This is a genomic window from Psychrobacillus sp. FSL W7-1493 (genome assembly GCF_038004905.1).
Lineage (GTDB): Bacteria > Bacillota > Bacilli > Bacillales_A > Planococcaceae > Psychrobacillus.
Genome location: NZ_JBBOSB010000001.1, coordinates 1,403,871 through 1,461,541, shown reverse-complemented (window position 1 = coordinate 1,461,541; position 57,671 = coordinate 1,403,871). Strand labels below are relative to the sequence as shown.

Sequence of the window (57,671 nt, the reverse complement as noted above, 5' to 3'; positions counted from 1 at the left end):
AGACCATCTTGTAGCAAGGAGAAATCGAAATCCTCGTAATAGAAAGGTACAGAACTATTTCGTGTCTTTGACTGGAAATTTTCTTCCGTTGATGCAGGTAAACCTGTTTTAGTAGTTGGTTTAAAAACATCCACAAAGGTTCTTGAGACGTCTGTATACTCATGTTGCCAGTTAGACGTTTGAATGTAACGGCTTCTAAGCTGTTTATATGCACTTTCTCCAATTTTGTTTAGTAGGAACATGGATAACAAAGGATCCTTTAGAAAAGATTCCGCATCTAGAGGAGCTTCAAGTTCATAGCAGAAGCTGCGTCCATCTCCATTGGGCTTTTGCCATGTGCGCAGCAGGCCAATTGCTTCTAGTGCTATTCTCGCTTGAAAAACTTTTCCCAATGATAAACCAAGGACATTTAATAAATGATAATGTGTCCATTGGTTTTCACTTTGCATTTCTCCATCAGCCCATAACGTCAAATAAAGGCTCATGCTTTCTGCTCCGACTAGTGGCTGATAAAATAACGTCAGCAGCTGACGATCATAGTCAGAAAAAGAATACGGCAAGCGAATCATATATGTATCTGTCGAGTGTAGCTCCTTATATAACATCACTTGTTTACCTACTCCTTAAATAATTGCTTATAATGAAGGATTCTTTTTTAAGATTTCCTTTAACTCATCAATGAAAACATTTATGTCTTTAAACTGGCGATATACAGAAGCGAATCTTACATAGGCAACCTCATCAATCTCAGCAAGCTTGTCCATGACCTTTTCGCCAACTTCCTCTGATTTAACTTCAGAGTTACCTGTTCTTCTTAGTTCCTTTTCAATATAAAACACAACTTCCTCTAATTGGTCAAGTGCAACAGGTCTCTTCTCACATGCACGTATTAACCCTCGCAATATTTTCTCTCGGCTGAATTCTTCTCGAGATCCATCTTTCTTTACGACAATTAAAGGAGTTTCCTCTACCTTTTCAAAGGTCGTGAAGCGAAACCCACAATCCTCACACTCTCTCCTTCTTCTAATTGCCTTATTATCATCTATCGGTCTGGAATCGACCACTTTAGTGCCATTAAATTGGCATGCTGGGCATTTCATAGAACCTCTCCTAAACGTTTGCTTTAATTTTGTATACCTATTATAACAACTTTTCCTCATAAAATCGAAAAAGCAGAGGAATAAATTCCTCTGCTCACTCAGTTTTGTTCATGTTTCATTACACTTGAACTGTCATGCGTTCTTTAGGTGCCTTGACTGGACCCATTCCACGTGGCATTTCGAGCGTTTCGCGTGTTCCAGCATTAAGAGCATCTGCAATATAGTTAGCCGCGATTGATGGATCTAAATCACCACAAGTATACACATCAATGCTTGCATAACCGTGCTCTGGAAAGCTGTGAATCGTTAAATGCGACTCGGAAATTATAACGACTCCACTTACACCTTGTGGTGCAAATTTGTGAAATGCAACTTCTCTAACTTCTGCACCTGATTTTAGTGCAGCATCAACAAATGTTTGTTCGATAAATTGCATATCGTTAAGTTTGTCGAAATCGCACTCCCATAGTTCTGCAATAATGTGACGTCCCATTGTCTCCAATGTCCGTTTCCCCCTTTGATAAGTTTTATTTTTAACATCAAAGTTGACTACCACGGGGGAAAGTTAGTCCTAAGAGGTCCTAACCCTTTAAGTAGTCTATGTACTAGAAGTACACGATTTCCATTATAAAACATATTAACTAATAGTGCAATATAAAAAAACCTCTTTCTAGTAATACTAGAAAGAGGTAGGCATTATGTTAATATTAGGAAAAACACTCATTAGTAAAGCATAATGTCAGACTCAATTAAATTAAATTAAATTAAATTAAATTAAATAAAATAAGTTATTACGATATTACAATCCACTTGCAACTTTTTTAGCTAAGTCTACCACTCTTGCTGAATAACCCCATTCATTATCATACCAAGCAAGTACTTTAACTTTTGTTTTACCCATTACCATAGTAGTCAGTCCATCTACAGTACTAGAATTAGTAGTTGTATTGAAATCAATCGAAACCAATGGCTCATGAGTAATTCCCAAAATGCCCTTCATAGAGCCCTCGGCTGCTTTTTGGAACGCAGCATTTACTTCTTCCGCTGTCACTTCTTGTTGAACATCCACAACTAAATCTACTAAAGAAACATTAGGAGTAGGAACGCGTAAAGCCATTCCATGAATCTTTCCTTCTAGCTCTGGCAATACAAGTGAAAGGGCTTTCGCTGCACCGGTCGAAGTAGGAATAATAGATTGCCCACAAGAACGCGCACGTCTTAAATCTTTATGGGGGTTATCTAAATTATTTTGGTCATTTGTATAGGCATGAACTGTAGTCATTAAACCGTTTTCAATACCAAAGGCATCGTTTAATACTTTTACTACTGGTGCCAAACAATTAGTTGTACAGCTTGCATTTGAGATGATTTGGTGATTTACTACGTCTAGCTTTTCATCATTTACACCAATGACAATCGTTGCATCCTCATTTTTGGCAGGTGCTGTAATAACGACCTTCTTAGCCCCAGCTTTTATGTGACCTGATGCTTTTTCTCCATCATTGAATTTACCAGTAGATTCAATTACGATATCCACATTCAATTCTTTCCATGGAAGTTTTTCTGGCTCACGCTCGTTTACGATCTGTACATGTTTACCATTTACGATTAGAGCATTATCTCCAATCTCAATTTCTCCAGAGAAAGTTCCATGTGTAGAATCATATCTTATTAGGTGAGCTAAAGTTTCTAATGGGTATCTAGCATTAATAGCTACTACATTAAGTTCCTCTTGTACGATTGCTTGGCGAAATACCATTCTTCCGATTCTTCCAAAACCATTGATTGCAATTGAAGCTGACATATAATAAGTCCTCCTATAACGTGTGATACTTTTTCTTTTATAATCATGCATTAGTATAACACAATTTTAGAATTATGTAGCCTTAAAATACCCTGTTTTTAAATTCGTTATTTTCAAATAATTATTACTTCCAAGCTCTAAGAATTTTTTCTAGCTGCTCCCTAGTTGACTCCAAAGTACCATTATTATAAATGACAGCATCTGCGCCCTTCTCCTTAATAGACAAAGGCAACTGAGATTGAATTCTTGCTTTTGCTTCCTCTTTGGAATAATTATTTCTAGCCATTAGCCTGTTCAGTTGAGTTTCTTCTGATACAGTAACGACAATAATTTTATCCACGTAAGATTGGAGCTTACTTTCAAAAAGCAATGGGATATCCATTATAATAACCGGATGACCTGCTAGTAACATTTCCTCTTTTTGTCTCATCATTTCCGCTCGAATGGCCGGATGCATAATATCATTCAACTGTTTTCTTTGGGCGGGTGAAGAAAAAATTATTTCACCTAGCTTCGGACGATTTAGTTCACCATCCGCATTAAGTATCTCGTCTCCAAAAACCTCCGTTATTGCCTGAAGAGCATCTGTTCCTTTTTCCACAACGATTCTTGCTACAAGATCTGCATCAATAATGGGATATCCCATTTCTTTCAGCATATTTGACACCGTACTTTTGCCGCTAGCGATACTTCCAGTCAATCCAATGATCATGATGAATCCTCCGTTACTTTTGGCACGAACCACAATAGGTAGATGTTCGGCCAGCTATTGTTTTTTGCTTGGTAGCCTTCCCACAGATTGGGCAGCTTTTTTTGCTATACATTTGTAATCTATGCTGCATCGTTCCTGCTCCACCATTAATAGAGCGATAATCTGAAATAGTACTTCCACCATTTTCAATGCTGTCTAACAGTACTGTCACTATTTCCTGAAACAGTTGAATTTTTCTTGCTTTACTTATTCTTTTTACTGTCCGGGCAGGATGTATTCTAAGATTAAATAATGCCTCTGTGGCATATATATTGCCACAGCCCGAAACGACATGACCATCCATGATGAACTCCTTGATAGCTTTGTTTTCATAGCGCGGCAAGAGACTCATCTGTAGAAAATGCTCTAATGCTCCATCGTCAAAAGGCTCGGGAGCCATCAAAAGTAAAGGTGGGTAGTCTGCTTCGGTTTCTAGCAGACGTAGCTCGCCAAAGCGACGTATGTCCGCATATACAAGCATTTCTCCTTCTTCAAAATGAAGAGTAACATGACTATGCTTTTTAAACTTTTCCTCTATGATGTCATCCAAGGTCCTTACATAGAACCAAGCACCAGACATGCCCAAATGCGAAACGAGTAGAAATGGTTCTCCATATTGGTTTTTCAAATGAAAATAAATATATTTCGAGCGCCGTTCAATTCGAGCGATCACCATACCAGGAAGAGCAGCCTGGAATGACTCCACGTCTGCTCCCTTGATAATAGCTTCCTTTCCAACTTGCTTTGATTTTATGATGGTTGGAGAAACATCCACTGATTGAATCAATTTACCTGTGACAACAGGCTGAAGTCCTCGAACAACACCTTCCACCTCTGGTAATTCTGGCATACATAAAACTCCTTACTTTGTATCGTACCAAGATGATCCAAACGCATACTCCACTTTAAGAGGAACGTTTAGCTCAATCGCAGATTCCATTACCTCAGGAACGATTTTCTCAAGCAGTGCAATCTCTTCTGGAGGAGCCTCGAATATTAGCTCATCATGCACTTGAAGAAGCATCTTGGTTTGCATGTTTTCTTTTTTAAGTCGTGCTGCCATATCAATCATCGCTTTTTTAATGATATCTGCTGCGCTTCCTTGTATAGGCGTATTCATAGCTGTGCGTTCAGCAAAGCTTCTCAGATTAAAATTAGAGCTAGTTATTTCCGGCAAATATCTTCTACGGTTCAAAATGGTCGTAACGAAACCTTTTTGCTTAGCTGTTTGAATACTGTCATCCATATATTCCTTTACTCCAGGGAAGCTTTTCAAATACTTCTCGATAAATATAGCAGCTTCTTTACGAGTAATATCTAAGCTTTGAGATAGACCGTAATCACTAATTCCATAAACAATACCAAAGTTAACTGCTTTTGCTGCACGGCGCATATTAGAATCAACAGCGTCTGCCTCTACATGGAATACATCCATAGCGGTTTTAGTATGGATATCCATATTATTCTTAAAGGCTTCCATCAGGTTTGCATCCTCTGCCATATGTGCAAGCACCCGTAGCTCTATTTGAGAATAATCAGCTGCAAACATAACCCATTCAGGATTACTTGGTACAAACGCTTTACGAATTTTTCTGCCTTCTTCAAGACGGATAGGAATATTTTGCAAGTTAGGATTGATAGAGCTTAAGCGCCCTGTTGTTGTTAGAGCCTGCTGGTATCTAGTATGAATTTTCCCGTCACTCTCATGGATTTCTTTTAAAAGTCCTTCGATATAGGTTGAATTTAACTTCCCTAATTGACGGTACATTAGAATCTGTTCAATAATTTCATGCTCACTAGCTAGTTTCTCTAACACATCGGCTGCTGTAGAATAGCCAGTCTTCGTTTTCTTAATAGGTGGCAGTCCTAGCTTTTCAAAAAGAATGACGCCAAGCTGCTTTGGAGAATTAATATTAAATTCTTCTCCCGCTAAAGCATGGATGTCACCTTCAATTTGCTTCAGCTTGATTTCTAAATCATGGCCCATTTCAACAAGTACTTGTTTATCCACTTTTACTCCATCCGACTCCATTGTCCCTAGAATAGATGCTAATGGTAATTCCAACTCCTTGTATAGCTTAAATTGTTCATTTTCTTTTAATTTCTTTTCTAGGATAGGTTTTAAATGCCATAAAGCTAATGCCTTTCTAGTTGCATGCTCCGCAAGCTTCTCTTGCTCGGGAACAGACTTTTTGGCTCCTTTTCCGTAAATTTGCTCATTGCTTAATACATTATAATAACCATATTCTTTCCCTATCGTTGCTACATCATCTGCAGACAAAGATGCATTATCTATATAGGCTGCCAGTATTAGATCAAATTCCACCCCAGCAATGCTTACTCCATGTTTTCTGCTTACTGCTTGAGTTGCTTTTGAATCCACGACATACTTTGTTTTGGACTCATCCTCTAGCCAAGCACAAAATTCTTTTGATTGGAAAGCTGTTTCTCCAGGGATAAAATAAGATTTTTCCCCATCTGACAACGCAATGCCCAATAAATCGGCTCTATGGTACTGTTCATCATATAATTCCAAGTGCAGGGACATTTCATCTACTAAGAAACTAGAGTTCACGTTCTCTACAATTTCAAAAGTCGTTTCCGTGGTAGAATGCTCCTCTGCAACATACTCCGTTTTTTCTAATAAAGTTTTAAAGGATAGCTCCTTCCATATAGAAATGACTTCATCCATATTTGGACCACTATAAGTGATATCCTCAAGTGACACATCGATAGGAGCGTTTATTTCAATAGTTGCAAGCTCCTTACTCATCTTAGCCTGTTCCTCATTGGCTATAAGCTTTTCCTTTAGCTTAGCACCACTAACTGAATCGAGCGCTTGATATAGTTGCTCAACAGATCCATGCTCCTTTAAAAGTTTAATGGCTGTTTTTTCACCAACGCCTGGAACTCCCGGGATATTATCAGAGGAATCCCCCATTAATCCCTTCATATCGATGATTTGAAGTGGTGTAAGTCCGTATTTTTCTTGAACGTGCTCTGGTGTATATTTCTCTATGTCTGTAATTCCTTTTCTCGTAATATACACTGTAGTCGAATCAGTAGCTAGCTGAGTTAAATCCTTGTCTCCTGACACAATGACAACCTGCTGTCCCTTCTTTTCAGCCTGTCGACTTAGCGTCCCTATAATATCGTCTGCCTCGTACATTTCCAGCTCATATCGTTTAATGCCATAAGCATCTATAAGCTTGCGTAAATATGGAAATTGCTCTGAAAGCTCGGGTGGAGTTTTCTGTCTTCCTCCCTTATATTCTTCAAAAGTGGAATGGCGGAAGGTAGTTTTCCCTGCATCAAATGCCACGAGCATGTGTGTAGGATTCTCTTCATCCATAATTTTTTGAAGCATCATTGTAAAGCCGTAAACAGCGTTTGTATGTATTCCATGTTCGTTCGTTAATAAAGGAAGGGCAAAGAATGCACGATAAGCTAAACTATTCCCATCTAATAATAGAATTTTTTCAGATGACATGAATCATTCACTCCTTAGTTATATTGTTTTACATTAGCTTGTACAAAGAAAAGCGCAACCGCCTATCTCTGCCCCGACAGGCAAATGGGAAAATGCGAGGAGTCAGCTTCTCAGCCACCGCAGTATTTTCCCATTTGACCCCGAGGGCAAGGCGGTGAAGCTAGACATCAAGAAATGCGCAAGCGCCTGTCCTGCCCCGACAGGCAAATGGGTAAATGCGAGGAGGCATTTTTTCAGCCCCCACAGCTTTTAACCATTTGACCCGAGGGGCAAGGCAGTGAAGCTAGACATCAAGAAATGCGCAAGCGCCTGTCCTGCCCCGACAGGCAAATGGGTAAATGCGAGGAGGCATTTTTTCAGCCCCCACAGCTTTTATCCATTTGACCCGAGGGGCAAGGCGGTGAAGCTAGACATCAATTTATCCACAGGTACAAAACTTTATTTTCCTAAATAAAATAAAATCGTCATTCCCTATATCTTACCACGACAGTAAGGGGAATGACGATTCATATACTATTCTAAGTATCCAGATAGGATGTTGGCATAAGGAGAATCGGAAGGAATAACAATCATTGTATCTTCACCGATTGTCTTCTTATAGGATTCTAACGTTCTATATAAAGAATAAAATTCAGGGTCCTTTGAAAAGCTAGTATTATAAATTCTTGCAGCCTCCGCATCCCCTTCAGCTCTTAGAAGAGCAGCCTCTTTTTTAGCTTCTGCTATCATCTTCGTAACTGTACTATCCGTTTCCGCTTCAATTCTTCTCTTATCAGCATCACCCGTAGACAAAAACTTTTGAGCAACACTTTCACGATCGGAAATCATCTCGTTATATACAGACTGCTCATTTTCTTCTGGCAAGTCGGTTCTTTTAATACGTACATCTACTACTTCTATACCATATTTATCTTTAGATAGAAGTTCATTTACTTCTCTAGTAATCTGGTCATTTAAACTACCACGCGATGAATTTTCATCATTAATGATTTCACTATAATTTAATTGACCAAGCTCTGATCGCACTACTGAATAAATAAATTCCTCCATACGAGAGCTTGCATTTACTATGTTACCAGCGTTAGAAATCATGTCCTTTGGATTGACTACTCTCCAAACTGCATAATTATCGATAATTATACGTCGCTTATCCATTGTATTAATCTCTGCCTCAGATAAATTATGATTCATTTGGTATTTTGGAATGGTCGTTACACTTTGTATAAATGGTATTTTCATATGCAAGCCAGGGGAATCTTTAATACTTTTAATCTCACCGAACTGACGAATAACTCTATATTCCCCCTCCTTGACTACATATATATTAGCGAGGGCAATTACAGCAATTACAAAGACTACAAAAATTGAAATGAACGATTTAGTATGCTTTTTATAATCAATGGGAGTCTTTTCTTTTTTGGGTTTGTTAGGCACAGTTTTAAACTTTGACTCTAAATTTGCAAAAGGGTTGTTATTATCTGACATTATTGTCCACTCCCTTCTTCAGGCTTTTTCTCAGTAGTAGTGCTAGGCGGTGGTGCACTTTGTTTAGAGGACTCTATTTGTTGAAGTGGTAAATACTTCATCGTCCCACCTTCATCATTCATTATATAAATTTTAGCATTAGGCAAAACAGCTTCCAATGTTTCCATTACTAATCGCTGTCTAGTGATTTCCTTATTATTTCGATATTCGGCATATAGCTTATCAAATAAGGCAACATCTCCTCTTGCCTGTTCAATACGTGCTGTTTGGTAGCCTATAGCCTCTGATTTAATAGCATCCACTTCACCTTCAGCCACACTAACCTTTTCATTTACATACTTTTCTGCCTGGTTTACTTTTGTATTTTTAGTTTCTTCCGCATCCGTTACAGCTGTAAATGCAGCCCTAACTTCTGCATTTGGAAGCTCTACGTCTTGTAGCTTTACGGTCAACACAGTAATACCAATTTCATATTTATTAATCAATGAAGCAAGCAACTCATTTGTATCTGCTTCAATTTGAGCCTTACCTGAAGTTAAAGCATCATCAATTTTCGAATTTCCGATTACTGAACGAATAGATGCCGAGGTTGCATCATGTAACATTTCCTTTGGATTTTCAGAATTAAACAAGTACGCTTTAGGATCTGTGATTTTGTACTGAACAACCAAGTCTGTTAAAACGATATTGTCGTCTCCAGTAATCATTTTAGTATCCTTGTCATAGGAAGTGATTTCCCCATTCGCGTCTTGCTTATAACCAAACTGTAAACTGAAGGTTTCTTTTGATAGCTTTTCTACCTTCTGTATTGGCCAAGGAAACTTAAATTTCAACCCTGATTCTGTTATTGGCTCGCTTGCATCTCCAAATGTAATAACTATTGCTTGCTCTGATTCATCTACTGTATACCAAGATGTAAATACTGCGGATAGAAGAACAATGCCAACAATAGATACAGCGATAATAGTTAACAATCTTTTTGTACTCATATTTTTCCCCCTTCTCTATGTATAGTTATTTTACGGACCTGAAGAAGGAAAGTTTCAAAAATTTCAAAACTGACTATTTCTTTTTGACTTGGCTTAGATAAGGGTTGTTTTTCGTAGCGTGGGTATCGTTCGTGTAATGTTACATTTAAATGGGCGGAAGCGGGCTAGTAAAAAAAGGATATTTGCCTATTAATATTTAATAGGTAATGAACAGAGTAAAAAAGAATAGTCAATTGATAAAATATGAAATTAAAACGTGTAGAGGATAAATTTTATTTGTAGGGTGATCAATCGATGATAGGTATAAGTATTGCAACAAAGTGGGAATATGAAGCAACATTGAAATTCTTCAGCATAAAAAATAACGAACGTTTCAGTTACCCATACGGTGAGTATTTCATAAGAACAATCAATGATACTGGACTTGTTTTTTATAGTACGGGTGTAAGAAAAGTAAATGGTGTTGGCGGCAATCAGTATATGATTTCTAAATTTAATTTAACTAAAGTCATCGTTGCTGGAACATGTGCTGGAATTGATGAGAAGTACAGTAATTTGGATATTTTTGTACCCAATAAAGCCGTTCAATATGATTGTACAGTAAAAGAAATTGAGCCATTTATTAAACAATCCTTCATAGTCGATATTGATTTATCTAGATATGGAGGAGATGATTTTTATACAGGAACAATTGGCACTGCTGATAAAGCAGTAGTTATGTGGGAGGACTATTTAGAACTTAAAGAAAACGAAATAACAATAGCCGATACAGAAGCGAGTGCAATTGCTTATATCTGTAAGAAGAATGATGTTGAATGTATTATTATTAAAGGAATATCTGATTTTCCAACAGATGAAAGAAACACTGATAAACTCCAATCGAACATGGAACAAATTAATGTTTATTTAGAAAATACGCCCAAGGTTATGAACAAAATATTTGGAAACTATTTAAAAAGATTTATTTAAATAAATTTCAAGTTTGTTAGAACTTTTTTGCATGGGAAACGTATTTAAATAAATTGGTAGGTTAGTTTGGAGGGGAATTTATGCTATATGATAAGATCAGTCAGTTCTTAATAAATTTATTCATTTGGTGGGGTTTCCTACTCATCTTTCAAAGATTGAACAATCGTTATCCCAAAAATAATACTTGGAAAAAAGATATTTTAGCAACTTTCATGCAAAGTATGGTAATCTTACTTGTTTTATTTCCTGTTTTATCTTTCATTTTATAATCATGTTAGATATACTTTGATCATTTTGGTTAAGTTGCTTGTTCAAATGAGGAGCATTTTAATAGATGAAGTTAAAGTAAGCTTAAAGATAATGTTTGTAGCAAGCAATTTTTAATCTCTTCTTTTGTGCCACACCCCCTTTGATTGCAGCGGCAGGCGGCGACTCCAGTGGGATGAGTGAGACAGATAAGACATCACAACCACGCGCGCAAGCGATGGGTGATGGCTTATCGCTCACCCCACGGAAAGCGTCCGCCGAGAGCGGAAATCTGCCATCACCTCCTCCTACTTTTCTTGTAAATAATAGTGTCGAAAGGTGAATTGAGATATATTCTAAAAATTAAAAGGCCAGCAACAAGTGCTAGCCTTTTAAAGTATTTCATTTGGAAAAGGGGGTCTATCTAAACTCTATCAAAGCAATGTAAATAGCATGTGAATTGTTTGTAAATTTTTACTCACCACTGATTATTTTTATACTTTTTATAATAATTCACCTGACGAGCCATTAGATATAACTTGCGTTTAAAATGCTTGTCCCCTTTATAAAACAATGGGTTACCCCACTTACCTTCCCCTAACAGCAAACGAATTTCTTGCTGTATAGATAGATTATCCACAAATTTCTTCAACACTATTTTAGGAACAACCGTAAATAGGTAATGTTCATTTAATAGCGTCAAAGGCTTTTCTTTGTTATAAATAACGTCATCCACAATATATCGTGCCATGTTATGTCCCAGTGCAGTTACATAATAGCTTGATCTACCTTGTCTAATATTTACTTCAAAAACTTTATATTTACCGTCTCGCTCATCGTATTTTAAATCGAAGTTAGCAAAGCCAACGTATCCAACTGCCTCTAAGAAGTGTTGAAGTTTTTTCATTAACTCTTCATCGTAGCGAGTAATTAGTGCAGTATAATTTCCTATTGCAGTCACTGTATGCTCTTGTAAAACTACTTGAGCAAGTGTACTTAGCTGTGCCTGCCCTTTTGAGCTAACATAAAATACAGAATCCCACATGTAAGTATCGTCTCCAGGAATATAATCCTGGATGATCAAATCTTCCTCATAGCCGCTCTCATTTACTTTGCGAATAACTTCATCTAATTCTTGCTGAGACTCTACTCGGTATACTTTTTGTTGACCAGCAAATTTATGCTTATAGTATTCAACACCATTACTTGGCTTAATGATCAACGGGAAAAGCACCTCTTCAGTAAAAGGTTGTTTTTTAGAGCATGAGTAGAAATAGGTTTTAGGTGTATCGATTCCGTGCTCTTCACAAAGCTTATAAAAGTTCGATTTTACTAAAAGGTTGTTCATTAGATCCTCGGTCATATAGTTAAACACATACATTTCTTTTAAAACGTCTGCATTCTCAATGATTAGACGAACATAAAAATCATTCGTACCGATTAACAGTAACTGCTTATCTGCTGTTTTATATTTTTTTGCTACTTCTGTCAAAACGGATACAAAAGCAGATTGGTCCCATAAGTTTGAGTGTATTTCAATATGTTCAATGACACTGCTTAATTTAGTGAAGGACATTTCTTCTTTACCTACTAAAATTGGTTTAATACCATACTCCTCGTGAAAGGAAATGGACATATTGTATGCGTTCATATCTGTCCCAATTATAATAGGGATAAATGGTTGATTATTCATGATGGACCTCCATTAACTTTTCGTGAGTGGAATATACACAGTAAAAGCTGTACCTTTTCCAATCTCACTTTCAACTTTTATTAAACCATGATGAGCTTCTACGATATGCTTGACGATTGCCAAGCCTAATCCTGTACCACCTGAGTTACGACTTCTTGCACGGTCCACTCGATAAAAACGTTCAAATATGCGTTCTACCTCTTCTTCCTTAATACCAATTCCTTGGTCCTTAATTGTGAAGTAACCATATTTTTTGTCTTTTCCTATATTCACCGTGATGAAGGTATTTTCGGATGAGTAGGTAATAGCATTGGTCAATAAATTCATCATAATTTGCATAATTCGGTTGGAATCTCCCAGTACCTCTACCTTCTCATCTAAGGATAGAGTTAATTCCATATTTTTTTCTTCCAATAAATGATTTGTCATTTCCATACTTTGCATGAGCACATCGTATAACCGAACCCTATTCAACTTAATTTCATATCCAGCTTGTTCTACTGTTGATAGGTCTAATAAATCATTAATAAGCATTTGAAGACGATTGCTTTCCTTGTATATGATTTCTAGAAAAGATAATAACGTATCTTCTTTTTTATAGGCACCATATAACAGGGTTTCAGAAAATCCTTTAATGGAAGTCACAGGAGTTTTTAATTCATGTGATACATTCGCAACAAAGTCTTTTCTTACCTGCTCCAGTTTGATCAATTCAGTGACATCATGAAATACTACGACAATCCCTAGCCATCTTCCATGCTCCCCAATTACAGGGGCACCGTATGCTACGAGGTGGTATGTACTTAAATTACGCTGTATTTCAATTTGTTCCTTGCTTAGCATTTCCGTCAAAAATAGCTTTTCTATAAACGTTTCTATCTGTTCGGGTAATCCAATTTTACGAAATTGTTTTCCGTCTACTTGCTCAAAGCTTAGCTGCAGCTGGTTAAGAAACGAGCGATTGACTATACTCACTACTCCGCTGCGGTCTATCATGATTAAACCACTTCCCATATTCTCAATGAGCGTTTTTAATCGTTCTTTTTCGGTTTCACGCATGATAGATATATCCTGAAGATTTCTAGCTAGTATATTAATTGAATTTGTAAGCTTGGACATTCCTGAAAAACCATCCTCAAAAGCTCGTATTCGATAATTTCCTCTAGCTAGCTCCATTGCTGTTTCCGTTAAGTGTTCAACTGGCTGCGAGTATCTTTTCATTATATTAAAGCTAATGATCAAAGCAATTAGATAAGCTAATATAAGGATAAATGCCAATGCAATCCATAAATTCATTTGAATAAAATTCACATCTTCTTCTAACAAAGAAGCATTTAAATGATTAATGATTTCTTGTCTTTCCTCGGAAGTGATATTGGTTGTACTTATATAACTTTCGATATCCTCAATTTTCCCATCAATACTCGTACTAGTAGTACGCTCGATGAAGATAGGAAATATTTGTGCCAATACTAAACCGACTCCAAGGAGAATTAGTCCGATTAAAATAGAATAAATACGAAATATTCTATTGTGAAAACTCATATTGACTTTGGCTCCTCAAACTTGTATCCAAGCCCTCTAATGGTTTTAATATACATAGGCTTACGGCTATTTTCTTCAATTTTATCTCTTAGGTGACTAATGTGAACATCTACAATCCTTGTATCACCCGCAAAATCGTAATTCCATACAGAGCTTAACAACTGATCACGAGTTAACACTCTATTTTTGTTTTCAATTAAATACACAAGCAACTCAAATTCTTTTGGGGTGAATTCTAAGGGCTGATCATTTAAAAGAACTTCAAAGCGATCAGGAAATATTTTTAAACCGCCAAAGGTATAGTTGTCATCAGCATTTTTCTTTTGATGCTCTGATGTTAATACACTTCTACGAATCATCGCCTTTACTCTCGCAGTAACTTCTCGAGGGCTAAATGGCTTTGTCATATAGTCATCTGCTCCAAGTTCAAGTCCAAGAACTTTATCAAACTCTTCACCTTTGGCTGTAAGCATGATTATAGGTGTTTGTATCTTTCTTAGCCTTAACTCTTTACATACTTCCATGCCATCTAGATACGGTAACATCCAGTCCAGAACAATAACATCCGGATTTTCCTCTACAGCATAATTCAAGCCTTCACGCCCATCAGCAGCTGTAATAACTTGAAAACCAGCTTCCTCTAAATTATATTTTAATAAAGTTACAATCGAACTTTCATCATCCACTACTAATACTTTTTTCATTATCTTAGCCTCCATAGTCGATTTGAAACCCCCATTCCAAATCAGCAACTAAACCGATACTTATTATAGTATTTTAAGGTTGTAAAGTGGGAGGAGCTACAAGAAACTTACCTTGTAAGACTGTTTCCTTTTCCTCGTTACGGCCTTCAACTTCTATACTAACTTCATTTTTATGTACATTAATATCGGTAATTACAAACGTAAATGTTATTAAGGAATAATGGTACGCAGGTACAGGAAACGTAATCTCTTGCCTATATACATGAGAACCTGGTCCAGGAAGATATTTGGATATTGCAGAAGTTACAATACCAGTCAACATAATCGTAGGTACAATTGGTTTTTCATATTCTGTTTTGGAAGCAAAATCATGTTGAATATAAAGAGGATTGTTATCATTTGTCAATCCTAAGTATAGTAATATATCTTTATCCTCGATTTTCTCTGTGATAGACAGTTTTTCTCCGATAATTAAATCTTGTATACTCTTTCCGATTCTAGATATTCTCCCTAGCAATTATGCTTCAACTCCCTACATTTAAGTTACCTATATCTTATCAATAATTATTAGAGGAACGCAACAAACGATACTACTATATTCACGTATGGATGACTACACTCTTTTCAACAGACGTTCCTCTTAAGGAAATGTTGCATTAGGTTACGTCCATTAAATAGAAAGTGTTTCTTATTTAATTGAGAATGCGCCATTTATTAAACTGATTAGGATTAGCTCCATAACAAGAAAAGCGTAAGCTCCTATGTCTGCCCCGACAGGCAAATGGAGAAAAGCGAGGAGGCAGTTCCTCAGCCACCGGAGCTTTTATCCATTTGACCCCGAGGGGCAAGGCGCTGGAGCTAGACATTAATTTATCCACAGGTTCATAATTTTATAATTTCCTAAATAACAAAAAATGAGTGAGAAATTAATCTCACTCATTAGATCAGACTATTAAGCTAAAACCTTCATTACTACTTTTACTGCATCAGCAGATTTACTTAACAGATTTTTTTCTTCTTCAGTCAGATCAAGTTCTATAATCTTCTCAATGCCACCTGCACCTAGAACGGTTGGTACTCCAAGGTAAATACCTTCCATACCATATTCCCCTTCTAAGTATGCAATGGATGGAAGAACACGTTTTTGATCCTTTAGGATAGCCTCTGCCATTTCTACAAGTGAAGCAGCGGGTGCATAGTATGCAGATCCATTGCCTAAAAGGTTAACAATTTCTGCTCCACCTTTACGAGTGCGATCCACAATAGCCTCCAGGCGATCTTTATCCATTAGTTTTTCTAAAGGTATACCGCCAGCATATGAGTATCTTACAAGTGGAACCATGTCATCGCCATGACCTCCAAGAACAAAACCAGTTACATCTTTAACAGATAGGTTTAATTCCTGTGCAACAAATGTACGGAAACGAGCAGTATCTAACACTCCCGATTGCCCGATAACTCTTTCCTTCGGTAGACCGGATTCCTTAAAGACAGTGTATGTCATAGCGTCAACTGGGTTGGTTAATACTAAAATCGTTGTGTTCGGAGAATATTTAATAATTTCTCCAGTAACAGCCTTCATTACTTTTTGGTTTGTCTGAACTAAATCGTCACGGCTCATGCCAGGCTTACGTGCAATACCTGCAGTAATAATTACTAGATCCGAATTCTTCGTTTCTTCGTAATTAGAAGTACCGATAATACTAGCATCGAATCCTTGAACTGGTCCAGCTTCCGCCATATCTAAAGCTTTGCCTTTAGTAGGGTTTTCAGCTTGTGGTATATCCACTAATACGATATCTCCCAATTCTTTTTGTGCCAATAGGAACGCTGTAGTAGCACCTGTAAACCCGCTACCGATAACTGAGATTTTATTACGTTTCATTGTCATGTCGTAACTCTCCTTTTGTCCAAAATTGGAAAAGAGAGGAATTAATCCTCTCTTTCGTTAAACCAAATTTCATAACTTCCGATTAAAGATTTTTAATCAATTCGTCAGCAAACTCTGAACACTTAACTTCTTTAGCGCCATCCATTAGACGAGCAAAGTCGTAAGTTACTACTTTAGATTCAATTGTTTTTTCCATGGAATCCATGATAAGTTTAGCAGCTTCGTTCCAGCCAAGGTGTTCAAGCATTAGTACACCTGAAAGGATTACTGAAGATGGGTTAACTTTATCTAAACCAGCATATTTTGGAGCTGTACCGTGAGTAGCTTCAAAAATAGCATGTCCAGTTACGTAGTTGATGTTAGCTCCAGGAGCGATACCGATACCACCAACTTGTGCAGCAAGTGCATCAGAGATATAATCTCCATTTAAGTTCATAGTAGCAACTACATCGAACTCTTTTGGACGAGTTAAGATTTGTTGTAAGAAGATATCAGCGATTGAATCCTTAACTAGGATTTTACCAGCTGCAATTGCATCCGATTGAGCTTTGTCAGCTGCTTCAGTACCTTGTTCTTCTTTAATTTGATCGTATTGGTTCCAAGTGAATACTTTGTCACCAAATTCTTGTTCAGCCACTTCATAGCCCCAAGTTTTGAAAGCTCCTTCAGTGAACTTCATGATATTTCCTTTGTGTACTAATGTTAAAGAAGTACGACCTTCTTTAATAATGTAGTTTAATGCAGCACGCACTAAACGTTTAGTACCTTCTTCAGAAATTGGTTTAATACCGATACCTGAAGTTTCTGGGAAACGAATGTTTTTAACACCGAATTCTGTTTGTAAGAACTCGATTAGTTTTTTAGCATTGTCTGTACCTTTTGCATATTCAATACCAGCATAGATATCTTCTGTGTTTTCACGGAAAATAACCATATCTGTATCTTCAGGACGTTTAACTGGAGATGGAACACCAGTGAAATAACGAACTGGACGTAGGCAAGTGTATAGGTCTAATTCTTGACGTAGAGCTACGTTTAATGAACGAATTCCTCCACCGATTGGTGTTGTTAAAGGTCCTTTAATAGCGATTAAGTACTCATTGATAACGTCTAAAGTTTCTTGTGGTAACCATTCACCAGTTTGGTCGAATGCTTTTTGTCCAGCAAGCACTTCTTTCCATTCAATTTTCTTTTCGCCGTTATAAGCTTTTTCTACTGCAGATTCTAATACGCGTGAAGCTGCTGCCCAGATATCAGGACCTGTTCCGTCACCTTCGATAAATGGAATGATTGCTGTGTTTGGTACGTTAAGTACACCGTTTTCTACTGTAATTTTACCAGATGTCATTATTATTTCCTCCTACTATCATAATCATAGGGCCAATGACACGCTATGTGTCTTAGCCCTAATCTTTACAAACAATTGATATTATCGTTCTTCGATTGGAACATATTTTTGCATACCAGGTCCAACGTATTCTGCACGTGGACGGATTAAACGGTTGTCTGAATATTGCTCAAGAATATGAGCTACCCATCCAGATACACGTGAAACCGCAAAAATAGGTGTGAATAAATCATGGTCAATATTTAATGAATGGTAGACAGATGCTGAATAGAAATCTACATTTGGTGGCAAGTTCTTTTGACCAGTAACGATTTCTTCAATGCGTACAGACATATCATATAATTTTGACTCTCCGCGAAGAGCTGTTAGTTTTTTAGACATTTCACGCAAGTGTTTTGCACGAGGATCACCTTTTCTATAAACGCGGTGACCAAAGCCCATGATTTTAACTTTGTTGTCTAATTTATCTTGAACATAGCTATCTACGTTTTCAAGAGTATCAATTTCAGTTAACATTTTCATTACTTGTTCGTTTGCTCCACCATGAAGTGGCCCTTTAAGAGCACCGATAGCTGAAACAACACCTGAGTAAATATCAGAAAGAGTTGCTACACAAACACGTGCAGTGAATGTAGATGCATTTAATTCATGGTCTGCATGAAGTACTAATGCTTTGTTAAAAGCTTCCACTTCAATTTCTTCTGGCATTTCACCAGATAGCATATATAAGAAGTTTGCAGCGTAGCCTAAATCAGATTTAGGAGCTACTGGCTCTAATCCTTTGCGTACACGAGAAAATGCAGTTACTAAAGTAGACATTTTAGCTTGTAACTGGATAGCTTTAAGGTAGTTTGCTTCCTCGGACATATCCTCTGCAGAATCGTCATATAATGCTAGCATAGATACAGCTGTTCTAAGAGCAGTCATTGGATGAACTTTATTAATAGGATATGTTTTGAAATGATTTAATACTTCTTGAGGTACTGCCATGTTATCAGCAAGTTGCTGTTTTAGCTCTGCTAGTTCTGAAGCGTTTGGCAGACGTTTATGCCATAAAAGGTAAACTACCTCTTCAAAACTTGCATTATTCGTTAAATCATCAATATCATAGCCGACGTATGTAAGGGTGTCATCAATAATAGAGCTTATTGCTGACTGTGTCGCTACGATTCCTTCTAAACCACGAGTTGACGTCATTAGTAATCTCCCCTTCTACAGAAAAACTGCATTATCTACATGTCTCGTAAATAGAGTTTTACCTGTATTTAATATGTACCTTTAAATTGCTTACTCTCGTATTATAATCAATTTTGGCTATTTTGTGAATGAAAACGCTTAAAATTATTAAAAAATAACTTTTCAATCAATTTATACTGAGAAAAGAATGGATGAATATAGTTAGTTTTCAAATAAACAAGAAAGATATTATATCTTATTGGATGCCAATTGGAATCATCGGATTAATCCTTTTCATTGCTTACCCTTTAACGTTATCTATCCTGTGTGGATATCTATTGTTTCCAACGTCTAATTTCTTTCATAAGAAACTCAGGCTGCCAATTATAGTGAGCGTACTATTAACAGAGGTAATTATATTAAGTAGCTTTTTACTTTTCGTATATTTCATCTTTCAATCATTAGTCACGCTTATACCTCTTCTGCATGAGCATCTTTTATACTTACCTTTTGATGACTTGCAAAAGCATCCTATATTTCTAATGTTTGAAGATAAGTTCCAAGAGCTATTAAACACAATTTTAGATAATTTATTGGTGAATCTTACTCATCTGCCTACCTATGTTTTTGAAGTACTTCTTTTTAGCATTGGACTTTTTTTTTCGTTGTATGAGTCTACAAAGGATAGACTTTGGTTCCTGATTTATTTCCCAGTGAAAACAAGAGAATTCTTTCATAAAGTAGTCATGAAATCTTCGGAGGTAGTTAATAGCTTTTTGGGCGTGGAAGTGAAGTTATTGTTAATTACATTTATTTTACTTTCTATAGGCTTTAGCGTGCTCGGTCTACATAACCCGATAAAAAATGCTTTTTTAATTTCTTTAGTGGATAGCATCCCTTTTCTTGGGACTGGCATAATCTTAATACCTATGAGCATTTATTTCTTCCTTCTAGATGCGAAACTATTTGGAAGTATTATTTTATTGCTTTATATTTTTGTACAGCTTACAAGACATATAGTAGACAATTTACTTTGGTCGGCTTCTATGCAGATTAAAGCTGTCCATGTATTCTTTTTAAGTGCTGCGGCAGTATTGATATTTGGCTTTGTTGGTATTCTATTCAGCCCATTCATCTATTTAATAGCTAACAAATGGGGCGGTTCTATGAAGACTTCATCACGATGACTTGACCATTCTTCATCTTTTTCTTAACCCATCTATAAAACAAAGGTTTAAACAGCTTACGCGTTGGAGAGAACAACAATAAAAATCCAAGAATATCAGAGATAAATCCTGGTAGTATTACTAAAATAGCCCCAATGAAAATACAAATTCCATTAATCGCTGATTCACCCGGTGCTTGGTAGTTTTTCACACTATCCGAAACCTCACGGAAAGCTTTCATACCTTGACGCTTTGCTACAAGTCCACCAATTATTCCAGTGGCCATGATTAGTAAAAGTGTATTGAAAGCTCCTAATGACTTGCCTGCTAAAAGTAAAATATATAACTCAATTGCAGGAACTACTACAAACAAACCTATGATCCATTTCATAAAGACACCGTCCTTCTATACTAAGTATAAAACAAGTGCCTCACTTTATGTGAGGCACTTGTCTTGAGAATATATAAATTCTTAGCCTATCTTATTAAATAATGCTAGCTTGCCCATTGTAGATTACTCCACTTTCAGCGTCTAACGTTAATTCTTGACCATTCTCTATAAGCTTCGTTGCATCGTGTACCCCAACTATTACAGGAATTCCAAAGCTTAAACCAACAACAGCGGCATGACTTGTTAAGCCACCCTCTTCTGTGATTAAGCCTTTGCAATTTTCGATAGCAGGAACCATATCTTTGTCAGAACCAATGGTCACGATAATACTCTCACTTGTATCCTGACCTTCTAGTTCCTTTGCGTTATTAACAACGATTGCTTTACCAAAGGCAGTTTTCTTTCCGATCCCTTGCCCCTTAGCTACCATGTCTCCAATAACGTGAACTTTCATTAAGTTAGTAGTACCTGCTTGTCCAACTGGAACTCCTGCAGTGATTACTACTAAATCTCCGTGTGTCACATAATGCTGTAAAATACTTTCCTCCACAGCAATTTCTAGTACCTCATCCGTAGAATATGCTTTCTTACCAACTATCGGATACACTCCCCATACTAATGTCAGCAATCTAGATGGCTTTACAGTAGATGTTACTGCAATAATAGGCACACCAGGTCTAAATTTAGAAATCATTTTAGCTGTATGTCCACTTTCTGTCGGAGCAATAACCGCTTTAACCTTTAAGTTGATGGCAGTATGAGCAACCGCTTGCCCTATTGCATCTGTTAGATTAACTTCTCTTGCCTTGCTTAGTTTGTTAACAATAGCACGATAATCAATTGCATTTTCGGTACGTTTTGCGATTTTATCCATCGTCTGAACTGCTTCAAGTGGATAAAGCCCTGCAGCTGTCTCACCAGAAAGCATAATAGCATCTGTACCGTCAAAGATTGCGTTTGCAACGTCACTTGCCTCTGCACGTGTAGGACGAGGATTTCTTTGCATAGAGTCTAACATTTGTGTTGCGGTAATAACCGGCTTACCGGCTTCGTTACATTTTTGAATAAGTGATTTCTGTACTAATGGAACTTCCTCAGCAGGAATCTCTACTCCAAGGTCTCCCCTTGCAACCATTAAACCATCAGAAACTTGAAGGATTTCATCAATATTATCGACACCCTCTTGGTTTTCAATTTTAGGTATGATTTGAATATGAGATCCATTATTATTTTCTAAAAGTTCACGGATTTCCTGTACATCTTTAGCTCTACGAACGAAAGAAGCAGCGACGAAATCCACATCCTGTTCAATACCAAAGAGAATATCTTTTGCATCTTTTTCTGTAATACCTGGTAATTGCACAGAAACTCCTGGAACGTTCACACCCTTGTTGTTCTTTAAAGTTCCAGCATTTTGTACATACGTATGAATAATTCCATTTTCTAAATCTATTCCTTTAACGATAAGCTCGATCAGCCCATCATCAAGTAATATAATAGATCCTTCCTGTACATCCTCTATTAACTTTTCATAGGAAATAGAGAAACGTTCATTATTGCCCAGCACTTCTGTCATAGAGATATCAATGGATTGCCCAGATGCAAGCTCAATCGCATCATTTTCCATCTTATGTGTACGAATCTCAGGACCTTTTGTATCCAGTAAGATTCCAACGATTTTGTCTAATCTTTTAGCTACTTTTTTAATACGTTCGATTCTTCCAGCATGTTCCTCATGGCTACCATGAGAAAAGTTTAAGCGAGCAACATTCATGCCGGCCTCAATTAGCTTTTCTAATGTTTCCTCTGATTCACTTGCTGGTCCAATTGTACAAACTATTTTAGTTTTTCTCATACATCTAATCCTTCCTGTTGCTGTAATTTATGTAATCTTAAATAGACAACTCTTTAGATAAGCGATACATATCTAAATCGAATTCTTCCGTTTTTTCAAATGCTTCTGTCATATCATAGTCTACCACTTGATGATTTTGGATTCCAATTGCACGGCCTCCAGAGCTATTCAGTAAAACTTCTACTGCTTTTGCACCAAATAAACTCGCCAACACACGATCTCGTCCTGTAGGAGAGCCACCGCGTTGAATATGCCCTAGCACTGAAACTCTCGTCTCAATATTAGCATGCTCCTTAAGTTTTGCAGCAAATTCCTGTCCACTCATTACACCTTCTGCTACAACGATAATACTATGTTTTTTTCCACGTGCCGTTCCACTTTCTAAGCGTTCCACTACCTCTGTAATATCCATCTCTACCTCAGGAACAATAATGGTTTCTGCTCCTCCTGCAAGCCCAGCCCATAAAGCTAAGTCTCCAGCATCTCTTCCCATGACTTCAATGATAAAGGTGCGATCATGTGAAGTAGCAGTGTCTCTAATTTTATCAATACATTCAATTACTGTATTAAGCGCAGTATCAAAACCTAATGTATAATCAGTTCCTGGAATATCATTATCGATAGTACCTGGAATCCCAACACATGGGAACCCGTTCTTTGTAAGAGTCATAGATCCACGGTAGGATCCGTCTCCCCCAATAATTACGAGTCCATCAATTTCATTAGCCTTCAACTGTTCAATTGCCTTTAATTGGCCTTCTTCTGTTCTAAATTCTGGACATCTCGCAGAGTAAAGCTTAGTTCCACCTCTTTGGATGATATCACCAACAGAACCCAGATCCAGCTTTTCCATTTTTCCTTCTATTAATCCTTGATAACCATGTAAAATACCAACAACTTCAATACCTTCAAATATGGCCTTTCTTACAACCGCTCGAATTGCAGCGTTCATACCTGGAGCGTCACCGCCACTAGTTAATACACCAATACGTTTCATCTCTCTATCCCCTCCAAACTTACCTCTATTAACTATAATTGTAACATGAGAAACTTTCAAAAAAAATGCGTCTATAAAGACGCATTTTCTTTAAATTGACCAATTTGCTTAAATTTTTTGTAGCGTGCTTCTACTAATTCTTCTGGTGAGAGCATGGATAGTTCTCTTAATGAGCTAACAAGCACGTCCTTCATATACTCTGCTTGCTTTTCAATATCTTTATGAGCTCCTCCATGAACCTCTCTTATAATTGTATCAATTATATTCATTTTTTTTAAGTCTGGAGCGGTAATTTTCATCGCTTCTGCTGCTTCCTTCGCGAGCGAGGCATCCTTCCAAAGAATAGACGCAGCTCCCTCCGGTGAGATAACAGAGTAGGTAGAGTTTTCAAGCATATGAATATGGTTAGACAAACCTAACGCTAACGCTCCTCCGCTTCCTCCTTCTCCGATAACAACGCTAATTACAGGCACCTTTAAGCCAGCCATCTCTACTAAATTTCTAGCAATTGCTTCACTTTGCCCTCTTTCTTCAGCAGCCTTACCTGGATAAGCACCCTTTGTATCTATAAAACAAATGATCGGACGATTAAACTTTTCTGCTTGTTTCATCAAACGAAGTGCTTTGCGATATCCTTCAGGGTGAGGCATACCGAAATTCCGTTTTATATTTTCCTTTGTATCTATTCCACGCTGATGCCCAATTATAGTAATTGGATTTCCGTTCAATAGTGCTATTCCAGCTATAATAGCAGCATCGTCGCCGTATGAACGATCTCCATGAAGCTCTATGAAATTAGTAAACAACCGTTGTATATAATCTCTAGTAGTAGGACGGCCTGGATGTCGAGCTACTTGTACTCTATCCCATGGCTCCATATTCTCATAAATATCCAGCTCTAGTTTTCTTAGTCTCTCTTCCAGCTTTTCAATCTCAATAGACATATCTACTTCTGCCGTTGCAGTGTACTCTTTAATTTCTTCTATTTTATTTTTAAGCTGTACGATTGGCTCCTCAAATGGAAGTACCTTTACCATACGACTACCTCCTTTTGGACATGTAAGTTAACTAGATTCGCTACCGTGTCTCTCATTTCTTGTCGGTGTACAACTGCATCCAGCTGACCATGCTCCATTAAAAATTCAGCTGTTTGAAAATCGTCTGGTAGCTTCTCCCGAACGGTTTGTTCAATGACTCGTCTTCCAGCAAAGCCAATCAGTGCACGTGGTTCTGCTAGGTTAATATCTCCGACCGAGGCAAAGCTAGCGGAGACTCCCCCAGTAGTTGGGTGAGTTAAAATAGAAATATATAATAAACCATGGTCGCTATGTCTTCTTAAAGCAACAGATGTCTTTGCCATCTGCATTAAAGACAATACGCCTTCTTGCATTCTTGCTCCACCGCTCGCTGTATAAATGATAAAAGGAACTTTCAGCTCCGTTGCTTTTTCAATTGCTCTCGTAATTTTTTCGCCGACTACCGATCCCATAGATCCCATACGGAAATGTGAGTCCATTACTGCCACTACAACCGTATGTTCCTTCAGTTTCCCGATGCCAGTTAAAACTGCCTCATTCAAGCCTGTTTTGTTAGAATCTGATTTAACCTTTTCCGTATAGCTAGGAAAATTTAATGGATTTACTGTTTCTAAATGATCGTCCATTGAAACAAAGGTATTTTCATCTAGAAAAATATCAATACGTTCTTGAGCTGTCATTTTCATATGATGTTCACAGGAAGGACAAACCTTTAAGTTTTTCATAAGATCCTTGGTGAAAACATTTTTCCTACACTCCGGACATTTAACCATAATTCCTTCAGGAACATCATGTGCTTTCTCCGATGGTATAGTGGCATATTTTCTTTTTTGGTTTTTTCTAAATATATCTCGAATGCTCATTTAAACATCTCCCCTGTTTAGTAACAATAGCCAATCCTCAAAAAAAGAAATTCCTTTTTTCTCATCTCCTAGCTTTATACATTCTAGCAATTGAGTCCAAATTCCTTTCTCTTCTAAAGTCATGTAGCTACGATAAGGCTCTCCACCATATTGCTTCAATAAAAACCAAATTTTCAAGCCAAGGCGATTGTCCGATAAGATTAGGATTTCTCTAATAATGTCTTCTCTTTGCACTTCTTCCAACTGCAATTTTTCTATAAAAGCATCCCAAATTAAAAGTTTATGTAGCTTTTCTGAAAGACATACCTTTCTAATAGCATCTTTTTCAAGTGCCTCTCTTGTTATATGGACATCTTCCTTAGGCTTAGCCTCCTGCAGAATAAAGGTCGATAGCACTTCTACCAGTTTATGTTTTCGATAATCTGAAAGAAATGTTCCTTCTCCCCTTCTAGTCTCTATTAAGCCTAGTAATTCCATGCTTCGAAGTGCTTCTCTTACGGAAGATCTTCCAACTTGAAGTCGTTCTGCAAGCTCTCTTTCCGAAGGTAATTTTCCACCAATAGGTACTTTTTCATCATGAATAAGCTGTCTCAGTTGTTTTACAATTTCCAGAAACATTTTTCTTGAGGCCTTATCTGAATTCAAACTACATCACTCTTCCATAAATTACAAAGTGGTCAGACCACTTATAAATAATAGGATACATAAAATCTTCCATTACGTAAAGGAAAAACTGCACAAGGGGTATGTGCAGTTATTAAAAAGTCATGAATTTATTGATCAGAGCTTCTTTGATAGCAGAATAAGGGGTATGATAATTTATTTAACAAACGGTTGCAAAATTAAGGCGAGCGATTGAATAGCCTAATTTGAGAATCATTATTGTGTGAATGTTGTTATAATGACTGTAAAAACCTTAGGTACCAGCGGTAGCGTAGTTATCTCAGTTCATATTTTTATTTTTTTATTTTGGCTATGTTAAAGACTAGGGTGTTGTTTATGATGCCTCTGAGTCAGCAAGTAGAATTGATTTCCGCGCTAGCCGGACGCTTTCCGCGGGGGGAGCGATAAGCCACCACCCATCGCTTGCGCGCGTGGTTGTGATGTCTTATCTGTCTCCCTCCTCCCGCTGGAGTCGCCGTCTATCGCTCCAATCAATAAGTAGGAAATATATTTATTACTTAAAGCTCTATATTTATGAGGATTAACTCACATAAAAAAGCAATAAAAATCTGTTTATATTCGTAAAAGTCTTTTGAATTAATCCTCCTAGAATACTATTGCAGGGCCTTTCTCGAAAAAAAATCTTTTTTGTTCATAATAGAGTAATAAATGCTTTCAAAACCATTTTTCCCTTTAACAATAGCCTTATGAACAACAAAAAAGATAAGCCATCACCGTCGCTATGCGCACGTGGTGGCTTATCTTTTTCACACTAGGTAACCATATCCAAAATTGTTGAACATATTAGTAATCAACAGACAGATAAATTCTTCGCAATTATTTGGACTCTGCCATTCCTGCTCTCTTTCTTACCTTCTATAAAAAGAATAGCTTGTTCTTTTAAAAGGGTATTAAATTTAGCAAAATCATCCGGGAATAAGGTGATAGAAACAGTCCCGGTATCATCTTGGACGGTGACAAAAGCCATTGCTTCTCCTTTTTTTGTCCGGATCCTTCTAATATCCTCCACCATTCCAATAACCTTCACATAAGAATCTTTCGAAGACTGTAGAATATCCCAAATATGCTGGATGTTATTATCCATCTTTTTCTTAGAGACTGTTGGATGCTCTGAAAAATATTGACCAAGCACTTCTTTTTCGAATTCTAATTTTGACATAATTGGTAACGGATCCATTTTAATATATTTTGATTTTCCGAAAGGAGAAGAGTCTCCTTCAAATAAATCTGTTTCCTCTGTAGGACTGACAAGCTCCGCATATTTTACGGCAGCATCTATAGTTGCTAATAACGTAGAACGTTCCACTCCAAATTCATCTAAAGCTCCAGCCTTTACAAGTGGCTCGATATTTTTCCTAGTAAAGAATACAGCAGACAAATCAGAAGCCATGTCAAAAATATCTTCCCATTTCGCTGGACGTTTATGTCTTTGCTGTAGAAGCTTTTGCGTGAATGGATACGAAATCCCCTTTATCGCCTGAAGGCCAAAGCGAATTCCATTGTTCTCTACACTAAAGGATGATTGACTTTTAAAAATAGAAGGAGGTAACACAGCTATACCTCTTTGTTTCATCTCGATTACAAGCTGATTAATCTTTTCCTGATTCCCTATCGCAGTACTTAAGAGAGCTCCGTAAAACTCTAATGGATAGTGAGCCTTTAAATACGCCATTTGATAAGAAATGACACTATATGCAACCGCATGGCTTTTTGGGAACCCGTAATCTGCAAAACGGACGATTAAATCATAAACAGAAGTGGCTGCCTGGTCCTCATGACCGAGCTGTTTGGCTTTTTGGACGAAGTGATGACGTTCCTTTTCTAAAACTTCTCTATTTTTTTTACTAACGGCTCTTCTAAGCAAGTCAGCCTCGCCAAATGTAAAGCCAGCCATTTTGGAGGCAATTTGCATGATCTGTTCCTGATACACTATAATTCCATATGTTTCCCTTAATATCGGCTCTAAAACTGGGTGCTCGTAAGTAATAGGTGCCTTTCCAAGCTTACGTTTTGCATATAAAGGGATGCTATCCATCGGGCCTGGTCTGTATAGTGCATTAACTGCTACAATGTCTTCAAATCTAGTCGGTCTAATTTGTTTTAATGCATTACGCATACCAGCTGACTCTAACTGGAATACTCCCGTTGTATCGCCTTTTTGAAGAAGACTAAACGTCCGTTCGTCATTTAATGGTATATCCTTTAAAGAAATAGAAGACTTCTTAACATGAATCGATTTAAGAATTCGCTCAATTATTGTTAGATTTCGCAATCCTAAAAAGTCCATCTTTAATAAGCCTTTTTCCTCCACTTCCTTCATTGGCCATTGCGTTAAATAAATCTCATCATGCCCCTTTTGAATTGGAACAGTATTTACTAAAGGTTGTGGGGATAACACTATTCCTGCGGCATGGGTAGATGCATTTCTTGGTAGTCCCTCTAATTTTAGAGCAACTTCAAACCATTTTTTACGCATATCTTCTGTTTGGATAAATTCTCTTAGTTTAGGTGAATGGTCGTAAGCCTCTTTTAAAGTAATTCCTAGTTTGGAAGGTATAAACGAGGAAATGGCGTTCATGGTGCTAGCCTCAAATCCAAATACTCTTGCTACTTCACGGGCAGCTGCTTTCGCTGACAAGGTACCAAATGTAATAATTTGTGAAACATGATTTTGTCCATATTTTTCCGCTACATAGCGAACTACTTCCATTCTTTTTGAGTCAGCAAAGTCAATATCTATATCGGGCATCGTGATACGTTCAGGGTTTAAGAATCGTTCAAATAGGAGTCCATATTGGAGAGGATCTACATCTGTAATATATAAAGTATAAGCTACAAGGGAGCTGGCAGAGGAACCCCTTCCCGGTCCTGTTAAAATATTGGAACGCTTTGCATACTTCATGAAATCCTGGACGATTAAGAAGTAATCTTCATATTGCATCTGACTTATAACGTCTATTTCATATTGCAAACGGTCTAAATAAGCTTGGGTATATAGTGGAACTCGCTCTTTTAGTCCTTCCTCGCAAAGAGATATTAAATAATCCTTGGCATTCACATCTACTGGCAAAGGATATTTCGGCATTATATGCTTTTTCTTATCGAATACAACCATACAACGCTCTAACATTGTTTTTGTGTTAGAGATCCAGTCTGGGACATCTGCAAACCATTCTATCCATTCCTCGTAAGAAAGCACGTGAGAGTCTGGCTTTGGTTTTTTTCTTTGAAAATCAGTCATCTTTACAGACTGGTCCATTGCATGCAGCACTTCAAATGCAAACGCATCCTCTTTATCTACATACCGACACTCGTGATAAACAGTAAGTGCAATATCTAATTCTTCTGCTATTTCTCTAACAAAACTCTCTTCCTCCGTCGGTTTGCCGCTAGGACGCTCTATCCCAATGAATAAGCAACTCAGTTTAAATATGGCCATTAGCTCTATCAGATTATCTTTTGAGAGCAAGGGATCCGCTTTATACACAGCTATTAATCCTTCTCTATATGCACTCAGCCATTTCTTTGGTAGTAAATCTAGCTCTCTCGTTTCCATTGCACTTGAAATTTTTAAGATGTTTTCATAGCCTTTATTATTCTCAGCATAAACTACTAAAGACACCGTGCCATTGTCTAGCTGCACCTTGATGGTTAGCCCAATGACAGGCTGTATTTCATTTTTAATAAGCGTATGCCAAAAAGGCAACACACCATACAACATACTATTTGTAATGGCTGCCACCTTTGTATTATTTTTTTTCAGCTTTTCAATGAGCTGCTCCAATTGAATTGTACTTTTCAGCATATCCGCTGAGGTTACAATTTGGGGATATACTGTTTGCATTCATAACACCTCAATTTACAGCTTTTTTTAAGTCCTCTAATACTTCGTCTGCTTCCTCCCATGAATAAGCAGTAGCTCCAGCAGCCAAAGGATGTCCACCGCCACCATACTTTTTAGCCACTCCATTAATAACTGGGCCCTTGGAACGTAATCGAACACGGATTTCCTTTTCGTCTTCTATAAAGAAAACCCAACATTTCATCCCTTTCACGTCTGACAAGGCACTTACCAATAAGGAAGCCTCAGATTCTGACACTTGGTATTTTTGCAGAAGTTCTCTTGTTAACTTCATATGTCCTACGCCATTTTCCATTTCAAAATTAGCGTAAATATAGCCTTTTAACTGAAGCATGTTGCTCTCTACTTCATACATACCATTAAATAGTTCTGTTCGATCAAAACCGTAGGAGATCAGTTTACCTGCATAAAGCATTGTTTGTTCTGTTGTGCTTTGGAACATAAATCTTCCGGTGTCCCCTACAATTCCTGCGTATAATAGGCGGGCAATAGTCGAATCCATTTTCCATCCCTTATATTCCTCCCCATCGAAGAAAAGCTCACAAATCATTTCACTTACAGAACTCGCCTCTGTATTTACCCATAATAGGTCTCCGTATGCATCTTCATTTGGATGGTGATCTATTTTGATTAAAAATTTACCTAAATTATATCTACTGTCATCTATTCTCTCTGTATTGGCTGTATCCGTCACAATAACTAGTGCATCCTTAAAGTCCTCGTCTGTAACAGTATCAGGCTTTGCTAGGAAGTCTAATGTACTATCATGCGTGCCTGTTGCCCATACTTTTTTGTTCGGGTAATTTAAAGCAAGTAATTCCTTTAAGCCGATTTGAGACCCGTATGCATCGGGATCTGGCCTAACGTGGCGATGTATAATAATCTTGTCATAGCTCTCGATTGTGTCAATGATTTGTCTTTTCATAATTTTTCCTCCATAGAGACGCATTACTATTCGCCTTTTTTTAAGTTTACCTTTACAATAAAAATAGCATTACTTTTATTGGAGGTACATCATGATATTAAATGGAATATTAGTTTTAGGTATAATCGTCTCGTTTGTATGGTATTTTTATTTTAAAACAAAACAGCTTCGTGCAACACTTCCTATTCGCAAAAAATGGTATACTGCGAAGGCTTCCGTTTGTCTTGGAGCGTTTATATTGTTTTTCGGCTTTAACTTTATGTTGATTTATCAATCAACACTCACTTATGTAGTATCTATTATCTTTGTATTAATCGGTGGGTATTTTATGTACCATCATTATAAAGCAGCCAAACACTACGGTCAGTTTGTACAAGAAGAACTTAGTTTAAATCAATGATGCGGCAAAATGCCGCATCTTTTTTATATTATGCGTTATCTTTCTAATAATTGATAAGTGACCATAGCCTTACCAACTAATTGTTTATCGTGGAAAACCTCAATATCCATCTTCGCTACTTTCCTACTCATTTCTAATACCCTCACTTGGATGCGCAGGATACTTTCTAATTGAATAGGCTTAGTGAAATAAATCGTCATGTTTTCAACGACAGATTCACCGCGCTTTTTAATTTTTAACGCTTGTGCTCCTGTCTCCGTTAAAAGGATCGCAAAGGCCCCATAAGACATCGCCCCGTAGTGGTCCGTCATTTGTGGAGTCACGACAAATTCAAACATGAACTCCTCAGATGAAACTACTTTAATCTGCTGCTTTACTATATCATCAATTGTTTCACCGTTTTGAGGCTGTCGAGAAGCAGCCTGCAAGGCCTTTAATACATCCTGCCTACTGATGACACCTTCTAAATAATTGCTCTCTTTAACAACAGGTAGAAGATCTATTCCTTCCCAAATCATACGATGGCTAGCAGAAGCAACGCTCGTTTTCATCGTAATGGCAATAGGATTCTTGGTCATAACCTTTTCAATCATCTCATTGCTATTTCTTCCGATGACATCACGAGCCGTCACTATTCCAACGAGCTTATTGGATCGATCTACTACAGGGAATCCCCCATGAGAGGTCATATTATTTAAATCTCTGTATTGTTTTACAAGGTCTGTTGCGTATAAATAAGACGTCTCTTCTAGTGGTACATATATATCCTCAATTAGTAAAACGTCTTTCTTAATAAGCTGGTCGTCAATCGCTCGATTAATCATCGTGGCAACTGTAAAGGTATCATAGCTCGTGGATATAACCGGAAGTTCTAGCTCATCCGCTAATTTTTTAGTGTTCTCCAAAACATCAAAGCCACCCGTGATTAATACTGCAGCTCCAGCCTTTAAAGCAGTCTCATGTACCTTCAAACGATTACCAACGATCAATAGATTGCTTGGCTCTACGTAGCGCATCATATCATCCAGCTGCATGGCACCAATAACGAATTTGTTCAATGTCTTGTATAACCCAGCTTTACCACCAAGTACTTGTCCATCTACTATATTAACTACCTCTGCAAATGTAAGACGTTCGAAGTGCTCTTTTTTCTTAAGCTCTATACGAATCGTACCCACTCGTTCAATAGTACTAACTATTCTTCTATTTTCTGCTTCCTTAATGGCTCTATAAGCTGTTCCTTCACTTACCGATAAATCTTTTGCAATTTGCCTAACCGATATTTTATCACCAACGGGAAGGTTTTCAATGTAAGCCAAAATCTGCTCATGTTTTGTTGTCATGTAGTCACATCCAAACGTTAGTTATACGCTTATTGTAACACATTTTAATAATTTTCTTATCCTAGGAGAGTGCAACAAATTCTCCAGCTGAAAGTATTTGTACCTCTGCCTTTTTAACTAAGCCTTCAAAGTACTTTGGATCTTGTTTGATAGGTGGAAAAGTATTGTAGTGAATAGGAACTACAATTTTAGGCTGAAGTAATTCTGTAGCATACGCCGCATCCTCTGGTCCCATTGTGAAATTGCTACCTATAGGAAGGAAAGCAACATCAATATCGTGTCGATCACCTATAAGCTTCATATCACCAAATAAACCAGTGTCCCCAGCATGGTATAGGGTAGTTCCCTCTGCACTGAAGAGAATACCAGTAGGCATCCCTAAATAAATGACCTGGCCTTCCTCATTTGTAGTAGAAGAGCTATGAAAAGCTTGAGTAAATTTTACTTTTCCAAACTCAAATTCACGTTCGCCTCCGATACCCATAGGATGCACTTCTACCCCTTTAGATTGTATATAATTTGCCAGCTCAAAAGGTGCTACGACAATGGCATTGCATTTTTTAGCAATCTCCACTGTATCTCCGACATGGTCATCATGGCCATGTGTTAAAAGAATAGCATCCACTTGTTGTTCAGCTGCGTTTAAGTCTGTTTTTTCATTCCCCGTTATAAAAGGGTCAATTAAAATAGTGTGAGAATTTGTTTGAATTTTTACTACTGAGTGTCCATGATAGCTAATTTTCATTTTGACATCTCTCCTTAAAAAATATTTTAAATCTACTTATTGTTCATTCAACGTTAATGCAAGAATTCCTTTATTCTGCTATCCTTATAATATAAATAAAAAAGAGGTGCTTTACTTGGAATCTATAAAAAAAATTCAGTCATACCTACAAATTAACAGCATAGACGCTGCTTTCGTAACTACTCCTGATAACGTCTTCTATTTTACCGGATTTAAAAGCAATCCGCACGAACGTTTACTTGGAGTAATGATATTTAAAGATGCTCCCCCGTTTATCATTTGCCCTAAAATGGAGATGCCGGATGCCAAAGCAGCTGGATGGTCAGGGACTATTATTGGCCATCAGGACACAGACAATGCATGGGACGTATTAGCGTCAGCAGTGAAAGACAGCGGACAATCCATTCAGAGCCTAGCAATTGAAAAATCTCATATGACGGTTGAAAGATTAGAAGCAATAACGAAAAGATTTTCTTCCCTTCAAATCAATCGTTTAGATGAAAAGATTAATGAGCTACGTGTTATAAAATCCGAGGCAGAATTAGCTAATATGCGTAAAGCAGCTGAGCTAGCAGATTATGCGATTGAAGTCGGTTGTAAAGAGATTGCTGAAGGTAAAACGGAGCTAGAAATATTAAATGCTATCGAGTTAGCCGTGAAAGAAAAAGGCGCAGCTCAAATGTCATTTGATACGATGGTATTAAGTGGACCGAAGACTGCTTCTCCTCACGGAACTCCAGGAGATCGCAAAATTCAAAAGGGTGATTTCATCCTGTTTGATCTTGGTGTAGTGTATAACGGCTATTGTTCTGATATAACTCGTACGGTAGCTTTCGGCGAACCTTCTCCTGAAAAAAGAGAAGTATACGAAACGGTACTTAAAGCAGAAATGGCAGCTGTAAACGCAGTGAAGCCAGGTGTCACTGCTATGGAATTAGACAAAACGGCTCGTGATGTTATTACGGAGGCTGGCTATGGTGAATACTTTACGCATCGCCTAGGTCATGGCTTAGGAATTTCAGTTCATGAATTCCCTTCGATTACAGGTGTTAATGAAATGGTATTAGAAGAAGGAATGGTATTTACGATCGAGCCTGGTATTTACCACCCAGATATTACGGGCGTACGTATTGAGGATGATGTAGTGGTTACTGCTGACGGAGTTGAAGTGTTAACTAAATTCCCGAAAGAGCTGCAAGTACTTTAAAATAAACAGGAGACTGTTACTTATCTCGCTGTTACCCCAGAAGACGTAGCCTCCTCTCCAAACAACTAGAATGGAGAGATTTCCACAAGAAAGAAACTAGCTTTAAAAATTTGTAAAAACGTGAAATCAACTGCCGATTTCACGTTTTTTTATTTCCTATTTTAAAGGTAAAGGGTGATTTTAAATACACATAAACAATGAGCTAGGATATTTTCTCCTGGCTCATTTTACTTCACTTTTCATCTTCAAATAACGCAACGTTACTTGAATAAGGAATTGTTAATTTTGATGAAAACTTGTTTCAGCGGGAATTACACTTTTGATTAATGCAACATCACTTTTTAATGCATTAGGTACAAAGAATTCCGTCCCCCAGTGTCCCGAATGAAACACAGACATCATATCCTTGTCTAAATTAACTGTGAACCACTTGAATTCTCCTATTTTATTTAAATAGTCATTCAATAAATAATCTGAAACGATAGAGTGCTTTCGCCACCTAAATATAGTGAGATTTTCTCCTTTAACAATTTCTAATTCATTTTTATAGAGAGATTTAATCTCTGAAATAGTTTCAATCTCTTCATTCCAACAATGAATTTCAATTGTATCTGAACTTTTTAAAAAGTGTTCGAATAATGCAGTCCAATAATCGTAATTTCCGATTACTGGCTTTGGAAAGGTTGATTCATCATCTGTATAGGTTGGTATATTAAAAGCTACATTATATTGGATACTAGTCCTTCCTCCTATGCCGTTTTGTAGCTAACCCTAATTTTTATTCAATAGAAAATAAGAATTAACTAATAAACATCCATTTTAGCTAAAGCGCCAGTTAGTTTAAGTACACAAACTTGTTGGCTACGAATAAAAAAATAAATATGTTTACTAATCACACTTTTGAAGTGTTCGGCGAAAAAGGTAAGCCAAGCTTATAAAAACTAGTGTAGTAATAGCTACCTTAATTAAAGAGAGATGTTCCATTAGAGGGGTATGCGTTGAGCGGTCCGATGTAAAGATAGACCACCAACTTGGTTCAGGATATTGATGTGATATCATAATCCAAAGGATAAAAAATAATAACACTATAAACCAAAATATCTTCATATTAAACCCCCTTTTATATTTAGACGGTTAAGTAAATAAAAAGTCACTTTCTAGTAAGAAAAAGCTACCCTTAAAGACAGCTACCTGTTTACTAAAGCAAGCCGTTAGTTGAATTAGAACAGCGACGCTTATTAAACAATTGCACCCGATTGCTTCAAAATTTCATTTATGAGATTCATCATAAAAAACGGTGGTATAGTTATTAAAACTTGCCCAGAAATATCCTTGTAAATTACCTAACATCCTTTGCAAATCACTTCTCGAAAAATATTTGCCGTTTCTAATATATCTAATACGATCTTCCAAGTTCAGGAAATTATTTATACTATCAACCAGGTATCCCCTTTCTTCTCTGGAATAATCTCCTTCAGTAACAAGGTGTAACAGGGTATTTCTTGCCTGTTGTACATCGAAAAGCATTCTATCCAGTTTATCTTTGTCAATTGTTTTGGAGTCCGTGCCGATTAGCCATTCTTGTTCAAAAATCGGAAGAATAAATTGAGTACGATTTACCGTAGGATTGTAATTATCACTTTCTAAATCCTTTTTTAGATCCTCCTCATAGGCAGCTTTAAACTCGCCAATCTCTTCTTCGTAGGTTTTGCCATTATGAGTATTCGAACCAGGATGATATGTTACGCTTTGATGGATGCTAAAAAACGATAATGGATAATACCAAGTTATGAAAGCTATAATAAGTACAATAATTACTACTGAACCTTTCCCCCAGACCTTCCTTTTAGGTTCTATATTCATAAAAATCCCCTTTATCTTCAGACTTATCCGCTTGTTTATTCGGATGGTTATGTCACAACATGGTTAGAGCTAAATAAAGGATTAACTTTTTATTTTATTCTATACCAGGTATAGAAATGGTAGCCTCTTCCCCATTAATTGTGCCACTAAATACATAAATAGGTTGATAAAATCCTTTAGAATCCATCACATACGCTTGCTTTACTTGTTGAATTTGCATTTCCTTAATATTTTTATCATACGTCTTAAACTTCCCATCTAATAATTCGTTATAGGCTTGTTGTTCACTTTTTAACTTAATTTCTCTTACCTTTTCATACGTGACTATGTTATTTACAACACTTTTTATCGTTTTATCTTGATAATAAGCCACTTTCAATGTCCCATCAATTAACTGGCCATCTGTTTCGAATTGATTGACCGTCCATTCATACTGCCCTACATCCATTCTTTCAAATTGTGCGGTTGCAGGAATGGTAATTCCCATTTCTTGAAGTGATAATGTTAATGTTTGTTCATCTGTATCAGCATGTTCAACATCAAAACTTGAAAAATCGGTAATTTCATAGGACCCATCTAAAAAGTGAAGCCATATAAAATACGATGGTTCCCCGTGATAGCGATAATTCGCCTCATTTTGATAATCAATAATTTCAATTGATGATGTATCCACCTTCTGCTTTCCAAAGATTTCATAGGCATATTGCTGCGCCTCGTCCTTCGATAAACTTGGTGCCTTATAAACAGTTGCTACAGGACCTTCGTCATTGAATGTTAGCGTCATTGATACCTCCACATCTTCCATCTGTATTTTATTAGCAGGCACAATCGACAAATTCCCAAACTCTTTTTGCTCATAATAAGTAAACATTCCTAGTGATAATCCAACGACTAGTAACAACGGCATCAATGATAAAGCACGTAACGCCCATCGTTTCACTATGAAAGCCTTCGCCAAACCAAAGCCAATCAATGCGCCTAATATATTATTAAATAAGTCATCTAATTCAAAAATGCCAACACCTGTTATGTATTGTACAGCTTCAATAAATCCAGTAGACAACATCGCAGCAAGTACCGTCCAACCTATTGCAAAAAAGCGTTTATGCATTAGTGGCAGGAAAAAACCAAGTGGCACAAACATTGCAATATTAAAATAAATATACTGCCAATCACGTACACTAAAATCATACCAAGCTTCTCGATACGAGCTAAACAGTGCTAAATTAACACTACCTTCATAATTTGCCCCACGATTCAGTAGCGTTAGCGCACATACTGATAGGATATATAAAATAAACAATAAAGAAACAATTACTTGTCTTCCTTTAAGTCGCTTATCTCCAGCAAATTTTTTTAAATAAATAAATCGATACACTATAAAAAGAACTAAGCAAATAATAATTGTTGCACTTAGTGCAAACAATAAATTGCGTTGTAACATCTGAATAATTTCTTCTAATCTCATGTCTGCCCCCTATTCCGATTTAAGGAATTACTAATAATTTTAACAGAATTAAATTGCAAAAAGTTCCAATTTAGAGAATTTTTATTTTTTCAACATTTATTCCCAACTTTGTAAATTAATAAAACTTACGATACTCCTTGTTGCACTAAACTGCTGCGTTAGTTTAAGTACATTGCTTCACAATCTCAACTAAACCTGTTTAAGTGTAACATTTAACAAAGCTTATCTGAGATCAACTTGATATTTTGGACATAAAAATAGACCATCGAAATGATGGCCATAATTTGCTAAAGCACGACGTTAGTTGAATAGCCAAGCTTAATTGTGATCCTCAATAGGTTCAATATCACTAAGAAAAATTAGTCCATTTCTTTTTATCGTGTAATTTACGAAGTATGTCTTATCTTTCTGAATTAAATTCATTACCATTGGTTCCCTAACAATTACTTTAATCTCTTCTTGTTGTCCCACTGGGGAATTGGGGTTAAATCCCTTTATCCATGCTTCATGGTTATCGTTAGAATGCCCTTTTTCAGTGACAGTAAAATCAGTTACAGTTAACACAGACGAAAAAGAATTATAAATAAAAATAATAATTAAAAAGGCAATAGAAATTGTTATAGCCGACAATAAAATTCTTTTACTCTTCATAAAATCCCCTCCCTCACTATCCTGCTACGTAGTTTAAGTGTAACATTTCACAATGCATATTTAGGATCAACTTGATATTTGGGACATAAAAATAGATCATCGAAATGATGCCATACTTTGCTAAACCAGCTAATAGGATGTCAATATTTTTCTCTAAAATTATTATTAATCCTATGATATACTATTTTGCGTATGACAAATAGCCCTCCAAAAATCTTTTGGAAGGTTTTCCCTTAATTACTTGTAACCAGTGATTATCCAGTCCGACTACTTGGTTCATTAACTTTCTCCTCTGACTAACTCACCAGTACCCCTGTTCCTCCTTGTAGTGTCATAGCTTCGCCTGTTATACGAGATCTATGTCCCAAACAGCCTCAAACCTGTTTCTACAAATAGGGGGTGGACAGTTTAGCCGATGGAATCATTATCCCACGCACCCGTACGTCCTACCCTTGGCTACTGATATATTAAATCCTAAAAAAATAAGGTCAACCAGTAAAAACTGGTTAACCTTATAACATGAAGCACCCGTTAGCTTAATAAAAACACTATCTTCCCTTATTTCACTTACAAACCACTTTATCATTTTATTATCTTTAAATTATCTAGAGGTAAAAATACTACTTTTGCGGTACCCAATATTTTATCCTCCGAAACAAATCCAACACGAGGGTCTCTGCTATCTGTGCTATTACGACGATTATCTCCTAGTACAAAAAAATGTCCATCTGGCACAGTTATTTCACCTAAATTTTCCTCTAATGTAAAGTCTCCCGTAAGTGTACCATTGTCTATCAAAGCTTTTTTATATTCCTCTAAGTAGGGTTCGTCGTACCTCTCACCATTAATAAAAAGTTCGTCGTTTTCATAAGCGATGAGGTCACCAGGAATACCAATAATACGTTTGATATAATTAGTATCTTCTTTTGCTTCAAATACAATAACATCAAATCTTTCATAATCCATCAATTCTGGTCCGATTTTATTCACTACTACTCTGTCACCATTTTCAAACGTGGGCATCATAGAAGCACCGTCAACTACAATAGGTGTAAATAGGAAAAATCGAATACCACATGCAAATAAAATAGCAATCCCTATTGCTTTTGCCCATTCCAATAATTCATTTTTTTCTTTTGCTTTTTTCACTTTCAACGCCCCTTTCTCTTTTATACACTTAGCTGTACTTGATTAATTCATTAATTAACCTATTCGACCTTCCTTTAAGAATACCTGCTACTTAAACTAAACTGCATTATTAATTTTAAGTGCAACATTTCATAAAGCATATTTAGGATAATTATAAATTATTATTACATGGTAATATAAATCGCCTTTATTTTTGTTTATATAGGAGCAGTATTTAAAATCTACAATTTCTTTTTTATCTCTTCTACTCTGAGTATTAAACTATCGAAAGCTTCTTCCGCTTCAACTCGACGTCGTACAGTACAAATAACAGGATATGTAGGGCAAACTTGTATCAACTTCTCCTTTGCTATTTCGATAGGTAAATCACCATCTACCTTTACATCCCAGAGTCCTTGTCTATTCTTATATGCAACAGCTTGAAAATCACTATTCTCATCTCTGTTAAAATAGATATGCCAATGACGGAATGGTAAATGCTCTTCAATTTCTTTTGCATAATCACTATATGATGTTTTAATAAAAACAAGTTCCATCTCTTCCGTCACAAGATTAGTAGGAATCTGTCCCTGACTTGGTAAATCTTCATTATCATATAGAGCACCGGCTAACAAATAAGCTAAGGCCTTCTTTGCATTTTGAATTGCTTCCTTTTTCGTGGGACCATAGCTTAACGGAGTCTCCCACCCGTGCTTTGGAAGCAAAGTTGGGAAATGAATATTGAAACTTTCTTCTTGCTTAATAAACGCTGGATATACTACATTCTCAAATGCCATATCATCTATACCTGCCCTTTATTTATTAGGAAAAACTAGAAATTAAAAGTATCCTTCTTCAACTAATTTGTGTGTTAGTTTAAGTAACTAGTTGTGTGTCAGCCTCATTTGATAGTTTTCGTGTAGTATAGTTTTCCGCTGGATTCGCCGTCTGCCGCTCCAATCAATACAGGCAACCCCATAAATTAGAGCTAAAATACAGTTCCAAAAAAGTAACCTATAAAAGCTACGAACAACCCACCTACATAAGTAGAAATAAAATAAAAAAGGTATTGTTTTCGTTTTTCCTTTAGTTTTATCAATTCAACGTTCAACGTTGAAAAGGTTGTCAGTGCTCCTAATAGCCCGATACCAATGAGCAGATAATAAATTCCTTCCACGTTCACCCCACACAGTAACCCGAGTAGAAAAGATCCTATTAAATTCACATAAAGCGTTCCAATAGGAAACTTGTTATACTTGTTTAACTTTTCAGAAGTATAATACCTCAATATTGCACCGAGGAATCCTGCTCCACCAACTGCTATTAGAGAAATTAGAGTCATTCTTCCACCTCTTTTTTCCATCCAAGATTACTGCTAATCATGCCCCCGATTATACTGCATATTAGATAAATCAGTGCCAAAGCATATTCGGATTGTTCTACTAAAAGTATAGTTTCCACACTAAAGGCTGAAAAGGTAGTAAAAGAACCGAGGAACCCGGTGCCTAAGGCGAGGCGTAATTTGTAGGAGAATCTCTCTGTACGAGACAAAATAAAAGCGAGAGCAAAACACCCAATTAAATTTACAAATAAAGTGGAAAAAGGGAAAGAAGATGAAGGAGCTATATAAAATCCAATCACATATCGACATATTGCTCCTAATCCCCCTGCGAGGCCAACGTATAGATAATTCACTATTCCACCTCACTGTTTAGAAATTTAGAAATCACCCAAACTCTCCTGAGCTGGGTGATTGAGTAATGTTATTTTAATAGAGTTGTAACATCTGTATATGGTAAGCCTTGTGCTTCTGCAACAGCTGCAAATGTAACATGACCGCCTAATGTATTAATCCCTTTTTGAAGCGCTAGATTATCCAGACATGCTTGCTTGTACCCTTTGTTAGCAATTTGCACTGCATAAGGTACTGTAGCATTCGTTAATGCCATAGTAGATGTTCTTGGAACTGCTCCTGGCATATTCGCAACTGCATAATGTACTACGCCGTGCTTTTCATAGGTAGGGTTATCATGAGTTGTTATTCTGTCAGAAGTTTCAAAGATTCCTCCTTGGTCAATGGCAATATCAATTACAACTGAGCCTGGAGTCATTGATTTAATCATATCCTCTGATACCAGCTTAGGAGCTTTGGCACCAGGTATTAATACAGCACCTATTACTAAGTCTGCTTCCTTCACCGCTTCTCCAATATTGTAAGGGTTAGAGATTAGAGTTTGAACATTGCTTCCAAAGATATCTTCTAATTGACGAAGACGATCCACGTTTAAATCGATGATAGTGACTTTCGCACCCATTCCTATTGCCATTTTTGCAGCATTTGTCCCTGCGATCCCGCCACCAATGATTGCTACATTAGCACGTGGAACCCCTGGAACTCCACCAAGTAAAATTCCTTTACCTCCATGGATTTGCTCTAGGAACTGAGCGCCAATTTGGGTAGCCATTCGACCGGCAACCTCACTCATCGGTGAAAGAAGAGGTAAAGAATTGTTTGGCAACTGAACTGTTTCATAAGCAATCGCTGTAACTTTCTTTTCTAATAGCACTTTTGTTAATGCTTCTTCAGGTGCTAAATGTAGATAAGTGAACAGAATAGAACCTTCTTGAATTAAGTCAAACTCTTGATGTGTGGGCTCTTTTACTTTCATTACCATTTCTTGATTCCATGCTTCGTGAGCAGTTTGAACAATCGTTGCTCCTGCTGCAATATAATCTTCATCGGTAAAGCTAGAACCTAATCCTGCTCCTGTTTCAATAAACACTTGATGATTATGTAGAGTTAAGCTTACAACTCCCGCTGGTGTCATTGCGACACGGTTTTCATGATTTTTAATTTCCTTTGGAACTCCTATACGCATGTCTATATCCCCTTTAACAAGATTAAATAGATTAGTGAAACAAGTATATTTTAGCATTAATAATTCTAAATTGCTCATCAATTCGTTCATATAATTAGCCTTTGTTCACAAATTAGACTAAATAACTATTAAGAAATAGCAGGAATTAGAGATTAAGTATAGAAATATAACAGTATAACAAACCCAGGAGGGATTTAGAATGACATTAAAATATAATCAAATCTTAGTAGCAGTAGACGGTTCAAAGGAAGCAGAATTTGCTTTTAAAAAGTCTGTTTCTATTGCTGAAAGAAATAACGCAACTTTAAATTTAGTAAATATTATTGATACTCGTTCTTTTGCAGCTATCGAGGCATATGATCGTTCTATCGCGGAAAGAGCTCAAAAATTTGCAGAAGATTTACTTGGTGGATATAAAAAAGAAGCTCTTGCTGCTGGAGTGGCAAATGTAAATATTATTGTTGAGTATGGCTCACCAAAGACAATGATTTCGAAGGATCTAGCTAATAAGGTAGAAGCAGATTTAATCATTTGTGGAGCAACTGGGTTAAATGCTATGGAAAGATTTTTAATTGGTAGTGTGTCTGAGTATATTGTACGTTCTTCTACATGTGATGTACTTGTAGTTCGTACAGATGAAGTGCTGGAAGCATAATTTAGTATATTAAATTTAGAGAACCATGGCTTATGCCTTGGTTCTCTTTTTTTGTTTTAAACATTTTGAATGTAGGACTAGAGGTAAGTAGGCAGAAGGCGTTGATGCTTTACATAGAACAATGTAGAAGTTGATTTACGCTCTAGGCGGACGCTTTCCGTGGGGTGAGCGATAAGCCATCACCCATCGCTTACGCACATGGTTGTGATGTCTTATCTTTCTCACTCATCCCACCGGAGTCGCCGCCTGCCGCTGCAATCAACAATTGGTTATCCCTTCTTAAAACCTCCTAGCTAATGCTTAAAATCAAGTAAGAACAATGCCATTCATAACTATTTAACTATAAATATGAGTTTTATTATACTATAATGGAAAATAATACTATATTTTATAGAATTTAATTAGAAAGAGACGTGAGTTTTTTTGATTAAGCATCTTGTGGAACGAATATTTATGAAAAACTCTATCACTAAAGAGGCAACAAATGAATTATCTTTTGCGCAACCTCAAAAAATATATCTTTTTGAAACAAATCAAGAAGAATTAGAAACAATACTTAAATCTCCTTTTCCAGACGGTAATGCTCCGGGGTATGTGTACTTCGTCCAAGAATATATGAATGGCACTTTTAAAATTGGAAAAACAAAGCACATTGAAAAACGAATGAATCTTTTTAACATTAAGCTTCCATTTGAGAACAAACTTATCTACTTGATTAAGACTGGAAATCACCACCAGACAGAGGTGGCGTTTCATAAGCATTTTTCTTCTAAAAGATTAGAAGGTGAATGGTTTAGCCTGAACAGAGATGATATGAATTGGATTAAGTCAGGTAAATATACGGATGAAATTAACTACAGTATTAGTAACAACAAAGAAAAAGATGTAAACGACAAAGGAAAAATGGTTGAAGAGTCTATAAAAAAAGAAAAACCATTAACTAAAAAACAAATACAATATGCTAAAACAATGATCCAAAAATTAGATCAGGAGTATGAGTTAATGATTGATTATTCCTCTTTAACGAATGAAGATTTAAGTAGATTAAGTGTTTATTTTAGATTTAAAAACATTGGTGCTTTAAACAACCTTGTTAAAAATGGTGTGTTAAAGAAAAAATAATATTAACTACATCCCCGCCACCCTCATCACATCTCTAGCAATCATAATCTCTTCATTTGTAGGAATGACGATGACTTTTACTGGCGAGTGCGGGTAGTTGATGAAGCCTTCTTTGCCGTGCAGCTTGTTTAGGTCTGGGTCCATGTAGACTCCCATGAATTGGAGACCAGAGAGTACTTTTTCGCGGATAACCTCGCTGTTTTCTCCTATGCCTGCTGTAAATATGATGGCGTCTACTCCATTCATACGGGCAGCGTAGGATCCAATGTATTTGTGTATTCGGTTAGCAAAGACGTCTAGTGCTAGCTGGGCACGGTCGTTGCCTTTGGTTGCCTCTATTACTATGTCGCGGAGGTCGCTGGAAAAGCCTGAAACTCCTAACATTCCTGATTTCTTATTTAGTATATCTAGGATGCCCTCTGCGCTTTTTCCTGTCTTCTCCATTAAGTAAGGTATTAATGCCGGGTCAATGTTTCCTGATCTTGTACCCATCGTTACTCCTGCGAGTGGAGTGAATCCCATGGAGGTATCGATGGATTTCCCTTTATGAATAGCTGCAATGCTTGCCCCATTTCCGAGATGGCAGGAGATGAGGCGAGTTATTTCTAGTGGTCTATTTAATAATTCTGCTGCTCGGTGAGCGACATATTTATGAGAGGTTCCGTGAAAGCCATATTTTCGAATACTATACTTTTCGTAATAGTCATACGGAATCGAGTATAAATAAGAACTTTCAGGCATCGTTTGGTGGAAAGCAGTATCAAACACAGCGACAGCTGGTATATTGGGCAAAACTTTTTGAAATTCTATGATTCCTGTAACGTTTGCCGGGTTATGAAGTGGAGCAAACTCTGCTAATCTTTCAATATTTTTGATCACGTCCTCGTTTATTAAAATGGAGTCATTGTATGTTTCTCCTCCATGTACGACACGGTGGCCAATTCCTTGTATATCTTCTAACGATTGAATTACTTTGTGATCAATCAGCATTTTAATGAGCAATTTAACCGCCTGTTCGTGATTATCTACTTGCTCTATTAAGTGGATACGTTCATCGTCAAAGTTCATCGTAAACACAGGATTTGATAATCCTATTCTTTCGATTAATCCTTTTGCTATTACTCTTTCTTCGGGCATTGAGTACAACTGAAATTTTAAAGAAGAACTACCTGCATTAACTGCTAAAATATTTGGCATAAGAAAACGCCCCTTCTTTATACTGATACAATAATTGTACCTTGCATAAAAGGGGCGGGCAAATTTTACCTATTATTTTCTTCTTGCCATATGTCGATTTTTTTGAAGAATAGCTCCATTGCTTCTCGATTTGTCATACTTGGTACCTTCGCAAGCAAGACCTCTCGTGGAGCCTTTAAGTCTTCACTTTTCTTTTGTAAAATAAGGAGACTCTTTTCTTGCGCTTTGTTCTTAAAGATAGAGTCTGGAAGTTGAATGACTGCTTGTATCCAGCCATTTTCTTTTATAAATTTATGCAGCTGTGGTGCTTGCTTTGATTCGAAGATCGTAGCTGGGACTAGAAAATATAGATATCCACCTGGCTTTACATGCTTCATCGCTTGTTCCATGAACAAATGATGGGCATAAGGCATTTCATCCTCGCTATGAAGGAAATAATCCTTCGAGGCCTCTTCGTCTGGATAATATCCTACTGGCAAGTCACTTACAACTATATCGACAGGATCAATCATCAATGGACGAATTGCATCCTGTCTAAATAACTGGATGTCCTGCTCCAGTAGTTCCCCAACCTGCGCAGCAAGCTGAATAAGTAACTCGTCTATCTCAACTCCAAACGCATGGGAAGTATTCGGAATGACGTTCATTAGGGTGAATAAAAGGTTTCCAGTACCTAGTGCTGGATCTAAAAAGGACAGCTCCTTTTTCTCCTTGTTCATTTCTTTTACGAAGTAGCTTAATAGTAAGCCAATTGCGTCCGGTGTCATTTGGTGATTTGCTTGAGTAGACTTGCTCATCCCTTTTAAAATAGCGAGCTGGATAGCTTTACGAATCTCTTCTTTTTTAGGATTCACAAGGTCAGGAGCTTTTTTATTTTCAAGCCATAGCTCAAGTGCATAGACGATTCCTTCTAAATAAGGAGCAGATTCCTGCTCTTCAATATATGTGGCTTCTTGATCGATAAATGAAAAGATTTTTTCTACATTTGTTTGCATACTGATCCCTCAAATGAAAACCCACTCGAAATAGAGTGGGTTTACTTATTTTTTATAGTGTTAGTTATTGAGCTGCTTTAACAGCCTCAAGCGCTTTTTCGTAGTCAGGGTGGTTAGTACCTTCACTTACGATTTCCTTGTAAGTTACAACACCATTCTTATCTACTACAAATACCGAGCGAGCAAGTAAGCGTAACTCTTCCATTACTATTCCGAATGCTTTCCCGAAAGAAAGGTCACGGTGATCAGATAATGTCTGAATAGAATCTGCTGCATTTGCTCCACACCAACGAGACTGTGCAAAAGGTAGGTCAACAGAGATTGTTAAAATAACAACATCATCACCAAGACTTGCAGCACTTTCGTTAAACTTGTTAGTTTGTGCTGAACAAACACCAGTGTCAAGGGAAGGTACTACACTAATCAGGCGAGTTTTTCCAGCTGAATCCTCAAGAGTAACCGGCGATAGGTTATTTGCCAATACTGTAAAGTTTGGAGCTTTTTCCCCAACCTCTACCTCTTTGCCTAATAATGTTACAGGATTATTTTTAAATGTTACTTGTGTCATAATTATGTAGCCTCCTTTTCGATACTCTCATCTTACTAGAATTCGTTTGTCTCTTGCAACTCATTTGCAACAGGAGTGCGCTTATATTCTACAATTTCCTTTTTGTCATAGGAAGATTCGTGTATTACTAGTGTATCTGCAATAAAATCATGGATAGCTTGCTTTTGTGGCGTAAAGGCCGCAACTACATACGGTAGGTTAAATGGTATGACTGATATTAGACGTCCTACCCATTCTCTGAATAAAACCGTACCCCATGTTAGCTTTCCTTCTCCTTTAGATACAACACGAATGCCAAAAATCATTTTACCCACTGTTTGTGAAAAGAACTTCGTCATAAGAACAAAGTACAAATAGAAAAGAATTGCTGTTGTAAGTGAAATTGGAGCATACCAGCTCGAACTGCTTACATCCAATGAGAACAAGCGGAAAACTGGTTTGATTAACAGCATGCCTACAGAAGATAGCACTAGCAAATCTACTATATAAGCCCAGAAGCGTATCCAAAAACCAGCAGCCTTTTGTACGTAGCTTTCCGTTTTCGAAACGGCCATTGTTTGACGAACAGGCGGGCTTTCTTTTACAAGCTCATGGTTATTTGGTTCTAACTCACTCATTGTATTCCCTCCTTATTCATTTCCATAAAGGTACATCATTTTTGGTGCAGAATTATCTGCAATTAGCTTAGCAATCAATTTAGATTCAATGTCTACTCCAAAAAATGATTGTGCCTTCATCGCAAATAACGAAGAGAAGCTAGGAGAAAAACCATACTCAAATACTTCTGCATCCCCTAAGTCATAATCGTTTTGAATAGCAGCTACGGCATCCTCTAAGAAACCAAGCTCATCCGCAAGACCAGACTCCACAGCCTGTCTTCCGTTTAATATTCTTCCATCTGCTACTTTTTTAACTTCAGCCTCTGTCATATTTCTTCCTTGTTCAATAATATCAACAAAGTCCTCATAAGAATCATTTAGCATATCTTGTAGCATTGCTCGCTCTTCTTCTGTCATGTCTCTCGTTGGACTCATAATGTCTTTATATGGCCCTGATTTGATCGTCACAAATTCCACGCCGTACTTTTCAGCAAGGCCGCCATAGTTTATGCTTTGCATAATAACCCCTATAGAACCTGTCAGTGTTTCTTTGTTGACAAAGATTTTATCGGCTGGTGCAGATATGTAATATCCTCCTGAAGCTGCCATGCTTCCCATCGAAACATAAAATGGTTTGCCGGTTTCTTCTTGAATCTCTACTATTTCCTTATAGATTTGTGCTGATTCCACTACTCCTCCACCAGGGGAGTTTACTTGAAGAACGACTGCCTTAACTGAGTCGTCATTTCTCACTTGATCTAATTGTTGAAGGAAAAATTGATGATTATATCCTTCTGTTCCAAACAAGCTAGTAGTTCCACCAGTATCTTGAATGGTACCGTCTACTGTAAGTACAGCCACTCGTTTATTCATACTTCCTGGCTGTAGGACTGTTTCATAGAACTCTGTATTAGCTGTGGAACTGACGTCTTCCATAAATGTAGACCAATCTGTTGAGAATATGGATGAAGCAGTATTAACAACCAAGGATATGGCTAACAAAATTGCAGCTCCTACAATGGCCAACCAACGTTTCATATTCATATTACTAATTTCCTCCTTTTTCTTTCCTTCTTACATACGTTATAAATGTCTAAATGTTTCACTAAATGATAAAATAATAATACATAGACTAAAAGTACATGTAAACTTAATAGATTCTGTGCTTCGCAGTCTAAGCCCTATAAAAAGGAGCATGCTTATGACTTCAAGAAATAATATCTACCTATACACAAAGAATGACGCACACTCTCTAAAACGTAAAGAATCGATACAAAAAGTTATACACCAACATGGGTTTGTAGCAGTGGAAAATTTTGAAGAGGCTTCTATTATCGTCAGTATCGGATCCGACGCGACCTTTTTACAGGCGGTAAGAAAAACTGGATTTAGACAAGATACGTTGTACGCGGGTATCTCGACTACTGACTCTTTAAATATGTACTGTGATTTTTTCGTTGATGACATAGAGAAAATGGCTGAAGCGGTATTAAAAGATAAGATTGTTGTACGTAAATACCCTGTTTTAGAGGTATCTGTTAATAGCAACCCAAAATTCTATTGTCTTAATGAGTTTACCATTCGTTCCAATATCATTAAATCTTTTGTTTTAGATATTTTTATTGACCACAAGCATTTTGAAACCTTTCGTGGGGATGGAATGGTTATTTCCACGCCGACTGGAAGTTCCGCCTATAATAAGTCATTAAACGGAGCTGTCGTAGATCCACTCTTACGATGCATCCAAGTTGCAGAGATTGCATCTATGAATAGCAATGAATACCGAACTCTTGGGTCTCCGTTTATATTAAGCAGCGATCGAACACTTGAACTTCGCCTTCAACAGGATTGGAATGATTATCCATCCATGAGTACTGATAACGAGGCGCTAAGTATTCAGCACGTGGATACTGTTGCCCTTTCCTTAAGCGATAGAGTAGTAAAGACGGTTAAACTAAAAAATAATAGCTATTGGGATAAGGTAAAACGTTCGTTCCTATAATTCTTACTTATACTATTAACATTTTCTTTCTTCTTAATTCGATTATTTTTGAAAAAGTAAAAAGTAATAGAGCAGCCCATATGAATGAAAATGAAATAAACTCTATTTTGCTAAATTTCTCACCGTAAACAAAGATACCAATTAATAACATTAGTGTTGGTGCTATATATTGAATAAAACCTGACATATATAGAGGCATCGTTTTTGTTCCCTTTGCAAAAAGCACAAGCGGTACGGCAGTAGCGACTCCAGTAAGTACAAGGAGTATGGTTGTCGAGATATTACTTGAGAAAAATACTGCTTGATCTGATACAACCAGGTGGCTAAAGTAAGCTAATGCCACAGGGAGCACAAATAATGTCTCAATTGTCAGCCCTCTTAAAGGATCGATGGTGATTCTTTTCTTGATCAACCCATAAAATGCAAAGGTGCTTGCTAACAACATGGCAATCCAAGGAACCACTCCGTAGGAGATTGTTAGTAAGACTACCCCTGTAGCAGCTATTAGAACGGAAATCTTTTGCGCCAAAGAAAGCTTTTCCTTTAAAAAGATAATACCAAGTAGAACCGATAGTAACGGGTTGATATAATACCCGAGGCTTGCTTGTACTATATAACCTTCATTTACTGCAAATATGTATAAAAACCAGTTACCTGTCACTAAATAGGAGGCTAAAACAAGACTCCAAAATGATTTTTTATCCTTCCATAAGTTTTTTAGGTCTTCTCTTAAAACAGAAAATTTTCGACCTAGCAGTACTAACAACAATGTGAAAACAAATGACCAGATTACTCTTCCAGATAATATTTCACCACTGGCAACATGATCTAGTAGCTTCCAATAGATGGGCATGAACCCCCACCAAGCATATGCCAACACAACTACAATAATTCCTTGCTTTTCTTCTGCGTTCAAAATGACACCTTCTTTACATACTTTGACACTCGAAATAATAGGATTATTATAGTACTTTATCTAACTAAAGTAAATATATTAAGAATTATTTTAAATTAACATGAGAAAACACCTACGCTTATAATTAATAGATAAGAGGAACAGGTATACCGCTCTTTTTATGAGTAAAGTAAAATTGATTTTCGCTTACGGTGGATGCTTTCCGTGGGGGGAGCGATAAGCCCTACTTGCGTCGCCACCTGCAGCTTCAATCAATAATTAGAAATTGATCGTGTGGAATCTTTGATAGCCAATTGCTGAATAGGTTTTGCTTCATAATAAGGTTAGGGTATCTTATTATTTATTTATTTATTACCATTCCCTTTGGATAAGTTAAGATAGAAAATCTACGGCTTCCAAGTACAGAAATTATTTTTAGAATAAAAAGGCTATGTTAAAGGTAAAGGTTAATTTAAGACACAAAAAATGAGCTTTGATATTTTCTCCAAGCTCATTATAGTTTGATTTCATTTATACTAAAGCACCTCGTTAGCTTAATAAGAATAATCCGTTTCTATTGTTTCTGAGACACATCTTATTTCGTCCCCAGAGTTTAATGTAATTGTAGTCTTAATATATTCATCTTCTACTTCTAAACCAATTGAGTAGATATAAAAGCCACTTCCCCATGGTTCTAGCATTGGAACGTGTAAATTTCTTACCTCATTGAAAAACAACTTAATTTCCCTTGCATTTGTGTCTTGGTTCGTCGCTGTTCTTAGATTTATTTCTATTTCCTTTTTACTGTACTTAACCAATATATTTTGAAGTTCGGAATCGTGTAAATAAATGTCTTTTAATTTTTCGTAATTATTTATTGAATAAATAGGCACTTCGAACCCCTTTCTCATAACATTCTCAGATAAAAATATAGTACTTTTAACAAATTTTCTTATTCCACTAAACTGCTGAGTTAGTTTAAGTGTAACATTTCACAAAGCATATCTGGGATCAACTTGATATCTTGGACATATAAATAGACCATCGAAATGATGCCATGTATGGATTTTAACTTGGTTTACATCCATTTCTATCACTTAATGACAATTATCAGATCTACCATCAAACGATATAGAAAATCGTGCTGACTTAGGGTCATTATTTGATATGGAAGTAGAGCCGTTTAGATACATTGAATTGGGTATTTCCTTTATTCTTGCACCAGTATTATCCACGTAATAAGCCCTTGTTTTATGCCATCCAATCTTATTGAATTCTTTCTCTGATGTAGAAGTTACTACCTTCCCATCTTTAGGAATATCTATTATTATTTTATTATCCACCAATTCCAAGCTTTCATGTCCTTTTTGACTATAATAGATTGTCATACAACCTTTGAATCCTTCAGGAACGTGATAAATAACTGTCTCTTTTGAGGTATCTATGTTAGCAATTAGTACTATAAGAAGTACTATTAACAAAACGATTGCAGTCCATCTTTTCTTCCACTTCATTAAGTACTCGCCCCCTTATTTAACTTCTCTAGCTAGTTTAAGTGTTACATTTCACAAACTAAATGGCTTCACAAAGAAACAACCCTAGCCTTTAACATAGCCAATAAAAAAATGCAAAAAAATGTGCTCGGAAATGTGACTCTAAGCTCATTTTGATGTCTATATTTTTATTAAAGCGTCCGTTAGTGAAAGAATAATCATATCTTATTAATTCTTATATATTTTAACTAATTGTTTACCATCAGTTTCACCTAGGATTGTATTAAGTGGAATTAGATTAATTAGTACAGTAAGATACGATACAAAAATAAAACTATCTAAGTAATTTCGAAAAACTAGGAATTCATAACCAGTTAATAAGTGAAGTACTAGTGCAGATAGGTAATTAAAGAACACACCGCCTAAGAAATAGAAGGTTCTTTGATTTTTACTCAACATATTATAGTCTTCAGTGAAAACTCTCCCACCAAAAAAGTATGCCTTTTTAATGAAAAAATTGTTTTTCCTCCAAAGTACATCACCGTTACCGATAGAAAACTCACTTACTTTTGCACCAAATATTTTCAGAAAAAATGCATGTCCAGATTCGTGAATCAGTGCAATAATTGGACAAATAAATAAAGTAATAATAATGAAGTTTATTATAAAATCCATCTTTTCATCCCCTTTCTATTGTTTACGAAAAAGCGAAAAGATGGTTCCATATATTTTCGAATATTGTTAAAATTGAATTCATAAATATCTAGTTTTATGTATTACTGATTTTAGAGATGTATGGTAGACATCTCACCCTAAAAGCGTCCGTCAAAAGCGGAAATCAATTCTACTTTACATACATAAAAGTCACTAAAGATGGTTCTCTTACTCAGTTTTAACTCAAAAGCAGAAAACTGCAAACAAGCATTTAAAAGGCTTGTTTACAGTCTCGGCTATAAATTATTTATTATTTAGTCTTTAACAATTCCTTTTGTCTAAGCTCAATTCTTCTAATTTTCCCAGAGGTTGTCTTTGGAAGCTCAGATATAAATTCTATTTCTCTAGGGTACTTGTAAGGTGCGGTTAGCGCTTTCACGTGGTCTTGAAGCTCCTTAACTAACTCATCCGATACTTGTAGGGAAGGATCTCTTAGCACCACAAATGCTTTAACAATAGTCCCTCTTATTTCATCTGGGCTACCGATGACTGCGCATTCTTGTACTAGTGGATGCTTTGTTAAAGCGTCCTCAACCTCGAACGGTCCAATGGTATATCCAGAGCTAATGATTATATCGTCACCTCTACCTTCAAACCAGAAATAGCCGTCTTCGTCCTTCCTAGCTCTGTCTCCGGTAATATAATAATCTCCTCTAAACTGCATCGAGGTTCTTTCCGGATCTTTTAAATATTCCTTAAACAATGCAGGAGTTTCAACATGAACAGCAATGTCTCCTACTTCTCCTACGTCACATGGCTCTCCTTGGTCGTTAACGATTTCTACTTTGTTTCCAGGAGTAGGTTTACCCATAGAGCCTGGCTTAGCCTCCATCCCTTTCATCGTACCGACTAGCAATGTATTTTCAGTTTGGCCATATCCGTCTCTCACTTCTAGGTCAAATAATTTTCCAAACGTTTCTATAACCTCTCTATTCAATGGCTCACCAGCAGAAACAGCACTATGGAGACTAGATAAATTATAATCCGCTAACCCATCTACCTTTGCCATGATTCGGTATTCCGTAGGCGTGCAACATAGAACATTTACCTGTTGTTCTTGGATATTACGTAGATATACTTTTGCATCGAATTTGCCGTTATAAACGTATCCTGTTGCACCGCTTCCAAGCGTAGCTAAGAAAGGACTCCAGATCCATTTCTGCCAGCCTGGACTTGCTGTAGCCCATACAACGTCACCATCTTCAATCCCTAGCCAGTTGGGAGCTGATGTCCGTAAGTGTGCAAAAGCCCAACCGTGGGTATGTACAACACCTTTAGGATTACCGGTTGTTCCACTTGTATAAGATAAGAAAGCCATGTCTTCTTTTAATGTTTCAATTGTAGAAAAATCCTCGCTTTCCTTTTCCATTTCATCTGTAAGAGATATCCATTGATTTTGACTTTGTCCAATGACAAATAGTAGTTTGTTTTCTAAATTGCTTACATCGTCATATTGGGAGAGGAACGGTTCAAAAGCTATGATTGCTTTTGCTTCACTATGGGTTAATCGATATTCAATATCCTTAGCTCTGAGCATCTCGGAGCTTGGGATTACAACTAATCCTGCTTTTAACGCTGCAATATAAACTTCATATGCTTCGATCAGTCTAGGAACCATAATAAGAACGACATCGCCTTTTTTAAGGCCTTTGCTCGTAAATAAATTGGCAATTTTATTTGCTCGGAGGAGTAAATTTTTATAGGTGATTTGTTTCTTTTCCCCTTTATCAGATTCCCAAATAAGAGCTAACCTACTTTCATCCTTACTATACTTTTCGAACTCGCTTACTAGGTTATAGTGTGATGGTGCGATTAAATCCATTTTGTTCATGAATCATTTCCCCCTTCTTGTTCTAATATAAAGTATAGGGGATTTTTCCAATTTTTTATATAATAAATTTAATTTTTAGAAATTTTTTAATATATGTACCATGAAAATTGATGCGTAAAATAGGAAAAAGCCGGCAGTTTCCTGCCGACTTCTCTTTTATATGATTAGCTGTTTGAACCGTTCATTTGTTGTTGAGCTTTTTGCACTAAACGCTTAGTAATTTCTCCGCCTACGGATCCGTTGGCACGCGCTGATGCATCTGCTCCAAGATTTACACCAAATTCTTGAGCGATTTCATATTTCATTTGATCAAGAGCTTGCTTTACACCAGGAACTAAAAGTTGGTTGCTGTTGTTGTTTGAAGACATTGTAATCACCTCCTTGTGAAATTAGAATGGTCGATTTCATTCTTTTTATGTACACAAGATATGAGGTATATTTTGCTATTTTTTACAATAGATCTTCAAAAGCATTTTCTTTTTTCTTTGGGAATGAAATCGTCTCTCTATTTTCAACTGCTTCTTTTATCAATTCATCAAAATCCTTAAAGCTTTCATAGTATTCCACTTTCTCTAGCTTCGGTTTAGTCTTTGGACAAGAAGGTGTGAAAATAGTACAGCAATCCTCATATGGAAGAATTGATGTGTCATAAGTCCCGATTTCCCGGGCAATATCTATAATATCTAGTTTATCCATTGATATTAACGGTCTAAAAATAGGTGTAGATGTCACTGCATTTATAGCTGTTAAGCTTTCAAGTGTTTGGCTTGCTACTTGACCTAAGCTTTCACCAGTCACGATTCCTAGTGCTCCAATTTCTTCGCGAACTAGATCTGCAATTTTCATCATAATTCTTCTAGTCGTAGTCATGGAAACATTTTCGGGAATTTGAGCCTGAATACTTTGTTGTATATCAGTGAAAGGTATGACATGAAGACGCACAGTTGCTCCAAAATGGCTTAACTGATTGGCAAGATCCATTACCTTTTCTTTTGATCGTTCGCTAGTAAATGGCGGACTATGAAAATGAATCGCATCTAATCTTACGCCACGCTTCATTAGCATATAACCAGCTACAGGACTATCAATTCCACCTGACAGCATCAATAAGGAACGACCATTAGATCCTAATGGCATTCCACCTGCACCAGGAATTACTTGAGCCATCATATATACAGCATCGGTCAAGACTTCGATACGTAAATCGATTTCAGGTTTTTTCATTTGAACCTTCAAGGCTGGATATTGTCTTAACACATGGCTAGCGATAGTAGTTTGTAGCTCATACGTATCCATTGGAAAGCGCTTGTCAGTACGTTTTACTGTAACTCGGAATGTTTTATCTTCCGTCTCAAGACTTTCCATGATCTCTAATGCTGTTTTTTTAATATCTTCTATATCTTGTGAACAAGAAGCAACCGGACTAAACGATTGAATACCAAAAATTTTAGGTAACCGTTTGATTAGCTCTTGGATTTCTTCATCATCCGTAGAAGTTAAAAACATGCGATCTCGCTCAGCATGTACCTTTATATTTGGTAAGTCTACAAAGGAAAACTTAATATTATTTCGTAAATGATTAATAAACTGTTTTCTGTTCTTACCCTTAGTTGAAAGTTCTCCGTACCTAACTAAAATTTTCTCCCATTTCATTGCATTTAATCTCCTTTTATAACATTCATCACTTCGGTGAATATTTTTTTAAATGTCTCTATTTCTTCCTCGGTCGTTAGAGGACTGATACTTAAACGGATAACACCCTTTATATAGTCATCTGATATATGCATCGCCTTTAACACGTGGCTTGTTTTTGTTTGTCTAGAAGAACAAGCACTACTAGTAGAGACAATGACATCTCTTTTTTGCAATGCATTGATTATAACCTCTCCCTTGATTTTTCGCACAGAAAAAGTAACGATATGGGGAGCACGATTCTCTGGGGAAATCATTTTAATACGTTCGAAGCCATGGAGAAACTGAACAAGCTCGTCAGTTAGATTTTTCATGTGTGTTGAATTTTTTTCCAAGCCAGTACTAGCAATTCTCATTGCTTTTGCTGTGCTTACTGCCAATGGAACTGGAGTTGTGCCACTTCTAATACCCGATTCTTGTCCTCCACCGAACAGTATAGGCTCTATTTCTCTTGTTTTTGAAAGTGCAAGTAAACCGGAGCCTTTTATTCCGTGAATTTTATGAGAAGAAATAGTTATTGCATCTATATCATACCGTTTAAAGTCTATCGATAATTTACCAAAGCTTTGTACTGCATCAACATGGATGACTGCCTTACTTTCTCTTCTCACAATTGTGCTCAATGCTTTAAGTGGCTGCACAGCACCCGTTTCATTGTTAACATGCATAACACTCACTAGCATCGTTTCTGCGCGAATCAGTTTGGAAAACTCATTTAAATCAATTGTTCCGCTAGCATCGACCGGAATCCATTCCACCTCAAAACCCATATCAACCAATTGTTTAGCAGCTTCTATAATAGAAGGATGTTCAATTTGAGAAATAAGTACGTGCTTTCCTCTAAATTTATATTTGTTTGCAAGTCCAAATATCGCTAAATTATTGGACTCCGTACCACCAGACGTAAAGTATATTTTAGCACTAGCAGTGTGCAGAATTTCTGCTATTTGTTCTCGCGCTGATTGTAATAACTGGTTCGTTTTATGACCAAATTCATGAATAGAGGATGGATTTGCCCAATATGTTTCGTTCACAGCGACAAAAGTATCCATTATTTCCGGTAATACTTTTGTTGTTGCGCTATTATCCAAATAAATCAAAGTATTCTCTCTCCTTCTTAGGAAAAAGACCACCATCACAAGTAGTGAGGTGGTCTACATTTCTATCTGTTTTTAAGATACCATGTTATGTACGCCAAGCTGCTTCTTTAATCATCATTTCGATTTTCTTTAAAGCTCCTGGTTCCACTTCTT

At 36.8% G+C, this 57,671-nt stretch carries 56 protein-coding genes (2 of these 56 cut by a window edge); 7 read left to right on the top strand and 49 right to left on the bottom strand.

The window, feature by feature from the left end:
- From MKX96_RS07420 to hflK, 9 genes are all read right to left on the bottom strand, one after another.
- On the bottom strand, nucleotides 1–605 hold the beginning of the coding sequence (locus MKX96_RS07420; protein WP_340885913.1) for a replication initiation and membrane attachment family protein. It extends 751 nt beyond the left edge of the window; only the first 605 of its 1,356 coding nucleotides appear in the window; it begins with the start codon at nucleotides 603–605; its stop codon lies off the left edge, out of view.
- 30 nt (nucleotides 606–635) lie between these two features.
- Nucleotides 636–1,100, bottom strand: a complete 465-nt coding sequence (gene nrdR, locus MKX96_RS07415; RefSeq protein ID WP_169360301.1) for a transcriptional regulator NrdR — start codon at nucleotides 1,098–1,100, stop codon at nucleotides 636–638.
- Between the two features lie 118 nt (nucleotides 1,101–1,218).
- Nucleotides 1,219–1,602 carry an adenosylmethionine decarboxylase gene (gene speD / locus MKX96_RS07410; protein WP_169360302.1) on the bottom strand — a complete coding sequence of 128 codons (384 nt, stop codon included), beginning with the start codon at nucleotides 1,600–1,602 and terminating at the stop codon, nucleotides 1,219–1,221.
- Nucleotides 1,603–1,899: 297 nt separating this feature from the next.
- The gene (locus tag MKX96_RS07405; protein WP_169360303.1) at nucleotides 1,900–2,904 is read right to left on the bottom strand and encodes a glyceraldehyde-3-phosphate dehydrogenase; all 1,005 of its coding nucleotides are present in this window, start codon (nucleotides 2,902–2,904) and stop codon (nucleotides 1,900–1,902) included.
- 124 nt (nucleotides 2,905–3,028) lie between these two features.
- Nucleotides 3,029–3,616 (bottom strand): dephospho-CoA kinase, encoded by a 588-nt coding sequence (gene coaE / locus MKX96_RS07400; RefSeq protein WP_340883048.1) that lies wholly within the window; start codon nucleotides 3,614–3,616, stop codon nucleotides 3,029–3,031.
- A 13-nt stretch (nucleotides 3,617–3,629) separates the two neighbouring features.
- Nucleotides 3,630–4,505: a bifunctional DNA-formamidopyrimidine glycosylase/DNA-(apurinic or apyrimidinic site) lyase gene (gene mutM / locus MKX96_RS07395; protein ID WP_340883047.1), complete on the bottom strand. Its 876-nt coding sequence runs from the start codon at nucleotides 4,503–4,505 to the stop codon at nucleotides 3,630–3,632.
- A gap of 12 nt (nucleotides 4,506–4,517) precedes the next feature.
- Nucleotides 4,518–7,145 carry a DNA polymerase I gene (polA, locus tag MKX96_RS07390; RefSeq protein WP_340883046.1) on the bottom strand — a complete coding sequence of 876 codons (2,628 nt, stop codon included), beginning with the start codon at nucleotides 7,143–7,145 and terminating at the stop codon, nucleotides 4,518–4,520.
- A gap of 513 nt (nucleotides 7,146–7,658) precedes the next feature.
- A complete protein-coding gene (gene hflC / locus MKX96_RS07385) occupies nucleotides 7,659–8,630 on the bottom strand; it encodes a protease modulator HflC (RefSeq protein WP_340883045.1) in 972 nt (323 codons plus the stop codon).
- Nucleotides 8,630–9,619, bottom strand: coding sequence for an FtsH protease activity modulator HflK (gene hflK, locus MKX96_RS07380; RefSeq protein WP_340883044.1), 990 nt, complete (start codon nucleotides 9,617–9,619; stop codon nucleotides 8,630–8,632). Before hflK ends, hflC begins: the two co-directional genes overlap by 1 nt.
- A 294-nt stretch (nucleotides 9,620–9,913) precedes the next feature.
- Here hflK and MKX96_RS07375 point away from each other — a divergent pair, with 294 nt between their 5' ends.
- A complete protein-coding gene (locus tag MKX96_RS07375; protein WP_340883043.1) occupies nucleotides 9,914–10,588 on the top strand; it encodes a 5'-methylthioadenosine/S-adenosylhomocysteine nucleosidase family protein in 675 nt (224 codons plus the stop codon).
- A 724-nt stretch (nucleotides 10,589–11,312) separates the two neighbouring features.
- Here the strand turns inward: MKX96_RS07375 and MKX96_RS07370 are convergent.
- The 7 genes from MKX96_RS07370 to citZ all read right to left on the bottom strand — a co-directional run bounded on the left by MKX96_RS07370 (nucleotide 11,313) and on the right by citZ (nucleotide 19,212).
- The gene (locus tag MKX96_RS07370) at nucleotides 11,313–12,527 is read right to left on the bottom strand and encodes a carboxylate--amine ligase (RefSeq protein WP_298471395.1); all 1,215 of its coding nucleotides are present in this window, start codon (nucleotides 12,525–12,527) and stop codon (nucleotides 11,313–11,315) included.
- 12 nt (nucleotides 12,528–12,539) lie between these two features.
- Complete coding sequence (gene pnpS, locus MKX96_RS07365) at nucleotides 12,540–14,072, bottom strand: two-component system histidine kinase PnpS (RefSeq protein WP_340883042.1); 1,533 nt, start codon at nucleotides 14,070–14,072, stop codon at nucleotides 12,540–12,542.
- Nucleotides 14,069–14,779 (bottom strand): response regulator transcription factor, encoded by a 711-nt coding sequence (locus MKX96_RS07360; RefSeq protein WP_340885911.1) that lies wholly within the window; start codon nucleotides 14,777–14,779, stop codon nucleotides 14,069–14,071. The genes pnpS and MKX96_RS07360 overlap by 4 nt, the downstream gene beginning before the upstream one ends.
- 70 nt (nucleotides 14,780–14,849) lie before the next feature.
- The gene (locus MKX96_RS07355; RefSeq protein ID WP_340883041.1) at nucleotides 14,850–15,293 is read right to left on the bottom strand and encodes a MaoC/PaaZ C-terminal domain-containing protein; all 444 of its coding nucleotides are present in this window, start codon (nucleotides 15,291–15,293) and stop codon (nucleotides 14,850–14,852) included.
- Nucleotides 15,294–15,728: 435 nt separating this feature from the next.
- Nucleotides 15,729–16,667, bottom strand: coding sequence for a malate dehydrogenase (gene mdh, locus MKX96_RS07350; protein WP_340883040.1), 939 nt, complete (start codon nucleotides 16,665–16,667; stop codon nucleotides 15,729–15,731).
- A gap of 82 nt (nucleotides 16,668–16,749) precedes the next feature.
- Nucleotides 16,750–18,015 carry an NADP-dependent isocitrate dehydrogenase gene (icd, locus tag MKX96_RS07345; protein WP_251553363.1) on the bottom strand — a complete coding sequence of 422 codons (1,266 nt, stop codon included), beginning with the start codon at nucleotides 18,013–18,015 and terminating at the stop codon, nucleotides 16,750–16,752.
- Nucleotides 18,016–18,096: 81 nt separating this feature from the next.
- Nucleotides 18,097–19,212: a citrate synthase gene (gene citZ, locus MKX96_RS07340; RefSeq protein ID WP_340883039.1), complete on the bottom strand. Its 1,116-nt coding sequence runs from the start codon at nucleotides 19,210–19,212 to the stop codon at nucleotides 18,097–18,099.
- Nucleotides 19,213–19,403: 191 nt separating this feature from the next.
- On the opposite strand from citZ, the gene MKX96_RS07335 reads away from it, so the two are divergent.
- Nucleotides 19,404–20,378: an AI-2E family transporter gene (locus MKX96_RS07335; RefSeq protein ID WP_340883038.1), complete on the top strand. Its 975-nt coding sequence runs from the start codon at nucleotides 19,404–19,406 to the stop codon at nucleotides 20,376–20,378.
- Here MKX96_RS07335 and MKX96_RS07330 read toward each other — a convergent pair.
- The 8 genes from MKX96_RS07330 to MKX96_RS07295 form a co-directional block, all read right to left on the bottom strand.
- The gene (locus MKX96_RS07330) at nucleotides 20,356–20,748 is read right to left on the bottom strand and encodes an FxsA family protein (protein ID WP_340883037.1); all 393 of its coding nucleotides are present in this window, start codon (nucleotides 20,746–20,748) and stop codon (nucleotides 20,356–20,358) included. The two genes, MKX96_RS07335 and MKX96_RS07330, sit on opposite strands and share 23 nt — an antisense overlap.
- A gap of 94 nt (nucleotides 20,749–20,842) precedes the next feature.
- On the bottom strand, nucleotides 20,843–22,603 hold the full coding sequence (gene pyk, locus MKX96_RS07325; protein ID WP_251553361.1) for a pyruvate kinase: 1,761 nt from the start codon (nucleotides 22,601–22,603) through the stop codon (nucleotides 20,843–20,845).
- A gap of 37 nt (nucleotides 22,604–22,640) precedes the next feature.
- Nucleotides 22,641–23,600, bottom strand: coding sequence for a 6-phosphofructokinase (pfkA, locus tag MKX96_RS07320; RefSeq protein ID WP_340883036.1), 960 nt, complete (start codon nucleotides 23,598–23,600; stop codon nucleotides 22,641–22,643).
- Between the two features lie 71 nt (nucleotides 23,601–23,671).
- Nucleotides 23,672–24,637: an acetyl-CoA carboxylase carboxyl transferase subunit alpha gene (gene accA / locus MKX96_RS07315; protein WP_340883035.1), complete on the bottom strand. Its 966-nt coding sequence runs from the start codon at nucleotides 24,635–24,637 to the stop codon at nucleotides 23,672–23,674.
- A complete protein-coding gene (gene accD, locus MKX96_RS07310) occupies nucleotides 24,631–25,500 on the bottom strand; it encodes an acetyl-CoA carboxylase, carboxyltransferase subunit beta (protein WP_340883034.1) in 870 nt (289 codons plus the stop codon). Before accD ends, accA begins: the two co-directional genes overlap by 7 nt.
- Nucleotides 25,501–26,145: a FadR/GntR family transcriptional regulator gene (locus MKX96_RS07305; protein ID WP_445678181.1), complete on the bottom strand. Its 645-nt coding sequence runs from the start codon at nucleotides 26,143–26,145 to the stop codon at nucleotides 25,501–25,503.
- Nucleotides 26,146–26,974: 829 nt separating this feature from the next.
- Nucleotides 26,975–30,028 carry a DNA polymerase III subunit alpha gene (gene dnaE / locus MKX96_RS07300; protein ID WP_340883033.1) on the bottom strand — a complete coding sequence of 1,018 codons (3,054 nt, stop codon included), beginning with the start codon at nucleotides 30,026–30,028 and terminating at the stop codon, nucleotides 26,975–26,977.
- A 10-nt stretch (nucleotides 30,029–30,038) separates the two neighbouring features.
- Nucleotides 30,039–30,971 carry a DHH family phosphoesterase gene (locus MKX96_RS07295; protein WP_340883032.1) on the bottom strand — a complete coding sequence of 311 codons (933 nt, stop codon included), beginning with the start codon at nucleotides 30,969–30,971 and terminating at the stop codon, nucleotides 30,039–30,041.
- A 91-nt stretch (nucleotides 30,972–31,062) separates the two neighbouring features.
- Here MKX96_RS07295 and MKX96_RS07290 point away from each other — a divergent pair, with 91 nt between their 5' ends.
- Nucleotides 31,063–31,371, top strand: a complete 309-nt coding sequence (locus tag MKX96_RS07290; protein ID WP_169360326.1) for a YtpI family protein — start codon at nucleotides 31,063–31,065, stop codon at nucleotides 31,369–31,371.
- A 35-nt stretch (nucleotides 31,372–31,406) separates the two neighbouring features.
- On the opposite strand, the gene MKX96_RS07285 is transcribed toward MKX96_RS07290, so the two are convergent.
- Together MKX96_RS07285 and MKX96_RS07280 are read right to left on the bottom strand one after the other, a co-directional pair.
- Nucleotides 31,407–32,714, bottom strand: a complete 1,308-nt coding sequence (locus MKX96_RS07285) for a DRTGG domain-containing protein (RefSeq protein ID WP_169360952.1) — start codon at nucleotides 32,712–32,714, stop codon at nucleotides 31,407–31,409.
- A gap of 61 nt (nucleotides 32,715–32,775) precedes the next feature.
- A complete protein-coding gene (locus tag MKX96_RS07280; protein ID WP_340883031.1) occupies nucleotides 32,776–33,459 on the bottom strand; it encodes a metal-dependent hydrolase in 684 nt (227 codons plus the stop codon).
- A gap of 115 nt (nucleotides 33,460–33,574) precedes the next feature.
- Here MKX96_RS07280 and MKX96_RS07275 point away from each other — a divergent pair, with 115 nt between their 5' ends.
- On the top strand, nucleotides 33,575–34,666 hold the full coding sequence (locus MKX96_RS07275; protein WP_340883030.1) for a M24 family metallopeptidase: 1,092 nt from the start codon (nucleotides 33,575–33,577) through the stop codon (nucleotides 34,664–34,666).
- 888 nt (nucleotides 34,667–35,554) lie between these two features.
- Here the strand turns inward: MKX96_RS07275 and MKX96_RS07270 are convergent.
- From MKX96_RS07270 to ald, 9 genes are all read right to left on the bottom strand, one after another.
- Entirely contained in the window at nucleotides 35,555–35,773 is a 219-nt protein-coding gene (locus MKX96_RS07270; protein WP_340883029.1) for a hypothetical protein, read from the bottom strand.
- 162 nt (nucleotides 35,774–35,935) lie between these two features.
- A complete protein-coding gene (locus MKX96_RS07265) occupies nucleotides 35,936–36,529 on the bottom strand; it encodes a hypothetical protein (protein WP_340883028.1) in 594 nt (197 codons plus the stop codon).
- Between the two features lie 94 nt (nucleotides 36,530–36,623).
- Nucleotides 36,624–37,997, bottom strand: a complete 1,374-nt coding sequence (locus MKX96_RS07260) for a VanZ family protein (protein ID WP_340883027.1) — start codon at nucleotides 37,995–37,997, stop codon at nucleotides 36,624–36,626.
- A gap of 318 nt (nucleotides 37,998–38,315) precedes the next feature.
- Nucleotides 38,316–38,648 (bottom strand): hypothetical protein, encoded by a 333-nt coding sequence (locus tag MKX96_RS07255; protein WP_340883026.1) that lies wholly within the window; start codon nucleotides 38,646–38,648, stop codon nucleotides 38,316–38,318.
- 582 nt (nucleotides 38,649–39,230) lie between these two features.
- Nucleotides 39,231–39,797: a signal peptidase I gene (gene lepB, locus MKX96_RS07250; RefSeq protein WP_340883025.1), complete on the bottom strand. Its 567-nt coding sequence runs from the start codon at nucleotides 39,795–39,797 to the stop codon at nucleotides 39,231–39,233.
- A 221-nt stretch (nucleotides 39,798–40,018) separates the two neighbouring features.
- Nucleotides 40,019–40,573 (bottom strand): type II toxin-antitoxin system HicB family antitoxin, encoded by a 555-nt coding sequence (locus MKX96_RS07245; RefSeq protein ID WP_340883024.1) that lies wholly within the window; start codon nucleotides 40,571–40,573, stop codon nucleotides 40,019–40,021.
- A gap of 191 nt (nucleotides 40,574–40,764) precedes the next feature.
- Nucleotides 40,765–41,118 (bottom strand): fluoride efflux transporter FluC, encoded by a 354-nt coding sequence (locus MKX96_RS07240; protein WP_340883023.1) that lies wholly within the window; start codon nucleotides 41,116–41,118, stop codon nucleotides 40,765–40,767.
- Nucleotides 41,115–41,471, bottom strand: a complete 357-nt coding sequence (crcB, locus tag MKX96_RS07235) for a fluoride efflux transporter CrcB (RefSeq protein WP_340883022.1) — start codon at nucleotides 41,469–41,471, stop codon at nucleotides 41,115–41,117. Before crcB ends, MKX96_RS07240 begins: the two co-directional genes overlap by 4 nt.
- A gap of 68 nt (nucleotides 41,472–41,539) precedes the next feature.
- On the bottom strand, nucleotides 41,540–42,655 hold the full coding sequence (ald, locus tag MKX96_RS07230; protein WP_340883021.1) for an alanine dehydrogenase: 1,116 nt from the start codon (nucleotides 42,653–42,655) through the stop codon (nucleotides 41,540–41,542).
- A gap of 199 nt (nucleotides 42,656–42,854) precedes the next feature.
- Between ald and MKX96_RS07225 the strand changes: the two genes are divergently transcribed.
- Together MKX96_RS07225 and MKX96_RS07220 are read left to right on the top strand one after the other, a co-directional pair.
- Nucleotides 42,855–43,310, top strand: coding sequence for a universal stress protein (locus MKX96_RS07225; RefSeq protein WP_298473291.1), 456 nt, complete (start codon nucleotides 42,855–42,857; stop codon nucleotides 43,308–43,310).
- 453 nt (nucleotides 43,311–43,763) lie between these two features.
- Nucleotides 43,764–44,432, top strand: a complete 669-nt coding sequence (locus tag MKX96_RS07220; protein ID WP_340883020.1) for a GIY-YIG nuclease family protein — start codon at nucleotides 43,764–43,766, stop codon at nucleotides 44,430–44,432.
- A gap of 6 nt (nucleotides 44,433–44,438) precedes the next feature.
- Here MKX96_RS07220 and MKX96_RS07215 read toward each other — a convergent pair whose 3' ends face one another.
- From MKX96_RS07215 to sppA, 5 genes are all read right to left on the bottom strand, one after another.
- Nucleotides 44,439–45,629 carry an acetate kinase gene (locus MKX96_RS07215; RefSeq protein ID WP_340883019.1) on the bottom strand — a complete coding sequence of 397 codons (1,191 nt, stop codon included), beginning with the start codon at nucleotides 45,627–45,629 and terminating at the stop codon, nucleotides 44,439–44,441.
- Between the two features lie 65 nt (nucleotides 45,630–45,694).
- Nucleotides 45,695–46,624, bottom strand: coding sequence for a class I SAM-dependent methyltransferase (locus MKX96_RS07210; RefSeq protein WP_340883018.1), 930 nt, complete (start codon nucleotides 46,622–46,624; stop codon nucleotides 45,695–45,697).
- A gap of 64 nt (nucleotides 46,625–46,688) precedes the next feature.
- On the bottom strand, nucleotides 46,689–47,192 hold the full coding sequence (tpx, locus tag MKX96_RS07205) for a thiol peroxidase (protein WP_169360937.1): 504 nt from the start codon (nucleotides 47,190–47,192) through the stop codon (nucleotides 46,689–46,691).
- A 35-nt stretch (nucleotides 47,193–47,227) separates the two neighbouring features.
- Complete coding sequence (locus MKX96_RS07200) at nucleotides 47,228–47,809, bottom strand: RDD family protein (RefSeq protein WP_340883017.1); 582 nt, start codon at nucleotides 47,807–47,809, stop codon at nucleotides 47,228–47,230.
- A gap of 12 nt (nucleotides 47,810–47,821) precedes the next feature.
- On the bottom strand, nucleotides 47,822–48,835 hold the full coding sequence (gene sppA, locus MKX96_RS07195; protein ID WP_340883016.1) for a signal peptide peptidase SppA: 1,014 nt from the start codon (nucleotides 48,833–48,835) through the stop codon (nucleotides 47,822–47,824).
- Between the two features lie 157 nt (nucleotides 48,836–48,992).
- Between sppA and MKX96_RS07190 the strand changes: the two genes are divergently transcribed.
- Entirely contained in the window at nucleotides 48,993–49,793 is an 801-nt protein-coding gene (locus MKX96_RS07190; RefSeq protein ID WP_340883015.1) for an NAD kinase, read from the top strand.
- Between the two features lie 7 nt (nucleotides 49,794–49,800).
- Here the strand turns inward: MKX96_RS07190 and rarD are convergent, their stop codons facing one another.
- The 9 genes from rarD to ezrA all read right to left on the bottom strand — a co-directional run.
- The gene (rarD, locus tag MKX96_RS07185) at nucleotides 49,801–50,709 is read right to left on the bottom strand and encodes an EamA family transporter RarD (protein WP_340883014.1); all 909 of its coding nucleotides are present in this window, start codon (nucleotides 50,707–50,709) and stop codon (nucleotides 49,801–49,803) included.
- 533 nt (nucleotides 50,710–51,242) lie between these two features.
- Complete coding sequence (locus MKX96_RS07180) at nucleotides 51,243–51,581, bottom strand: hypothetical protein (RefSeq protein WP_340883013.1); 339 nt, start codon at nucleotides 51,579–51,581, stop codon at nucleotides 51,243–51,245.
- Between the two features lie 204 nt (nucleotides 51,582–51,785).
- Nucleotides 51,786–52,202, bottom strand: a complete 417-nt coding sequence (locus tag MKX96_RS07175; RefSeq protein WP_340883012.1) for a DUF6843 domain-containing protein — start codon at nucleotides 52,200–52,202, stop codon at nucleotides 51,786–51,788.
- Nucleotides 52,203–52,409: 207 nt separating this feature from the next.
- The gene (locus MKX96_RS07170) at nucleotides 52,410–52,856 is read right to left on the bottom strand and encodes a site-2 protease family protein (protein WP_340883011.1); all 447 of its coding nucleotides are present in this window, start codon (nucleotides 52,854–52,856) and stop codon (nucleotides 52,410–52,412) included.
- A 289-nt stretch (nucleotides 52,857–53,145) separates the two neighbouring features.
- Complete coding sequence (mbcS, locus tag MKX96_RS07165) at nucleotides 53,146–54,726, bottom strand: acyl-CoA synthetase MbcS (protein ID WP_340883010.1); 1,581 nt, start codon at nucleotides 54,724–54,726, stop codon at nucleotides 53,146–53,148.
- Nucleotides 54,727–54,890: 164 nt separating this feature from the next.
- On the bottom strand, nucleotides 54,891–55,094 hold the full coding sequence (locus MKX96_RS07160) for an alpha/beta-type small acid-soluble spore protein (protein WP_169360933.1): 204 nt from the start codon (nucleotides 55,092–55,094) through the stop codon (nucleotides 54,891–54,893).
- A gap of 82 nt (nucleotides 55,095–55,176) precedes the next feature.
- Complete coding sequence (gene thiI, locus MKX96_RS07155; protein WP_169360932.1) at nucleotides 55,177–56,379, bottom strand: tRNA uracil 4-sulfurtransferase ThiI; 1,203 nt, start codon at nucleotides 56,377–56,379, stop codon at nucleotides 55,177–55,179.
- Nucleotides 56,380–56,384: 5 nt separating this feature from the next.
- Nucleotides 56,385–57,518 carry a cysteine desulfurase family protein gene (locus MKX96_RS07150; RefSeq protein WP_340883009.1) on the bottom strand — a complete coding sequence of 378 codons (1,134 nt, stop codon included), beginning with the start codon at nucleotides 57,516–57,518 and terminating at the stop codon, nucleotides 56,385–56,387.
- Between the two features lie 85 nt (nucleotides 57,519–57,603).
- Nucleotides 57,604–57,671: the 3' portion of a septation ring formation regulator EzrA gene (ezrA, locus tag MKX96_RS07145; protein WP_340883008.1), read on the bottom strand. Its footprint extends 1,633 nt past the window's final position; only the last 68 of its 1,701 coding nucleotides appear in the window; its start codon lies off the right edge, out of view — the gene reads right to left on this strand; it ends in the stop codon at nucleotides 57,604–57,606.

Bases quoted from the DNA above. Each gene is read 5' to 3' on its own strand.
- coaE (WP_340883048.1), bottom strand. From the start codon at position 3,616: ATGATCATTGGATTGACTGGAAGTATCGCTAGCGGCAAAAGTACGGTG.
- thiI (WP_169360932.1), bottom strand. From the start codon at position 56,379: ATGAAATGGGAGAAAATTTTAGTTAGGTACGGAGAACTTTCAACTAAG.
- MKX96_RS07220 (WP_340883020.1), top strand. From the start codon at position 43,764: ATGAAAAACTCTATCACTAAAGAGGCAACAAATGAATTATCTTTTGCG.
- mbcS (WP_340883010.1), bottom strand. From the start codon at position 54,726: ATGAACAAAATGGATTTAATCGCACCATCACACTATAACCTAGTAAGC.
- MKX96_RS07190 (WP_340883015.1), top strand. From the start codon at position 48,993: ATGACTTCAAGAAATAATATCTACCTATACACAAAGAATGACGCACAC.
- pyk (WP_251553361.1), bottom strand. From the start codon at position 22,603: ATGAGAAAAACTAAAATAGTTTGTACAATTGGACCAGCAAGTGAATCA.
- MKX96_RS07265 (WP_340883028.1), bottom strand. From the start codon at position 36,529: ATGAATATAGAACCTAAAAGGAAGGTCTGGGGGAAAGGTTCAGTAGTA.
- dnaE (WP_340883033.1), bottom strand. From the start codon at position 30,028: ATGCAAACAGTATATCCCCAAATTGTAACCTCAGCGGATATGCTGAAA.
- hflK (WP_340883044.1), bottom strand. From the start codon at position 9,619: ATGAGTACAAAAAGATTGTTAACTATTATCGCTGTATCTATTGTTGGC.
- MKX96_RS07170 (WP_340883011.1), bottom strand. From the start codon at position 52,856: ATGGATTTTATAATAAACTTCATTATTATTACTTTATTTATTTGTCCA.
- nrdR (WP_169360301.1), bottom strand. From the start codon at position 1,100: ATGAAATGCCCAGCATGCCAATTTAATGGCACTAAAGTGGTCGATTCC.
- accA (WP_340883035.1), bottom strand. From the start codon at position 24,637: ATGGTAAAGGTACTTCCATTTGAGGAGCCAATCGTACAGCTTAAAAAT.
- MKX96_RS07215 (WP_340883019.1), bottom strand. From the start codon at position 45,629: ATGCCAAATATTTTAGCAGTTAATGCAGGTAGTTCTTCTTTAAAATTT.
- MKX96_RS07375 (WP_340883043.1), top strand. From the start codon at position 9,914: ATGATAGGTATAAGTATTGCAACAAAGTGGGAATATGAAGCAACATTG.
- MKX96_RS07245 (WP_340883024.1), bottom strand. From the start codon at position 40,573: ATGGCATTTGAGAATGTAGTATATCCAGCGTTTATTAAGCAAGAAGAA.
- MKX96_RS07270 (WP_340883029.1), bottom strand. From the start codon at position 35,773: ATGAAGATATTTTGGTTTATAGTGTTATTATTTTTTATCCTTTGGATT.
- MKX96_RS07330 (WP_340883037.1), bottom strand. From the start codon at position 20,748: ATGAAATGGATCATAGGTTTGTTTGTAGTAGTTCCTGCAATTGAGTTA.
- sppA (WP_340883016.1), bottom strand. From the start codon at position 48,835: ATGAATATGAAACGTTGGTTGGCCATTGTAGGAGCTGCAATTTTGTTA.
- MKX96_RS07200 (WP_340883017.1), bottom strand. From the start codon at position 47,809: ATGAGTGAGTTAGAACCAAATAACCATGAGCTTGTAAAAGAAAGCCCG.
- MKX96_RS07295 (WP_340883032.1), bottom strand. From the start codon at position 30,971: ATGAAAAGACAAATCATTGACACAATCGAGAGCTATGACAAGATTATT.
- MKX96_RS07405 (WP_169360303.1), bottom strand. From the start codon at position 2,904: ATGTCAGCTTCAATTGCAATCAATGGTTTTGGAAGAATCGGAAGAATG.
- MKX96_RS07175 (WP_340883012.1), bottom strand. From the start codon at position 52,202: ATGAAGTGGAAGAAAAGATGGACTGCAATCGTTTTGTTAATAGTACTT.
- citZ (WP_340883039.1), bottom strand. From the start codon at position 19,212: ATGACGTCAACTCGTGGTTTAGAAGGAATCGTAGCGACACAGTCAGCA.
- MKX96_RS07280 (WP_340883031.1), bottom strand. From the start codon at position 33,459: ATGAAAATTAGCTATCATGGACACTCAGTAGTAAAAATTCAAACAAAT.
- accD (WP_340883034.1), bottom strand. From the start codon at position 25,500: ATGAGCATTCGAGATATATTTAGAAAAAACCAAAAAAGAAAATATGCC.
- hflC (WP_340883045.1), bottom strand. From the start codon at position 8,630: ATGTCAGATAATAACAACCCTTTTGCAAATTTAGAGTCAAAGTTTAAA.
- mutM (WP_340883047.1), bottom strand. From the start codon at position 4,505: ATGCCAGAATTACCAGAGGTGGAAGGTGTTGTTCGAGGACTTCAGCCT.
- mdh (WP_340883040.1), bottom strand. From the start codon at position 16,667: ATGACAATGAAACGTAATAAAATCTCAGTTATCGGTAGCGGGTTTACA.
- MKX96_RS07255 (WP_340883026.1), bottom strand. From the start codon at position 38,648: ATGAAGAGTAAAAGAATTTTATTGTCGGCTATAACAATTTCTATTGCC.
- polA (WP_340883046.1), bottom strand. From the start codon at position 7,145: ATGTCATCTGAAAAAATTCTATTATTAGATGGGAATAGTTTAGCTTAT.
- pnpS (WP_340883042.1), bottom strand. From the start codon at position 14,072: ATGAGTTTTCACAATAGAATATTTCGTATTTATTCTATTTTAATCGGA.
- tpx (WP_169360937.1), bottom strand. From the start codon at position 47,192: ATGACACAAGTAACATTTAAAAATAATCCTGTAACATTATTAGGCAAA.
- ald (WP_340883021.1), bottom strand. From the start codon at position 42,655: ATGCGTATAGGAGTTCCAAAGGAAATTAAAAATCATGAAAACCGTGTC.
- MKX96_RS07240 (WP_340883023.1), bottom strand. From the start codon at position 41,118: ATGACTCTAATTTCTCTAATAGCAGTTGGTGGAGCAGGATTCCTCGGT.
- MKX96_RS07160 (WP_169360933.1), bottom strand. From the start codon at position 55,094: ATGTCTTCAAACAACAACAGCAACCAACTTTTAGTTCCTGGTGTAAAG.
- icd (WP_251553363.1), bottom strand. From the start codon at position 18,015: ATGACATCTGGTAAAATTACAGTAGAAAACGGTGTACTTAACGTACCA.
- pfkA (WP_340883036.1), bottom strand. From the start codon at position 23,600: ATGAAACGTATTGGTGTATTAACTAGTGGCGGTGACGCTCCAGGTATG.
- MKX96_RS07290 (WP_169360326.1), top strand. From the start codon at position 31,063: ATGATATTAAATGGAATATTAGTTTTAGGTATAATCGTCTCGTTTGTA.
- MKX96_RS07370 (WP_298471395.1), bottom strand. From the start codon at position 12,527: ATGAATAATCAACCATTTATCCCTATTATAATTGGGACAGATATGAAC.
- MKX96_RS07225 (WP_298473291.1), top strand. From the start codon at position 42,855: ATGACATTAAAATATAATCAAATCTTAGTAGCAGTAGACGGTTCAAAG.
- MKX96_RS07285 (WP_169360952.1), bottom strand. From the start codon at position 32,714: ATGACAACAAAACATGAGCAGATTTTGGCTTACATTGAAAACCTTCCC.
- MKX96_RS07335 (WP_340883038.1), top strand. From the start codon at position 19,404: ATGAATATAGTTAGTTTTCAAATAAACAAGAAAGATATTATATCTTAT.
- MKX96_RS07260 (WP_340883027.1), bottom strand. From the start codon at position 37,997: ATGAGATTAGAAGAAATTATTCAGATGTTACAACGCAATTTATTGTTT.
- MKX96_RS07210 (WP_340883018.1), bottom strand. From the start codon at position 46,624: ATGCAAACAAATGTAGAAAAAATCTTTTCATTTATCGATCAAGAAGCC.